This window comes from Pseudoalteromonas sp. TAP-3C (assembly GCF_059888565.1).
In genome coordinates this window covers 2,938,682-2,996,352 of the sequence record NZ_CM187618.1, presented here as the reverse complement: position 1 = coordinate 2,996,352, position 57,671 = coordinate 2,938,682, and the positions used below count along the sequence as shown (strand labels likewise).

Here is a 57,671-nt window from a genome sequence, read left to right as displayed (position 1 = left end):
AGCGCTTGTTGACCAATATTAACCAAAGCCGTCATCGTTTTATCGCGGTTACAACCACATTTAAACTGAATGGGTTGAGGGTCAAATACACGCGGATTATCTTCATGATAAAGACGCATCAAAACTGTATTAGCATCAAGCTTTAGCAGTTCTTCATCTTTAATGGTATTACTGAGTGCCTCTAGATGCGCAAAATCTTCAATTGATTTTTGCTTATCTACAGGTAAAACTTGCAGGAATAGTCCACATGCTTTGGCATTACCTTCTGTGGTATCTGTTGCGAACCAAAGGCGTGTTTTCAATTGCTCCGACTGCTCAAAGTAGCTTTCAATGCATTCACTTAATGTGTCATGCTCTAAGGGTACTATTCCCTGGTAACGCTCACCTTGGCTAGGAGTAATAGTGATCACCATGTAACCTTGGCCTATTAGATCTTTAACCGTTGAACCTGTCACCTCGCTTTGAAGTCGTGCTATGCCACGCATATTTTGCTGATCGTCACCATTGATCGCCGCATATTTTACCGGGCCATCACCTTGTAGCTGAACCGCAATTTCGCCTTCGAACTTTAATGTTGCTGTTAGTAAACAGGTTGCAACAAGCAGTTCACCTAGTAATGCTTTAACAGGTTCTGGATAATTGTGTTTAGCAATCATTTCATTATAAGCGTTACCTATTTGCACGAGTTCGCCACGAACATCGAGGTTGTCAAATAAATAGCGGTGAAGTAAATCTTGTTGCATGAGCGGCTATACCTAACTTGATTTCATTTTTAAAAGTTCGCGCCTTTGCTTTTTATCTGGTTTTTTATCCGGATGAGGAGCAAAGAAACTGTTATTTTTGCGTGCGATAGTATTTTCTTCACGCTTGGCAATACTTGCATCAGACTCTTGATACATGGTCTGTGCTATGGGGGCGCTTTGGCGTTTTTCAAGTATATTTAATACTGTAATGGTTTTTTCATCAACACCTTGGGCTAGCTTTATAACTGCACCAACTTCTACAATTTTGCTGGCCTTACTGCGTTGACCATTATAATGTACTTTGCCGCCTTGCACCATTTCTCGTGCTATTGCGCGCGTTTTATAAAATCGAGCCGCCCATAACCATTTATCTAACCTGACCTTAAGCTCGCTCGCGTTTTGTGAGCTGTCATTGAGTTTAGTTTTCTTTGTCATGTAACATCTCTAGTAAATTCGGTTATGGGTTAAATTACCATGAAATAGTTATGCCATGAAGTTATTGCTTGATTTCATTAGTTGATGATAGAAACAAATCAACCTGTTTACAAAGTTTAATATTAGCATGCTTGTTGAATGAAAAATGAAAAGGTACTATGGGTAAGTGATTTAGCTATAAATTAAAATAAGAATACTACTTATGGAACAGCGCGTTCAACAATTTAAACTGCTTTTAAACCGATTACCGCATGCGAAATTAAGCGCATTAGTTATGGTTTTAGTTACTGTTTATATTGCATTTTTATTATCAAAGTTGGTTTGGCTCTTATGGCCACAGCCAGCAAGTTCACCTCTTGCACCCATTAACTACTCAAGCCAAGTTAATAGCGGCAACAACCAGTTTGTAGATTCAATCATTGAGCAATTTTTATTTGGTAAAGTAAATGTAACAAAAAGCGCAAATACTGCCGAACAAACTAAAGTGATTAATAATGCTCCTGAAACACGTCTAAGTATAAATTTAACGGGCATTGTCGCTGTAAGTAATGATGACAAAGCGGGGATGGCGATTATTGAATCGCAAGGCCGACAAGTAAGTTACTTAGTGGAAGATGTAGTGCAAGGCACGCGGGCAAAGGTATCGCAAATACTTCCAGATCGTGTCATTTTAGATGTAAGTGGTCGCTTTGAAACGCTAATGCTGGATGGGCTCGATTTTACCAAAACGGTTTCTATGCCTGTACTTGCCGCGCGAGAAGAGCCTGAAATGGGGCCCTTAGCGCACAGCGAAGAACAAATTGATGCAACCGCCAATCTTGAAGTAAAAGAAGCATTAATAGAAACCCGCGAAGAACTTCTAGAAGAGCCTGGCAAGTTATTTGATTATATACGCGTTTCTCAAGCGATGAATGATGGGGAACTTATAGGTTATCGTTTGAGTCCAGGTAAAGAGCCTGAACTATTTAAACAAATGGGATTACAAAATAACGATTTGGCCGTGGCAATTAACGGTTATCAATTAACAGATTTAAAACAGGCAATGGCAGCCATGAATGAGCTGCGAAATAGTACCGATGCAACCATTACCATAGAACGTGATGGCGAGCAAATAGACGTACTTTTTAGCCTACAATAATTCAGCTTTGGAGTTTTAACATAATGGTTCAGGTGCTACACCTCAAAAAAATTAAAAAAGGGTTAGCTAAGTATGCGGCACTTTTTTTAGCGGCAAGTATTTCTATGTCGGTAGCTGCTGTTGAATATGCGGCTAACTTTAAGGGCACAGATATTAATGAGTTTATTAATATTGTGGGTAAAAATCTTAATAAAACCATCATTATTGATCCTAACGTGCGTGGCAAAGTAAATGTACGCAGTTATGAATTAATGGATGAGGCCCTCTATTATCAATTCTTTTTAAATGTATTAGAAGTTTATGGCTATTCAGCTGTTGAAATGGATAATAACATTATAAAAATAGAAAAAAGTTCAGATGCTAAAAAATCTAATGTGCCATTAATTGCCGCTGATAATGAAGCGTCTGGTGACATGATGATAACCCGTGTTGTACGGGTTAAAAATGTAAGCGTACAAGAGCTAGGCCCTTTGGTTCGTCAATTTAGCGACCAAAAAGACGGCGGCCATGTTGCTAACTTTAACGCCGCTAACGTGATGATGCTAACAGGGCACGCAGCCTCAGTTAACCGCTTGGTAGAAATAATTCGCTCAGTTGACCAAGCGGGTGATAAACGTGTTGATATTGTGAGGCTTAAATATGCAACGGCTGATGATGTTGTTTCAGTAGTTGATAATATTTACAAAGACAATGGTAAAGGCAGCGTTCCTGAATTTTTAATTCCTAAAGTGGTGGCTGATGGCCGTACCAATAGTGTGATTGTAAGTGGTGAAGGCCAAGCACGTACTCGCGCTATTGAACTCATTAAACGTCTAGACGGTGAATTGGAAAGCCAAGGCAACACTAAGGTATTTTATCTAAACTACGCAAAGGCAGACGATTTAGTAAAAGTGCTGCAAGGTGTGAGTAAGTCACTGACAGAAGATGCCAAAGGCGGGGCTACCAATACCCGTAGTACCAGTAAAAATGATACCAGCATTGAAGCGCATCCAGATTCAAACTCATTAGTCATTACCGCTCAGCCAGATACTATGCGTTCACTTGAATCGGTTATTGAGCGATTAGATATTCGCCGCGCCCAAGTATTAGTGGAAGCCATTATAATTGAAGTAATGGAAGGTGACGGCGTTAACTTTGGCCTGCAATGGATTTCAGAGCAAGGCGGCATGCTGCAATTTAATAATGGCAACACTGTACCCGTTGGTGCTTTAGCAGTGGCTGCAGAGCAAGCACGAGATAAAACGGTGACAAAAGTGGTCACTGGTAGCGAATCAGGAAATGCAACACCTTACGATGAGACAAAAGAAGGTGACTACGGCCCACTAGCCTCATTACTCGGTGGTATTAATGGCTTAGCCATGGGTGTGATTAAAAATGACTGGGGCGCAATTGTGCAAGCGGTTTCAACCGATACTAATTCGAACATTTTAGCGACTCCATCTATTACTACAATGGATAACGAAGAAGCGTCTATTTTAGTCGGTCAAGAAGTGCCAATTATTACCGGTTCGCAAACTGGCAGTAATAATACCAATCCATTTCAAACGGTTGAGCGTCAAGAAGTGGGTATAAAGCTTAAAGTGACACCGCAGATTAATGATGGTTCAGCGGTGCAATTAACCATAGAGCAAGAAGTTTCTAGTGTGAGTGGTGCAACAGGTGTTGATATTTCGGTGAACAAGCGGGCAATTAAAACAACCGTAATGGCCGATGATGGCGGCATGGTGGTACTTGGCGGCTTGATAGATGAAGATGTACAAGAAAGCGTGTCAAAAGTACCTTTACTAGGCGATATTCCTATTTTAGGGCATTTATTTAAATCAACCAGTACTACCAAGCGTAAACGTAATCTTATCGTGTTTATTAGACCGACCATAATTCGCGATGGCGTGAGTATGAATAAACTTAGCTTTAGTAAATATAACTTTATTCGTGGCGAGCAATTTAAAAAACGTGAAGATGGCATTAATTTAATGCCAATGACAGACACACCTATTTTACCTGAGTGGAATGACGAGTTAGTGTTACCGCCAACGTATGAAGAGCATTTACGTAAACAAAATGCACAAGAGCGTAACAATGACTAATGCCATAGAAGATATTAATCAAGACGTTGTTCATCCAATGACGCACAACGACACGCAGCTTGCTCAAGAAGCGTTAGTTGAGCTACCTGCTAAGCGCTTGCCGTTTGCATATGCAAGACGGGTTGGTGCGTTACTCAGTAAACATAAAGATGACCAAATTGTGTATTACCGTGGCGAGCTTAATGTTGATGTGTTATTGGAAGTGCGCCGTATTGCTGGGCGCGGTTTTACACTTGAGCAACTAGAAGATGATAAATTTGAGTTGCTGCTTGAGGCATCGTATCAACGTGATAGCTCAGAAACGCAACAAATGATGGAAGATATCGGTAATGAGGTTGATTTATTCTCGCTTGCTGATGAGCTTCCACAAACAGAAGATTTGCTCGCCGGTGATGACGACGCGCCTATTATCAAGCTTATTAATGCCATGCTCAGCGAGGCCATTAAAGAAGGCGCATCTGATATCCACATCGAAACATTTGAGCAAGAACTGGTTATTCGTTTTCGGGTCGATGGTGTACTTAAAGAAGTTTTAAAACCTAACCGCAAATTAGCCTCTTTACTGGTATCGCGTATTAAGGTTATGGCTAAACTCGATATTGCTGAAAAACGCATACCACAAGATGGTCGGATCAGTTTACGTATTGCAGGGCGTGCCGTTGATGTGCGGGTATCAACCATGCCATCGAGCTTTGGTGAGCGAGTCGTACTGCGCTTGCTTGATAAAAATAATGCGCATTTAAACCTTGAAGATTTAGGCATGACCGCGAAAAACCGAGCGCTGTTTGCCGATTTAATTAGTAAACCTCACGGGATTATTTTGGTTACAGGCCCAACAGGTTCAGGTAAAAGTACCACGTTATATGCTGGTATGAGTCAAATTAACTCTCGAGATCGTAACATTCTAACAGTTGAAGATCCGATTGAGTATGAAATTCCCGGTATAGGCCAAACACAGGTTAATACCAAGGTCGATATGACTTTTGCGCGCGGTTTGCGTGCTATTTTACGTCAAGATCCTGATGTAGTTATGGTCGGTGAAATACGTGATTTAGAAACCGCTCAAATTGGTGTGCAAGCATCGCTTACCGGTCACTTGGTTATGTCAACGTTACACACAAACACCGCTTCAGGTGCTATTACCCGTATGGAAGATATGGGGGTTGAACCGTTCTTATTATCGTCTTCGTTACTGGGGGTATTATCACAGCGCTTAGTCCGTACTTTATGTAATAGTTGCAAAGAAGGTCATATTGCAGATGAACGCGAGTGTGAACTGCTTGGCGTACCATTTGACAATGCACCGACAATTTATCGTGCGGTAGGGTGTGAAGAGTGTAATTTTAACGGCTATCGCGGTCGTACTGGTATTCATGAGTTACTTGTTGTTGATGAGGCCATTCGTGAAATGATCCACAGCGGTAAAGGTGAGCAAAGCGTAGAAAAATATATTCGTAAGCGCAGCCCTAGTATTCGTCAAGATGGCTGTAGCCGTGTACTCGCTGGTAAAACAACGCTCGAAGAAGTGCTGCGCGTAACCCGTGAGGAAGGCTAATTATGGCAGCGTTTGAATACCGCGCACTAGATGGCCGGGGAAAAGAAAAAAAAGGTATTTTAGAGGCCGATACGGCCAAACAAGTTCGTCAGCTTTTACGCGATCAAAGACTAACTCCTTTAGAGGTTGTACCCGCAGCGCAAGATGACAAGCAAGTCAGAGGTCAAAAAGCGCCCTTGCTGGGTTCTTTATTTAAACCGACGATATCAACCGCTGATTTAGCGTTAATTACCCGCCAGCTTGCAACCTTAATTCAGTCAGCTTTACCCGTTGAGGGTGCCGTAATGGCGGTTGCTGAGCAATGTGAAAAACCCCGTTTGAAACGTATGCTGATGTCTGTACGCTCCAAAGTGGTGGAAGGGTACACCCTTGCTGATGGGATGAGTGAGTTTCCGCATGTATTTGACGACTTATACCGTGCCATGGTGGCGGCAGGCGAAAAGTCAGGTCATTTAGATCAAGTGCTTAACCGATTGGCTGATTACACCGAGCAACGCCAACATATGCGCAGTCAAATTACGCAAGCCATGGTGTATCCCATTATTTTAGTGGTGTTTGCCATAGGCATTGTGTCGGTATTATTAGGCACTGTGGTGCCGAAAATATTAAAAACCTTTGAAAAAACCAAGCAAGTTTTACCTTGGACAACCGAGTGGGTAATGGCGGGTAGTTATTTTGTTCAAAATTACTGGTTTATAAGTTTACTAGTTATTACAGCCACCGTTGCAGGAATTAAATATGCACTAAAAAAACCTAAAGTACGGTTTTGGTGGGATGCAAAAGTATTACATATGCCTGGCATTGGTAAAGTAGCCAGAGGTATCAATACTGCGCGCTTTGCCCGTACCTTAAGTATTTTATCGTCAAGCTCAGTACCTTTACTCGAAGGAATGCGCATTTCAGGTGGGGTGTTGATTAACGAAAAAATTAAACAAGCTGTGGCTGATGCCGCAGAAAGAGTCAGTGAAGGAGCGAGTCTGCGTGCTGCACTGCAGCAAACTAAGTTGTTTCCTCCAATGATGCTGCATATGATAGCCAGTGGTGAAAAATCCGGTGAACTTGAGCAAATGTTAGAGCGAGCAGCTAATAATCAAGATCGCGAGTTTGAAAGTATGGTTAATGTGTCATTAAAACTGTTAGAACCGGCAATGATTGCCTCTATGGCGGTTATTGTGCTGTTTATAGTAATGGCAATATTACAACCAATTATGGCAATGAATAAGGCTGTAGGCCTTTAACTATTTTTTATATTAATGATTTACTTAAATCATTTTTGCTTAATGTTTTTAGAATAATGAGGTAATAGCGTGAATAAACAATCAGGTTTTTCTTTACTAGAAGTGATGGTAGTACTGGTTATCATCGGTATGATTATGTCAATTGTGGCACCTAATATTATGGGCCAGCAAGAGGAAGCGGCTATCGATAAAGCGCATTTAGATATTCAACAGTTAGAGGATGCCGCTAGCCTTTACAAGTTAAAAAATAAAAGCTACCCGAGTACAGAGCAAGGGCTTGAAGCGTTGGTGACTAAAACCAGTATTGAGCCTATCCCAAAGCGTTTTCCTGATGGCGGTTTTATTAGTAAATTACCAGAAGATCCATGGGGCAACCCTTACCAACTTATTTACCCAGGTGAAGTAGGTAAAATTGATATTTTTTCAATGGGGCCTGATGGTGAAGTCGGTACTGAGGATGATATTGGTAACTGGGCTGAAGATAAAAAGTAATGCCTATTAACGCTACCATATACTTAAACCCAATAAATTGGAGTTTACCATGCAGGTAAGCCCAAGGCACTTACGTGCAAAGCGATATGGTTTTAGTTTAATAGAAATTTTAGTGGTATTGGTGATCATCGCCTTTGCCACCAAAATGGTGGTATACAGCTTAGATGGCGGCGCTGAGGAAGAGCTAGATAAGCAAGCAAATAGTCTGCATACCACTATTAATGCCGCATCAGAATTTGCTGTACTTAACCAAGTAGAGTTAGGTTTATTAGTTGATCAAAATACCCTTGAATTTTTAGTGTTTGATGGCGAAAAATGGACCAGCTTTGAGCAGGAAGAATTATTTAAACCGATTGAGTTTGACCAGCAATACAAAGTAACACTTAACCTTGAAGACTTACCTTGGGCACAAGATAACTTATTAGAGCAGTCAAATTGGCGTGAATTAATGAGTGGCGATGATGAAGACAGTTTATTAGAGCTTAAAAAATTAAAAATACCTGATGTACTTATTTTATCCTCTGCCGATGTAAGTGCGTTTCAGCTGATGCTTGAATTAAAAGATCAGGCGCAGCCGGTATACTTTATTGAAGGTAAATTTGCAGCACCAGTTGATTTTCGTCGAGAGCCAGAGTAATGAAAAAACACCAAGGTTTTACCTTACTTGAAGTCTTAGTTGCGCTGAGTATTTGTGCCATGGCGGGTATTGCAGCAATGCAAGCAACCAGTGAGCATATTTACCATTTGTCTAGTATTGAAGAGCAAACGTATGGCTCATGGGTGGCCGAAAACGTGTTAGTAGAGCAGCGAACCTTAGGTGAAAAGTGGCAAGGAAAAAATGGTGCGCGTGGCAGTGAAATGATGGCGGGTATTGAGTGGTTTTGGCGCCAAGATGTAGTGCCTACTGCCGATAAAAGCTTTGTAAAGGTGACTGTTAATGTATTTACAGATGATAAGTACGAAAATTCAATTTATGAATTAAGTACCTATTTAAATAAAGGTAAGCCATAAGTGAAGCAACGCGGTTTTACATTATTAGAAGTCATGGTGGCACTTGGTGTGTTAGCGTTTGTGATTATGGCGACGCACCAAATACTCGATACCACAACCCGTGCTAAAGAGGCATCGGATGAAAAAATTGCTGAGCTAAATGGCTTACAAACAGCCTTTAGATTGATGGATCAAGATTTTAGCCAAATGACTAAGCGCCAAGTACGTAATGAAGCTGGGGATTTTCAAGAGCATTATTTACTTGCTGGGCGTTATATTTTAGACAGCCAACTTGATGGTATTGCCTTTGTCCGTGATGGTTGGATGAATCCTATTAACTTACTTCCTCGCTCTGAACTTCAAGCCGTTGGTTATCGTGTAATTGACGATAATTTAGAGCGTGTGTATCGCATTTATGTTGATCAACTCGATAATATGGAACCTCGTAGCCAAGTTGTTTTAGCTGATGTAGAAGCGCTTAAATTTGAGTTTTTGGATGACAAAGGTGAGTGGCAAGAAAACTGGCAAATTAAGGCGTTACCTAAAGCGGTAGCGGTAACGATAAAGCAAATGGATGCGGAGCCTATCAGGCGTGTGTTTTTAGTGCCTGGGCTAGGTAAAGAGTTACCAAAAGCAGTTGAAGGTGGTACTAACCCATCACAACCAAATTCTCAAGGAACGCCTTGATGAATCAACAAACATCACGCGGCGCGGCTTTGGTTATTGTGCTATTTATTGTGGCGCTGGCTGCTATATTAGCTGTTGAAATGAGTGCAAACTTGATGCTGCAAGTACAAAAAAGTACTAACTTGCAAAGTCAGCAACAAGCTAAATGGTATGCTTATGGTGCTGAAGAATTAGCAATTAAAGGTTTAATTCAAAGTAAAAAAGACGATCCAGAAAAAACCACCTTAGCGCAGCCGTGGGCAAAGCAAGGTGATGTTAAGTACCCAGTTGATAATGGCACGTTAAGCGGTCAGTTAACTGATTTACAAGCCTGTTTAAACTTAAATGCGCTTGGCGTTGAGCCCGACCCAAACAGTACTAATAAAACCAACCCAGCGCATAAAGCGCTGTTTGCCATTTTAGAAAATATAGATGACTTACCCAGTGATGAATCTGAAGAAGCTATGGCTGATAGCGTGTTTGATTGGCTTGATGAAAACAGCATTACTTATCGCTCAGGGGCTGAAGAGGGCGAGTATTTATCGCGCCAGTTTCCGTATATGACGGCTAATAGCTTATTTGCTTCAGTGTCTGAACTGCGCTTAGTTAAAGGATTTAACCCCTTGGTTATGGAAAAAGTGCTGCCTTTTGTTTGTGTGATCCCAGGCAGCACGTTACTTTCAATTAATGTTAATACTATTACTGAGGAGCAAGCTTTATTACTCAGTGGTTTAATAGATGAGTTAAGTGTTTCAGGCGCACAAGCGGTAATTGCTGCGCGTCCTGAAAATGGTTTTGATAATATTGAAGAGTTTTTTGAGTCTGCATTACAACAAGGCGGCAAAAATATTAAAGACGTAGAAAAGCTTTTTAGTGTGAAAAGTGAATATTTTAAATTACAAACGCAGGCAAAATTTGTTGATTTGCGTTTTTCGATGACCACATTACTGCATGCCAGCAATGGCGAGGTAACGATACTGGCGCGAAAATTTGGAGGCGTACAGTGACAGAAATACTGTTGATCCGCACGGGTCAAACTGAACAAAACTTACTTAGCTGGTTAATATACTCACCACTAGAACAAGAAATAATAGCCAGTGGCGAGTTACAAAACGCTAATCAATTAAGTGAGCTTACTGAAAAGGCATTAACCCGAGAGCTGGTGGTACTTTTACCCTGCGACCAAGTGCAATTAAAAACCGTGGCACTGCCAACCAAATGGAACCGTAAGCTTGAGCAAGCATTGCCCTACATGCTCGAAGAAGATATTGCCTGCGATATTGACGATATTTATATTGCGCTTGGGGAGTCAACCATGCTTGCAGAGCAACATGCAGTTAGGGTTGCGCTGATGAACCGACAATGGTTCGAACATTGGTTAGCGGTATTTGAACAACATCAGCTCACCCCCTATCAAATAATACCGGATGCGTTGTTATTACCAAGTGTAGAGCAGCCATTTGTTGCTGCCATTGAATTTAATAAGCAATGGCTATTTAAACAAGGTGATTGGCATATCGGTGCGGTTGAAAGCAGTTGGTTAAACGACTATTTAACGGCTTTGGGTAGCCCTGATATAAAACATTACAGCCCTGCCGATCAGTTTCCTGAAACACTTAACTTACATCCACAAACCAGTGACTATGAGCTGCCATTGGCATTGTTCGCAAAGCAGTTAAATAAACTTAAGTTCAATTTGCGTCAAGGGCCTTACACACTTAAAAAGAAAACAGCTCTATGGTGGGGGTACTGGAAAAGCGCCGCCATTATTAGTGTGATTGCTTTGGTATCGAGTGTGACGATTAAAGCGGTTGAATTACATCAGCTTAATTCGCAGCTTGAGATGGCTGAGGCGCAAGTGGTAGAGCGGTATCAAAAAGCGTTTCCTGATACGCGGGTGCGCCCTCATCTGATTAAGAATCAAATACAAGGCGCACTTGATAAAGTTCAGGGCGTTAATGATGTGGGCTTTTTAGATTTAACCAGCAAACTGGTTAATGTGTTTTCACAAGTGAATGAATTTACACCGCAAACCTTACGTTTTGATAAACGCCGTAGTGAGTTACGTATTCGTGCTCGGGCTAAAGACTTTCAAACGTTTGGCAAAGTTAAAACCATCCTTGAGCAGCAGGGGGTTAGCGTTGAACAGGGTTCACTAAATAATGATGGGGACTTTATCGTCGGTGAAATTAGGTTGCGAGGTGCACAATGAAACAGCAGTTCATAAAGTATTGGCGTTCATTAAAAGAACAAGAGCAGCAGTTAATCATAGTTGCGGGCGGTGTATTTATCATTTTTGTTTTAGTGATGGGAGTATTTAGGCCGTTAAATACCGCAATCGAGAGAGCACAACAGTCGACAATAAAGCAGCAAGAATTGTTAGCTTGGGTAGATGACAGTATTGTTAAACTTAAAGCAGCAGGAAAAACGCAAACAGTAAGCAGTCAAAACCTTAGCCAAATAGTGAACAGTACGCGCGGCCGCTACAATATTAATATTAGTAAAATGCAGCCTAGCGATAATTCTCTGCGTTTAACGCTCGACTCGGTAGAGTTTAATCAATTAATCCAATGGATTGACGAGCTTGTTAATCAACATGGCGTAAACGTAGAAAACCTAGATTTAAGTCAAGATGACAAACCCGGTTATGTACGTGTAAGCCGTTTAGTATTAGAGAAGTAATTAATGAAAAAAATAATAATATTATCCATCGTTTTTGTCATAAGCTTTATTGTTTTTAGCGTTATTAAACTACCTGCTGCGGTTGCTTTAAATTTAGTTAAGCCGTATTTACCACCGCAGTTAGAAATAGGCCAAACTGTTGGCACCGTATGGCAAGGGCAAATGATGCAGCTGCGCTTTGATGGTGAGCAATTAAATAATGTACGTTGGGATATATCAGGATGGTCAATATTTAAAGCTCAAGTAAACACTAACTTACGTTTTGGAACCCCCCGTGATCGTAATGATATCTCTGGATATGCAGATATTAGTTATTCACTAGCAAACGAGGGACTTAAAATAACAGATGCTGTACTACGCTCAACCGTTGAGCGAGCCATGCAGCGAATTAATTTGCCACTGCCAGTTACCGCTAAAGGGCGGATGATTTTAGAGCTGGATGAATACATTTCAGGCGCGCCATATTGCCAATCATTGCAAGGTGAAATCGCCAGTCCTGATATTGACGTACAAGGTTTAACAGGTTGGTTTAATATTGGCGCACTGAGCGGTAAATTAAGTTGTAAGTCGGGTGATGTTGCCATACTTATTGAGCCAGATAATAGATTAGGATTAGAGGCTGATGCTACACTAAAAGCTAATTTGGACTTTAAAGTAGCAGGATATGTTAAACCTGACCTCACTTTACCGAAAGAAGTCCATGACGCGGTGAAGTTTTTAGGTAGACCCGATAACCAAGGTCGCTATCCACTTAAATTTTAATATTTTATATAAAGAGTTTTAATGCAAATACCTCAGTTTACTGAGCAGCACGCCAAGCTGCTCAGCGAGTTTTTAACTACCCAGCCCGGCGCTATGAGCCTTAACCAAAGCCAAGGTTATTTATTTGGCATTATATGTTCACCTGAGCCATTAGAAGTACACCAATGGTTAGCGCAAATTCTACCCAATACAGCGAATGACCTTGATGAAGACATGTTGTTTTTATTTATGGCATTACACCATCAAGTGAGTGAACAAGTATTCGAGCTGGGTTATAAATTACCTGATGTGTTTGATTGTGACTTTTGTCAGCAGTGGTGTTCGGGTTTTTTAACAGCAAGCCAAGCGTATACCCATAAGTTACTAGCAAGTGAGCAACTTGATAGTCAATACAAGCAAGCGCTTGAAAGTGCGCAGGCTACACTAAGCTTTTTTGCACTGGATAAACCCACTATCGTGCAAATTGCACAGCAAAACCATATCGATGAATTACATCTATGCGAGCAGCAATATGAATTAATGGGTGACTTTGCGTTAGGTTTTGCCGAATTGATTGAAATTGTAGCGCTTAATAGTGGTTTATATACAGATGAAGGGTGGGAAGAGTAAACTGTTTGTGGTGCTTAATGACTATTTTCAAAATTAAGCACCAATTTCCAATTCAATATCGGTGCAACCTTGTTGGCACTTTATTACCCCCTTACCTCGCTCGCTGGTGGCTAGGTTGAGAGTTAACACACCATGGCAATGCTCACACTTTAATGTTTTACCCTGTGCTAGTTGTTTTAGCATGGTGCGGTGCTTATTAAATGAGTTACTTGCTTCCTTATTTAATTTAGAAAAATCCATTACTTCACCCTAGATTGCGCTAATGACTCGTTAATAATATTACATACTGTGGTTAATCGTTGTTCGTAAAAGTAAAGGTTGAGATCCCCTTGACGACAGTAACGCAGTTCAAATAACTTCACTGATTCATCGTTTGTAAAGGTTTTAGCAACGTAGTCTTGCTCAGAATGAGAAAGTGATAACTGCTTATTTATTTTGTTTCTCGTCATGGTTGCTACAGGAAAGCGATCTACTTTAGTTGTGCTACTCAACAAGCCTATACCATCGCTGAGTAAACGTTCTCTAGGTTCTTTTACTAAAGGGTGATCAACGGTAAAAAATACCAGTATTACAATCACTAGTATAAAAAATTTCTTCATAAATATACAAACCTTGATCCAAACAACACTTTACTAGCTGGCAAGTGTAATAAAATACACCTTAAAAGCAAGCCACAAGTTGAATAAATTATTGGTAATCTAATCAGTAATTTTAGTTAATATGCGTATAATAAGCGCTAGTAGTTAGATATTTCTGAAATATCTGAAACTATACAAATGCGACCTAAAGCGTATTATGTTTAGCATGTAAGTTGCTACACTTGAACTCTAAGTACAAAAAGATTGCTGAATTTTTATTTCCTAGCGGCGTTGAGGAACTTCAATGGATAAGCAAATTAAAGTAAAAAATATACCCACAGAGGTTAAGATCGAAAAACCAGATCTGAGCCGTCAAGAAGACAGGTTTAATCCACGTAATCGTATTTATGTACGTGCAGTTACAGGGCTTCATCAATTACTAAGACAGCGCATAGGCTTTTTAGGATTGTTAGCGTTTATGTTGTTGCCATGGATAAATTTTAACGAGCAACAAGCCGTCTTATTTAATCTAATGGAGCAAAAGTTTAATATTTTTGGTTTAACTCTGTGGCCACAAGACTTCACTATCCTTGCATTTATCTTGATGCTTGCAGCGTTTGCCTTATTTTTAGTTACTACGTTTTATGGCCGAGTATGGTGTGGTTATACTTGTCCGCAAACGGTATGGACCTTCATTTTTATTTGGTTTGAAGAAAAGCTAGAGGGCAGCGCTAATCAGCGCAAAAAGTTAGATCAGCGGCCGATGGATTTTGATAAGTTTTGGCGGAAAACGGCAAAACACACCAGTTGGGTATTATTTTCTTTATATACTGCGTTAACCTTTGTTGGTTACTTTACGCCTATTCGTGAACTGCTACCTGACTTTATTACCTTAGATGTAGGTGGTTATGCCTTAGTAAGCATTATTGTATTTACGGCGTGTACTTATGGTAATGCGGGCTGGATGCGCGAAATTATGTGTTTGCATATTTGTCCGTACTCACGCTTTCAGTCAGCAATGTTTGATAAAGACACCTTTACAGTAAGTTACGATGAAGCTCGCGGTGAAAACCGAGGGCCACGTTCACGTAAACAAGACCCTAAAGCACTGGGGTTAGGTGATTGTATTGACTGTAACTTGTGTGTACAGGTTTGCCCAACCGGAATAGATATTCGTAATGGTCTGCAATACGAGTGTATTAATTGTGGTGCGTGTATTGATGCTTGTGACGGCGTAATGGATAAGATGAATTATCCACGAGGGCTTATCTCTTACACCACAGAACGTAATTTAGAAACCCCAGAAAATAAAACCCACCCGTTGCGTCCAAAGTTAATTGGTTACAGTGTTATTTTACTTTTACTTACCGGTGCATTGGTTGCTAATATTGCCATGCGCAAAACCATGGACTTTGATATTATTCGCGATCGTAATCAGCTGTATCGTGTCGATTTTAATGGCTTAGTTGAAAACACGTATACCTTAAAAGTAATAAATAAGGCGCAATATGAGCAAACATTCTCTATTGATGTCGCTGGGCTAGATAATTATAAATACATAGGCGACACCACGTTTACAGTGAAAGCCGGAGAATCGCATAATGTACCGTTATCATTAGTGATGGACCCCTATGATTTACAAGCGCCAATGACTGAGTTTAACTTTGTACTGTCGCCAATAAACGAGTCCGATAATCAAATATCGCGGCCAAGCAACTTTTTTAAAGCACGATAAATCGCCTTTATTAAAGTTAAACTGGCAGTGTGATTAACAAAAGCGGGATTTTCCCGCTTTTCTTTTATATAAGAAGTATATGAGTAAATTTAGCTTTATCGATTTGACCCCAGATCTTATTTTAGATGCCATAGAAAGCGTTGATATTTATGCTGAATCGGGGTTATTAGCCCTTAATAGTTACGAAAATCGGGTGTATCAATTTATAGCCGAGGGCGCAAAACGCTATGTCGTTAAATTTTATCGCCCTGAGCGTTGGAGTAAAGCGCAAATTCAAGAAGAGCATGATTTTGCCTTTGAGCTTGCAGCGGCCGAAGTCCCTGTGGTTGCGCCAATAACCTATAATGGGCAAAGCCTGTTTGAACACCAAGGGTATTTGTTTACTTTATTTCCAAGTGTTGGCGGGCGTTTATTTGAAGTAGATAATTTAGATCAGCTCGATGTACTCGGGCGTTTAATTGGCCGCATGCATCAAGTAGCTAAAACAAAATCATTTACCCAAAGACCAACTGTGACCTGTGATGAATATCTGCATACAGCTAAAGTTCATTTACAAAAAAGTAACTTAGTGCCTATGGGATTAGAGACTTCCTTTTACACTATTTTAGATTTAGTTATTGCTCAAACTCAACAGCAATATAAAAATGTAGAAAGCATTCGCTTACACGGTGACTGCCATGCTGGTAATATCTTATGGGCAGGAGATGCATTAATGTTTGTTGATTTAGACGATAGCCGCCAAGGACCTGCCATTCAAGATTTATGGATGATGCTTAGTGGCGATCGACAAACACAGCTGTTACAGTTAGACACTTTAGTGAATGCGTATGAAGAGTTTTGCGATTTTGATCACTCACAACTGAGGCTGATCGAACCGCTTCGCGCTATGCGTATGATTCATTACATGGGGTGGGTTGCAAAACGCTGGAGTGATCCCGCTTTTGTACGGAACTTTTCATGGTTTGCAGATGACAAATACTGGGAGCAACAAATTTTAGCGCTTAAAGAGCAGTTTGCAGCTTTGCAAGAAGCCCCGTTAAAATTATTGCCATAATATTTTTATTTAAAAAGAAGTATAACGAGATATTCATGCTTAAAAAATTAAAACTAAGTTTACTGATCCTATGTTTACCTTTCGCAGCATTAGCTGCCAACTTTGAAGCGGGTGATCAATACACTGTTATTGACGTTGAAAAAAGTAAAACGCCGAATGTAACCGAGTTTTTCTCTTTCTATTGTCCGCACTGTTTTAAATTTGAACCGGTAGCAAAAGAGATTGCAGAAAATTTACCTGAAGGCACGGAGTTTATAAAAAACCATGTCAATTTTTTAGGGGGGGTTTCACCGCAAGCACAAAGTAATTTAAGCCTAGCTTACTTAATTGCAAAAAAGCACGGTCAAGCTGAAGCAGTAACCGCGCAAATTTTTAAAAGTATTCATATCCAGCGTGCGCCACTGACTGAAATTAAAGACGTTAAAAAGCTATTAGAGCTTAATGCAATTGATAACATCACATTTGATAACGATATTGCCAGTTTACCTATTATTGCGGCTGAGCGTGAAATGCAAGATAAACAAAACACATATTCTGACCTTGGCGCATTAACCGGTGTTCCTACATTTATCGTAAATGATAAATACAAAATCAATATTAATACAATCAAGAGCCAACAAGAACTTGATGAGTTAATCAGCTTTTTATTAAAACTATAATTTTTGGAGCACCCTAATAATGATCAAATTAGTTAAAGCAGGGTTACTTGCTGTATTACTCCCTTTAGCTGCAACCAGTTTTGCTGCCACTTACGAAGAAGGCGTGCATTACGATGTCGTCTCAGATCGTGCAACCAGAAAACCAGAGGTAAAAGAGTTTTTCTCCTTTTACTGTCCAGCGTGTAACAACATGGAGCCGTTACTTAGCGAAATAAAACCTAAGCTAGGCAAAAATGTAAAATTTAAGAAAAGTCATGTAGATTTTGTCGGTGTACGCGATCCAGAGCATCAAGCTATGATCAGTCAGGCATTAGCTACTGCCGAAGTATTACCAGAAAAAGATAAAATTATTTCAGCAATGTTTGATCATATCCACGCAAAGCGCGCACGATTTAATGAGCTTGCAGATGTAAAAGATGTTTTTTTAGCGCAAGGTGTTGATGGCGAAAAGTTTGATAAATTATTTGAAAGCTTCTCAGTACGTACACTTAGCTCTAAAATGAAACGTGACCAAGATTACTTTAAAGGTAAAGGGGCACTGCGTGGCGTTCCCACGTTTATTGTTAATGGTAAATATAAGCTTAATTTAGGTGGTGAGTCCGGTATTTCATCGCCAGAAGATGTCAGCGCACTCATTAATTACTTAGCAAATAAATAAGTAGTTTGGTTAAATAAAAAAGCTCCTTAAGGAGCTTTTTTTCTTTCTACAACGAGCACAGTCTAATGCTTAACTTATTTACGTTGTAAAAATACACCGGATTCAATGTGATGTGTGTAAGGGAACTGATCAAATATTGCAAAGCGTTTTACTTCATGAGTTTGCGTTAAGTGATCAAGGTCGCGCTCTAATGTCTCTGGGTTACATGATATATAAATAATATTTTCATAATTAGCCACTAAGTCACACGTAAGTACGTCCATGCCAGCACGAGGTGGGTCAACTAAAATGGTTTGGCAGTGGTAACTACTCAGATCAATCCCCTCTAAGCGAGAGAAAGTACGCTCGCCTTTCATTGCCTGAGTAAACTCTTCGCTCGACATGCGAATAATATCTAAGTTAGTTACTTTGTTTTGAGCAATATTATATTGCGCTGAATGCACAGACGATTTTGATATTTCCGTTGCCAGCACTTTATTAAATGAACCGGCAAGCGCAATAGAAAAGTTTCCGTTACCACAGTACAGTTCTAATAAATCATTGTTAAGTGGTTTACACAGCGCTTGTGCCCACTCTAGCATTTTTATATTTACTTTCGCGTTAGGCTGGGTGAAGCTATTCTCTACTTGTTGATAGATAAGCTCTTGACCGTTTACCATTAGGCGCTCAGTAACAAAATCATCACCCAGTTTTTCTTTTTGTTTACGTGCACGGCCAATAAAGTCAATTTTGTATTGGCTACTTAGTTTTTCTTTTAAAGTGTTGATTTCAGATAACCAATGTTCATCAAGTGGTTTGTGATACAGCAAACTCACTAAAATTTCACCACTAAGGGTCGATAAATAATCTATTTGAAATAATTTACGACGCAGTACTTCGCAGGTTTTTAAGTTATTAATCATCACCTGCATAACTTCACCGACTAAGGGAGCAGCAGGGTCAAAGGTATCGACACGTATTTTCTCTTTCGTTTGTTGATCAAACATAATATGAAACAGATCGTCGCCATCGTGCCATACTCTAAATTCGGCACGTTGACGGTAGTTAATAGGCTCAGAGCTAAATACTTCTAACTGTGTTACACCGAAACGTTGAAATTGCTTTGTAATACGCTGCTCTTTTTCATTTAATTGTGTATCGTACTGCGTAGTATCTATATTTATAACTGCCATTGACGGTATAACCTTATCGTTGAGATCTGTTTATCGGCGCTATTGTAGGGAGCGAAGCGTATTTGTCTAGTTTTGATCAAAGATAGTGCGCTTTTTTTGAGCATTTCACTTCAGTTATGGCTTACTTGGCCGATATAAAAATAAGTCTAAATAGGAGTCTTCTGATGAAAATAGGTAATTTTAGTTTTGTTCCAAATAGTAATGCTAATAAATACACTACGAAACAAGCAATGCCTCAGCCTAAAATAGACTCGCCACCAACTAGTTATCAGCAACGCGGAAAAGAACTGGCTGCTGCCGTATTAGGTGACAAAATGGCAAAAGAGCTTGGTTTACCGGTTGCTGAGACTAAAAAAGACAAGCCACTGTTTGATTTTAATGAAGTCGTTAAAAATGTTTTAGACTTTGTGACAAGCTCGGTAAAAAAAGCCAAAGCCAATGGTGCCGATAACGATAAGCTGCAAGACATACTTAATCAGGCTCGTAAAGGAGTGCAAACAGGTGTTGATGAGGCCGTTGATGAACTAAAAGGCATGGGAGTTTTCAACCAAGAACTTGAAGAGGGCATCGATAAATCCAAACAAGGCATTTTTAATGGCCTAGATAAATTTGAGCAAAACTTATTTAACCCACAACCTGCAAGCGTCACTGTCAGCCAAGCGCAATTTGTAAGCTTAAGTAATAGTGCTGATTACACTTTTACCACAGCAGAAGGTGATGAGGTAAGTATTAGTTTTGCAGATGCTTATCAGTCACAGTCATCTAATCGCTATCAACAAACAGATGATTCACAATCAATTAGTGCGCAATTTTCTGAATCCCGTGAGCTCTCTTTCTCGATGTCAGTAAACGGCGAGCTTAACGAAGGCGAGCAGCAAGCCATCAATGATTTAATGGCAGAGTTACAAGATGTCAGTAAAACCTTTTTTAGTGGCGATTTGGACAAAGCATTCGAGCAAGCCCAAGAACTCAGTTTAGGAAATGAACAGCTGGTGGCATTTTCAATGGACTTACGTCAAAGCAAAACCGTGGCTGCTATTAAAGAGTATGAACAAATTAAACCAACATCAGAAAAAGCCATTGCCGAAACTGTAGCCCCTTTTAATGATGATCTAAAATCGGCTTACTCTAAAGCGCAAACCCTAGGATTAGAAAGTCAGCTATCAGGTATCATTCAATGGCTAAATCAAGATCAGCAAGAAATAGATAAACTGGTTGATTACACTAACACCATGTTTGAAAACTTAGACAAATTAAACACCGCTACAGCAAAACTAGGCACTGAGTAAAACTACTTTCTTTTATAAAAGCCACATGGCAAACTGCCGTCTCAAGTAAAGAGTAGGAATGGTAGTTTGTCAGCGCACATTATGGTATTTGATTCAGGTATAGGTGGAACCACAGTACTTGAGCATATTCAGCAAAGCATTCCCCATGCTCAATACAGCTACTTTATGGATAACGCATTATTACCCTATGGTGCGCAATCGCAACAAACCATCATTAATCGTCTATGTGGATTGATCCAATTTATTAAAGATGAGTCACTTAATATCGACTTAATTGTTATAGCCTGCAATACCGCCTCAACATCTGCATTAAGTTCAGTACGCCAAATTACCGATATTCCCATTGTTGGGGTTGTACCTGCAATTAAACCCGCAGCGCAATTAACGCAATCAAAGCATATAGGTTTATTGGCAACTCCCGCAACGGTATCAAGCCCCTATACTGATGCACTTATAAAAGAACATGCCTCATCTATAACCACAAGCCTATATAGTAGTGTTGAATTGGTCATTTTGGCAGAGACTTTCTTTTTTACTCAGCACTTAGATCTCGATAAGTTGCACACTGAGTTAAACCGATTAAATATTAATAAAGATCTCGATGTACTGGTATTAGGCTGTACCCACTTTCCTATTTTGGCTAAACCAATTGGTGATTACTTTAATACGCGAGTACAGTTATTAGACTCTGGTGCGGCCATTGCTAAGCGAGTTAGTTCTTTACTTAAATTAAGTGATAATCAAGCAGGCATAAAAAAGCCGCTGCACTATTATGCAACGGCTGATGTATGTAGTGATAAACTAGCGGTTAAGCAAGTTACACTGTTTGATCCGACTCTGAACGATAAGAATTAAAATCATCTTCTTGTTTTTGTTTTGCTTCACGCACTTTCAAAGTACGTTGCTGGAACTCACTATCGTTTAGCTTGGCAATTGCATTATCAGCATCAGCTTGTGCCATTTCGACAAAACCAAAGCCGCGACGCTTGCCAGTATTTTTATCTTTTAACAAACGAACGTTGAATACTTTGCCTTGCTCTTCAAATAAAGTACGAACTACACCTTCATTTGCACGATAAGGAAGATTGCCAACATAAAGTGTTTTTGTTTTTACTTCGGCCTCTTCTGTACTTGCTGATGACATTGCCGCAATAACAAGCCCACCAATTAATAAACCGGCACCAAATAGCAGCGCAGGGTCTAATGACAAGCTTGCAAGCGCAAACTTAACAATAACAAAACCAACAACAGCAAGAATAACTGAAAGGATAAAAGATTTTTGATCGGGTAATTTCATTTTGATCTACCAATAAACAGGAAATAAACATTAATTTAACATTGTGAACTTGCTATCTTAACGTCTTAATTGAACATAGCAATGAAATTTATAGCAAATATTCAATAAGAGTGTAAAAAACAACCTATAGTTAATTATCTATTGGCGATTCCTTCCCTGTTTGCTTGAAACTTGAGCAAACAGTAAAAAGATCTAAAAAAAGAGTTGATCTGTTTTCGGATCTCCCTATAATGCGACCCCACTGAGACGGCAGAGGCCATGCGCAGCAGACAACGCATAGCAAGGCACAAGCTAATCAGAGAGTTAAGTAAAACTTAAGTTTAAATCATCGCAAGAAAGTTTAAAATTAAGTGTTGACTCGAAAAATAAAGGATGTAATATACGCATCCCTAGCGACAACGTCGCAACGTTCTTTAACAATATAAAGCAATCATCTGTGTGGGCACTCGTACAGATTGAGTTCTAACAGCCAAACTTAGTTTACTAAGTAAGGCAAAAAATTTAGAGTCTCAATGTGTTTTCTCGAAAGAGAAACTGAGTGACCAACAGAAGTAACTTATTTATAAGTTGCTTCGGCACAGTCAATTCAATATCGAAAGATATTAAATAAATTCAGAATTCATTGAGCAGTCTCATCTCTTTATTGAGTGGGAAGAAAAAACTTTTAATTGAAGAGTTTGATCATGGCTCAGATTGAACGCTGGCGGCAGGCCTAACACATGCAAGTCGAGCGGTAACAGAAAGTAGCTTGCTACTTTGCTGACGAGCGGCGGACGGGTGAGTAATGCTTGGGAACATGCCTTGAGGTGGGGGACAACAGTTGGAAACGACTGCTAATACCGCATAATGTCTACGGACCAAAGGGGGCTTCGGCTCTCGCCTTTAGATTGGCCCAAGTGGGATTAGCTAGTTGGTGAGGTAATGGCTCACCAAGGCGACGATCCCTAGCTGGTTTGAGAGGATGATCAGCCACACTGGGACTGAGAGACGGCCCAGACTCCTACGGGAGGCAGCAGTGGGGAATATTGCACAATGGGCGCAAGCCTGATGCAGCCATGCCGCGTGTGTGAAGAAGGCCTTCGGGTTGTAAAGCACTTTCAGTCAGGAGGAAAGGGTGTGAGTTAATACCTCACATCTGTGACGTTACTGACAGAAGAAGCACCGGCTAACTCCGTGCCAGCAGCCGCGGTAATACGGAGGGTGCGAGCGTTAATCGGAATTACTGGGCGTAAAGCGTACGCAGGCGGTTTGTTAAGCGAGATGTGAAAGCCCCGGGCTCAACCTGGGAACTGCATTTCGAACTGGCAAACTAGAGTGTGATAGAGGGTGGTAGAATTTCAGGTGTAGCGGTGAAATGCGTAGAGATCTGAAGGAATACCGATGGCGAAGGCAGCCACCTGGGTCAACACTGACGCTCATGTACGAAAGCGTGGGGAGCAAACAGGATTAGATACCCTGGTAGTCCACGCCGTAAACGATGTCTACTAGAAGCTCGGAGCCTCGGTTCTGTTTTTCAAAGCTAACGCATTAAGTAGACCGCCTGGGGAGTACGGCCGCAAGGTTAAAACTCAAATGAATTGACGGGGGCCCGCACAAGCGGTGGAGCATGTGGTTTAATTCGATGCAACGCGAAGAACCTTACCTACACTTGACATACTCAAAAGGCGAAAGAGATTTTGCTGTGCCTTCGGGAATTGAGATACAGGTGCTGCATGGCTGTCGTCAGCTCGTGTTGTGAGATGTTGGGTTAAGTCCCGCAACGAGCGCAACCCCTATCCTTAGTTGCTAGCAGGTAATGCTGAGAACTCTAAGGAGACTGCCGGTGATAAACCGGAGGAAGGTGGGGACGACGTCAAGTCATCATGGCCCTTACGTGTAGGGCTACACACGTGCTACAATGGCGCATACAGAGTGCTGCGAACCTGCGAAGGTAAGCGAATCACTTAAAGTGCGTCGTAGTCCGGATTGGAGTCTGCAACTCGACTCCATGAAGTCGGAATCGCTAGTAATCGCGTATCAGAATGACGCGGTGAATACGTTCCCGGGCCTTGTACACACCGCCCGTCACACCATGGGAGTGGGTTGCTCCAGAAGTAGATAGTCTAACCTTAGGGAGGACGTTTACCACGGAGTGATTCATGACTGGGGTGAAGTCGTAACAAGGTAGCCCTAGGGGAACCTGGGGCTGGATCACCTCCTTATACGATTTAGAACTTATTTGTTCGTAGTGTCCACACAGATGATTGTTAATTGTGAAGAGAACAACACTTATTGTTTGGGTCTGTAGCTCAGCTGGTTAGAGCGCACCCCTGATAAGGGTGAGGTCGGTAGTTCAAATCTACTCAGACCCACCACTTTGCTCCCATACTTCGTTATGGCACGCCTCGTTTAGTGAACTAAACGTTGTTGTACCATGCCTTGTCTGGAAACAAAGTCGGTATACAAACAGTAAGACCAGCATATGTGGGGCTATAGCTCAGCTGGGAGAGCGCCTGCCTTGCACGCAGGAGGTCAGCAGTTCGATCCTGCTTAGCTCCACCACTTTACTTCTTAAAAATAAATATTCTTTATCGGGTAGCAATATAGCCTGAGAATAGAGTGTGTTTAATTTTGAGAAGTTTTTGATTCTCTGCTCTTTAAAAATTTGGAAAAGCTGATAATAAAATTCGTATGAATGACATTTGTTATTTGTACAGAGTTTTCAAAAGTAAAAAACAATGATAGCAGTATCATTCAGTGCCATTTAATAAACGTTTACGTTTGTTGATTGGTATCTACTTTAGTATTCAATATTAACTTCTGGCGAAGTTAAACTGTCACAAAACAAAGACCCGTTTGGGTTGTATGGTTAAGTGACTAAGCGTACACGGTGGATGCCTTGGCAGTTGGAGGCGATGAAGGACGTATTAACTTGCGATAAGCCTAGTCAAGCTAGTAAAAAGCACTTGAGACTAGGATTTCCGAATGGGGAAACCCACCTGCTTGCAGGTATCGTTAACTGAATACATAGGTTAACGAAGCGAACGCGGAGAACTGAAACATCTAAGTACCCGTAGGAAAAGAAATCAACCGAGATTCCGAGAGTAGCGGCGAGCGAAATCGGAACAGCCCTTAAGCTTATTATGTGTTAATGGAAGGTCGCTGGAAAGCACCACGATACAGGGTGATAGTCCCGTACATGAAAATGCATTTTAAGTGAAATCGAGTAGGTCGGAGCACGTGAAACTTTGACTGAATATAGGTGGACCATCATCTAAGGCTAAATACTCCCAACTGACCGATAGTGAACCAGTACCGTGAGGGAAAGGCGAAAAGAACCCCTGTGAGGGGAGTGAAATAGAACCTGAAACCGTGTACGTACAAGCAGTAGGAGCCTACTTGTTAGGTGACTGCGTACCTTTTGTATAATGGGTCAGCGACTTATATTTTGTAGCGAGGTTAACCGATTAGGGAAGCCGTAGGGAAACCGAGTCTTAACTGGGCGAATAGTTGCAAGGTATAGACCCGAAACCCGGTGATCTAGCCATGGGCAGGTTGAAGATTGAGTAACATCAATTGGAGGACCGAACCCACTAACGTTGAAAAGTTAGGGGATGACCTGTGGTTAGGAGTGAAAGGCTAATCAAACCGGGAGATAGCTGGTTCTCCCCGAAATCTATTTAGGTAGAGCCTCGGACGAATACTTACGGGGGTAGAGCACTGTTAAGGCTAGGGGGTCATCCCGACTTACCAACCCTTTGCAAACTCCGAATACCGTAAAGTACTATCCGGGAGACACACGGCGGGTGCTAACGTCCGTCGTGAAGAGGGAAACAACCCAGACCGCCAGCTAAGGTCCCCAAGTCATAGTTAAGTGGGAAACGATGTGGAAAGGCCCAGACAGCCAGGAGGTTGGCTTAGAAGCAGCCATCCTTTAAAGAAAGCGTAATAGCTCACTGGTCGAGTCGGTCTGCGCGGAAGATGTAACGGGGCTAAACTATGCACCGAAGCTGCGGATTTGAGCATACCACCCAAGCTATTTTGATTAACGTTGACAGCGCGAAGCGCCCAGCGTTCAAGCGTCACCTAAACGTGAGTCGGTGATGATAGAGATAGTTTCGGGGTATGCTCAAGTGGTAGGGGAGCGTTCTGTAAGCGGTTGAAGGTGTGCCGGGAGGCATGCTGGACGTATCAGAAGTGCGAATGCTGACATGAGTAACGATAATGCGGGTGAAAAACCCGCACGCCGGAAGACCAAGGGTTCCTATCCCATGTTAATCAGGGTAGGGTAAGTCGACCCCTAAGGCGAGGCCGAAAGGCGTAGTCGATGGGAAACGGATTAATATTTCCGTACTTGGTATAATTGCGATGGGGGGACGGAGCAGGCTAAGCAAGCATGGCGTTGGTAGTCCATGTGAAAGTGAGTAGGGCGTTTGTTTAGGTAAATCCGGACAAACATTAAACCTGAGACACGAGACGAGTCACTACGGTGATGAAGTTGCTGATGCCATACTTCCAGGAAAAGCCTCTAAGCTTCAGATTATACCGAATCGTACCCCAAACCGACACAGGTGGTCAGGTAGAGAATACTAAGGCGCTTGAGAGAACTCGGGTGAAGGAACTAGGCAAAATCGTACCGTAACTTCGGGAGAAGGTACGCTCCGATGGGTGACGGGACTTGCTCCCTGAGCTAATTGGAGCCGCAGTGACCAGGTGGCTGGGACTGTTTATTAAAAACACAGCACTGTGCAAAATCGCAAGATGACGTATACGGTGTGACACCTGCCCGGTGCCGGAAGGTTAATTGATGGGGTTATCTTCGGAGAAGCTCTTGATCGAAGCCCCGGTAAACGGCGGCCGTAACTATAACGGTCCTAAGGTAGCGAAATTCCTTGTCGGGTAAGTTCCGACCTGCACGAATGGTGTAACCATGGCCACGCTGTCTCCACCCGAGACTCAGTGAAATTGAAATCGCAGTGAAGATGCTGTGTACCCGCGGCTAGACGGAAAGACCCCGTGAACCTTTACTACAGCTTGGCACTGAACATTGAACCTACATGTGTAGGATAGGTGGGAGACTAAGAAGCAGAGACGCTAGTTTTTGTGGAGTCGACCTTGAAATACCACCCTTGTAGTTTTGATGTTCTAACGTTGGCCCCTGAATCGGGGTTACGGACAGTGCCTGGTGGGTAGTTTGACTGGGGCGGTCTCCTCCCAAAGAGTAACGGAGGAGCACGAAGGTTGGCTAAGTACGGTCGGACATCGTACGGTTAGTGTAATGGTAGAAGCCAGCTTAACTGCGAGACAGACACGTCGAGCAGGTACGAAAGTAGGTCATAGTGATCCGGTGGTTCTGAATGGAAGGGCCATCGCTCAACGGATAAAAGGTACTCCGGGGATAACAGGCTGATACCGCCCAAGAGTTCATATCGACGGCGGTGTTTGGCACCTCGATGTCGGCTCATCACATCCTGGGGCTGAAGTCGGTCCCAAGGGTATGGCTGTTCGCCATTTAAAGTGGTACGCGAGCTGGGTTTAGAACGTCGTGAGACAGTTCGGTCCCTATCTGCCGTGGGCGTTTGAGAATTGAGAGGGGTTGCTCCTAGTACGAGAGGACCGGAGTGAACGAACCGCTGGTGTTCGGGTTGTCATGCCAATGGCATTGCCCGGTAGCTACGTTCGGAACTGATAAGCGCTGAAAGCATCTAAGCGCGAAGCAGGCCTCGAGATGAGTTCTCACTAGACTTTTAAAGTCTCTGAAGGGCCGTTGAAGACTACAACGTTGATAGGCAAGGTGTGGAAGCATGGTGACATGTTAAGCTAACTTGTACTAATTACCCGTGAGGCTTAACCATACAACGCCAAACGCGTTTTATGTGATAGTGAAACAAGCGCAGAAGTTAATATAACTAAAGTAGATTTACTAGCAGCTGCAAGCGATAAGCTTTCAGCGGTAAGAAAACAATTATCAGCATTTTCAAATTTTAATTAATTGGCTCGAAAGAGCGGATTAATACCAAATTTGCTTGGTGACAATAGCGTTTTGGACCCACCTGACCCCATGCCGAACTCAGTAGTGAAACGAAACAGCGCCGATGATAGTGTAGCATTTGCTATGTGAAAGTAGGACATTGCCAGGCTCCAAACAAGAGAAACCCGTTGCAGCAATGTAGCGGGTTTTTTGCTGTCTAGGATTTAATAAAAATAGCCAAGAGCCCATGCCGAACTCAGTAGTTCGCTCTTGCACATCCTGTGCTCAACAGCACTTTCCTATACATCAAACAAAACAGCGCAAAGGCGAGCCCCGCACAGGGCCGCCCCGACACAATGATAGTATCCCATTTGCACAAGGAGGGAGGGATGAGACGTAAATGAGGGCTTCAATCTGAGAATATGCTGGAAAAAATATTTCAGGGAACACGTGCACAATTGATGCAAATTAATCTTTAAAAACTAATTAAGCCTGTGCGTAATTTGACTTATTGCCCAGCCAGCGTTGAATAAGGGGGTCTACCTGATGAGGGTATTGCTTTAGCATTTGTTGTGCAATGGGTCTTACCTGATTTAAAGTGTGTTTATCTCGGGTTAAGTCTGCGATTTTAAATTCTGCTAAGCCTGTTTGTTTCGTTCCCAGTACTTCGCCAGGGCCGCGTATTTCTAAATCGCGCTCAGCAATAACAAAACCGTCATTACTATCTCTTAAAACACCTAAGCGTTTTTGAGCGGTATTCGAAAGAGGGGCATGGTACAGGAGTACACAATGAGATGCCGTTGCTCCGCGCCCTACACGACCACGTAATTGGTGCAGTTGAGCTAAACCGAGTCGTTCAGGGTTTTCGATGATAATTAAACTTGCGTTTGGTACATCAACCCCAACCTCGATTACTGTTGTTGCTACAAGCAGATGAATGTTACCTGCTTTAAACTCACTCATAATGGCTTGCTTTTCAGTGGCTTTCATTCGTCCATGGACTAAACCAATATTGAGTTCGGGTAACGCTTCTTTTAACTGTAACGCACTATCTTCGGCTGCTTGACATTGTAATACTTCGGATTCATCAATTAGCGTGCATACCCAGTAAACTTGTCGACCTTGTTCATTGCAGGCAAGTTTCACTCGACTAATTATGTCATTTCGACGGGTGTCAGGGATGGCAACAGTAGTGATAGGTGTTCGCCCTGGTGGTAATTCGTCAATCACAGAAGTTTCTAAATCTGCATAAGCCGTCATCGCGAGTGTACGCGGTATAGGTGTTGCAGTCATGACTAGTTGATGTGGGTAACAATCACCAAAACGCCCTTTTTCACGCAGTGATAAACGTTGATGAACCCCAAAACGGTGTTGCTCATCAATAATGATAAGTACCAAGTTGTTAAATTTAACTTCATCTTGAAATAAAGCATGGGTGCCAACAATCATTTGTGCTTCACCAGAGGCAATGATTGCAAGTGTATTAACTCGTTCTTTTCCTTTCGTTTTACCACCCAGCCAGGCAACTTTTATCCCAAGTTTTTCAAACCAGTTAGTAAAATTAACTCCATGTTGTTCTGATAAAATCTCAGTAGGTGCCATTAATGCAACCTGATAACCTTGTGCTATTGCGGTTAAGGCACTCAGTGCTGCGACTAATGTTTTACCAGAGCCAACATCTCCTTGAACAAGTCGCATCATAGGGTAAGTATGGTGCATGTCTGTTTTAATTTCTGATACAACACGGCTTTGTGCATTGGTCGGTGCAAAGGGTAACTGCCCAAGAAATTGAGCTTCTAATGAGTTAGTGGGCTCAAGTGCAACCGCTTTTACCTGCTGTCCTTGCTGTCTTACTTTTAATAGGCTGAGATTTTGAGCCAACAACTCTTCAAAAACAAGTCGTTGTTGGGCTGGGTGAGTCTTTTGTTCAAGTGCAATTATATCAACATCATTAGGGGGGCGATGCAGTAATAATAGTGCATCACTTAAGGGTAGTTGTGATGGTTGCCACTGTTTAGGAAGTAATTCCTCTACTGCGTATCTTTGTAGTAATTCTATTGCTTGTTCACTCAACGCCCTAATAGAGAGTTGTTTTAGCCCCTCAGTTGTTGAATAGACAGGTGTGAGTGTTGATGATGTTGGTTGCTGTTCAAATGTGTCACTAATACTGTATTCTGGGTGACTCATTTCAAAGCCAATCCGTCCACGGCGAATTTCTCCAAAACAACGAATTATTTTACCTGCACTAAAGGCATTTTTTTGTGCAGCGGTAAAATTAAAAAATCGCAACGTTAATCTGCCTGTACCATCATTTACTTGGCACACTAACATACGGCGTTTACCAAAAGTAATTTGACTGGTTTCAATGGTAGCTTGAACGGTTACATGGCTATGCGGGGTCAGTTCACTAATATTATAAATGCGTGTTCTGTCTTCATACCTCAGCGGTAAATGAAAAAGCATATCTTGTACTGTGCTAATACCTAGCTTTAAAAGTCGTTGAGCCATTTTAGGGCCAACGCCTTTAAGTTCTGTGATTGGATAATTGCTTAAGCTAGGTTTAGACAAAGTAGGCTCAATTATTGTTATTTAGTGAGTTAAGTGTACTTATACACTGTATGTGCATCAAGTATGTTTTAATGTCTGCCAAAATTGTTCATCTGCGACAATTTCGCCGTTCTCATCAAGTGCGGGATAAGGCAGATTCCTTTGTTTACACTGCCTTGCGATAATTGGGTGGCAGCCTTCAAAATACATTGGGTGTTTTATTGTCTCGCTCAGCATATTTCTATTATATAAGCCTGCTAATTCACGTTGACGTTGCGCTTCAAATAAAATTAAAGCAGCAGCAACGGATACATTTAATGATTGCACCATGCCTTGCATTGGAATAATTATATTTTGATCTGCATATTCAAGCGCTTTTTCTGAGATCCCTGATTTTTCTTGACCGACAATAATTGCAGTAGGTTTAGTGTAATCAATTTCTCTAAAATCGACGGCATCTTCACTTAAATGTGTCACTAAAATTTGCACATCGGGGTTGTGAGCACGCATGCTGGCAGCAGCAGCATCTATATTTTTATGAAGGTGTGTTTCTAACCAGTTTTTACTGCCACCTGAGGTATTATTGGTAAGCCATTTTTGCTTTTCTGGCCAAACTGCATGTACATGGTGGCAACCCACGGCATCAGCAGTTCTAACAATAGCAGATAAGTTATGGTGTTTATGTACGTCTTCTAAACACACGGTAAGGTCGGTTTGACGACGAGAAAGTACACTTTCAATTCTTTGGTAACGAGTTTGCTGCATGGGAGTCCTCTTTTTTGGCAAATTATACGAGATTTTTCACCTTAAGGCACCACAGTTCGACTAATCGGGTTTTGTAATGAAATCAGTGTTTCAGTTGATTGAATCGCTTCTATTGCTTGTATTTTATTGATCAGCACATCTTGTAAATGATCGATAGAGCGAGTCATCACTTTAATAAAAATACTATAATTACCAGTAGTGTAATATGCTTCGACCACTTCTTCTAAAGATTCAAGTTTAATCAGAGTTTGTGGGTAATCCCTAGCATTGTTTAAATTAATGCCAATAAAACAACATACATCGTAGCCAAGTTGTTTGGTATTAATGGTTAATTGGGTACCTGTAATGATCCCCGCTTGTTTCATTTTTTCAATTCGCACATGAATTGTACCCGCACTTACACTAAAACGTTTAGCGAGTTCTGCATAAGGTGTACGTGCATTATCCATTAATGCATGTAGGATCTGTTTATCGAGATTATCGATTTGATAATTTTCCATAGACTTGGTCGCTCTTAATTATTGTATTACCATTTTTTATACCATTTTTTTAATGATATTAATATCATAAAGCTATTTTTGTTATGGGTTATTGAATTAAATGGTTTAATTGTTACGATAACCTCATTAAAGCGCACTTGTGCGCTAAGTCGCCAATACAATAACTGGGAATGAGGCCAATTATTATGAGTTCACACTATGTGCAGCAGCAGCAGCAAATAAGTAAAGTTAAGCAGTTTTTTTCACAACAACTAGAGCAAAAGCTGGGCTTAATTGAAGTACAAGCTCCTATTTTAGCCAAAGTAGGCGATGGTACTCAGGATAATCTAAGCGGGCACGAAAACGCAGTTGCGGTGAATGTTAAAGCGATAACAGATAGCCGTTATGAGGTGGTGCATTCACTCGCTAAGTGGAAACGTAAAACCTTAGGCGAGTATCATTTTTCAAAAGGCGAAGGCATTTATACACAAATGAAAGCGTTACGACCTGATGAAGACTCACTAAGTCCAATTCATTCTGTTTATGTTGATCAATGGGACTGGGAACAAGTTATTTGTGCAAGCACACAGCGCTCGCTATCTACTCTTAAGCAAACCGTTGAAATTATTTACCAAGGTATTAAAGCCACTGAGAAATATGTAAATGACAGTTTTGGTTTAACGCCATTTTTGCCCACTGAAATTACTTTTATACATAGTGAAGCATTACGTAAAATGTATCCTGACTTTAGTGCTAAGCAGCGTGAAAAGGCGATAGCTCAAGAGTATGGCGCTGTGTTTTTAATTGGCATTGGTGGGGCATTAGGGGATGGCAAAATTCATGATGTGAGGGCGCCAGATTACGACGATTGGTCAACCCCAACATGTGAACAATACATGGGATTAAATGGCGATATTTTAGTTTGGAACCCAGTGCTCGAAGATGCTTTTGAAATTTCATCTATGGGTATACGTGTTAGTCCTGAAGTACTACAAGCCCAATTAAGCGTTACCGGTGATGAAGACCGTTTAGAATTTGATTGGCACAAAGCATTACTAGAAAGTAAGTTTCCGCAAACGATTGGCGGCGGTATTGGTCAATCTCGTTTAGCTATGCTGTTATTACAAAAACAACATATAGGGCAAGTGCAGGTAGGTGTATGGCCAGCACAAACCTATGAAATCGTAGACGGTTTACTATAAATAAGTCAGGGCTGTCACTAACAGCCCTTTATTATCAAGTTTTAAATTCTATTTCTATTTTGTTGTTTTCTAATTTAACACTGCTTGGCGGAAAATTACGTGTAGTTTTGAGTACCTTGTTGAAGATATGAATCTCCACACCAGAATGTAAAACAGCATTTACTGTTAATATAGATTCAGTCAATAAGGTATTTAGCTTTTCTTCTAAACTTGTTACTCGTTTCTCTAGTTGTTCTGCTTGCTGACTTTCATGTAGTTGTGCAGCACCAATTTTATTAATAAGTTCATTTTTTTTGTCTATATCTTTAATTAAATCGGCTTTTTCTAAGGAAGCTTGTAGGCTATCAAATTGTTCATTCGAAGCTGTTAGTTCGCTGACTGACTTACTAATATCTTTGTTTATCTGAGCAGCTGAGGCGGCTAAGTTAATAGTCATTTTAGCGCCAGATTCATTACCAATTTCTCCAGCAATTAATTTAGTGGCATCTAACACTTCACCCCCAAATAATTTCCCTTTTGGTAGATCTGCTTGGCCAATTTGGATATTATTTTTTGCTCTCATTGAGCTATGGCTGGCTTGGCGATCGAGCAGTATATTATTAGCCTCAATGTAACAATACTGAGAATGTGAGGCATGTAAGTCGCCCGCGCAAATTATTTTACAAGACAGTGATTTATCTTCAGGTTTTTGATGACCAATAATCCCTTGTTTTACAGTTATATCGCCACCTGCGGTTAATTCGCCAGATTCAACAGTACCAAAGACGGTAATGTCGCCAGTTGCATTGACTCGCATTCCTGGCTCAATATTTTTACTAACGATAACACTGCCTTCAAAGTCTATATGGCCTGTTTTTACCGATACATCAGTAATTGTAAATATATCATCGACACGCATACCGTTATTTATTTCAACAGGTACTCCGGCTATAGTAGACAGTAATTCCATTGGGTTGGTTTTTGATATTTCAGTGCCTTCGCCTGCAATTAATGTATGAATTTCTCCGGGTTTTGCAGGCAATACATCGCCTACCACGTTAAAGCCTTCTTGTCCTGGGGTCGCGGGTTGTTGCTGTATAAGTAACTCACCGGGCTTTACGCTTGCTAATTTACCAAAATCACGCATATCAACACTGCCATCTTCTTTTAGTTTAGGCGCTTTGAGGCGATCTTTTAAGGTTTTAACCATGGCTTTAAACTTGGTTGGCTGACCGTCACTAGGTAAACGTCCTTTTGCAAGTGTGCCAGTCACTACTGAGCCGGGTGATAATGTCAATTGTTTTTCTAAAAGCTGCTCTAAAAATGCTTGTTTATAACCTCGAGCAACACGCGCTTTAACTAATTGTTTTTTTGCTCCATCAAAACTTAACGCTTTTCCACCTTTAGCTAAAGTGAGCGTACCAGTTGCAAGCATTTTATCATCACTGATCTCAATACTTAGCGTTGCATCATGGCGAGTAGCAACAACGAGTATGCGCTCAGGTGTCTCGCTTTTAAAATAGTTATTTATAGCATCATGATTTATTTCACACTCGCTGTAAGGCGACTGCTCAATTGCTGCTATGATAAAAGCGGCACTCGCGGGTGCAGATTCACTTGTATCGAGCAACACGTTGCCATTGTGAGCAAGCTTAAACACAGGTCATCCTTTTCTACTACTAAAGTAAAGTTTGTTTAAATAACATGATTACAGAGTGCTAGAAATTTAGTTTTGAGTCAAGAATTCATCAAAATGTTATTACAGATTGGCGTAAAAGCTATGAGCATGACTCATAGCTTTAATGCTGACGAATCCCCACAAAATAAAAATTAATGGTAGACTCTCATGATTATTTGTGATCAAATTTTTTCACTATAAAAAAACTCACTCATAATCATGAAAGCCACCGAAATATTACACAAAGATATTGCCATTGCCTACCCTGAAATTCATAAAACACGTTTAAATACAGTCTTTACGTTTGTTAACTCAGGCTTGCGTGACCAGCGCGTTACTGTCACTTACCTAGGCCGCGGATTAAAATCATTTTCTAATACCGATAAAAAACATGATATTAAACGCGCAGACCGTTTGATTGGTAATGCTAACCTGCATCAAGAACGTCTTTGTTTCTATGAACATATGACCGAATGCTTAGTAGGCCAGCAACAACACCCACTTATTATCGTTGACTGGTCACCTATTAATGGCGGCGAAATATTTCAAGTGCTCAGGGCAAGCATACCAATGGGGGGAAGAGCGTTAACGCTCTATGAAAAAGTGTATCCTGAAAGCGAATTAAATACCGAAGCGGCTCATCAACACTTACTCGATAGCTTGGCACAGTGTTTACCTGCAGATTGTCAGCCTATTATTTTATCTGATGCTATTTTTAGAACGCCATGGTTTAAAGCCATAGAAGATAAAGGCTGGTATTGGCTTGGGCGCGTCAGAGGCAATGTGACCTTATCTAGCGACCTTGAGACATGGCGAAATTGTAAATCATGGTTTGAGCAAGCAACAGGTAAACCACACCTTCTGACACAGATTTACTACGGAAAAACAGTTCGTTTCGCGTGCCAAGGTGTTTTGTTTAGAGGGAAAAACAAGGGACGTAAAAAAATCAAAAAACGGGGTGGGCAATCTCAATGTACAACGGTTAAATACCAACAACAAAAGGCCAAAGAGCCTTGGCTACTTGTGTTTAATTTACCTACACAATTTACAGATAAGCCTCAACGGATTGTGACTTTATATAAACAACGTATGCAAATAGAAGAAAGTTTCAGAGACACTAAGAATGCAAAACTTGGCATTAGTTTAGCCTTTGCAAATTCAAGAAGCGCAGAAAGGTTTGATAATTTATTGCTCATAGCGGCGTTAATGTTGTTTGTCTTATGGTGCATAGGGTACACCGTGTCGGCACAACAAGGGGATGCGGCATTACAAGCGAATACAGAGAAAAAACGACGAGTATTGTCCTATATTTATCTTGGCAAAGAAGTGGTTGATGATCCTAGGTATGAGCCTGATGGGCAGTTCATTATTTATGTGTATAGCCAGTTGTCACTTCTGACTATACAAATTGATAATTTAGGCTAAATTCGTGGGGATCTCTCAGGCTTTAATGGTTAGTTTGTTGAAGGAAGCTCCATTATGCCATCTATCTCGACTTGTACACCTTTAGGAAGTGCACGAACGCCAATAGCGGCACGAGCAGGGTAAGGCTGCTTAAAGTATTGGCTCATTACTTCGTTTACAATGGCAAAATTTGAAAGATCAGTTAGGTAAATATTTACTTTTACTAAGTCTTGAATAGCACCGCCAGCCTCTTCGCATACCGCACAAATATTCTTAAATACTTGGTGTGTTTGCTCGCTAAAGTCTTCAGAAATAACGTCCATTGTTTCTGGTACAAGTGGAATTTGCCCAGATAAGTAAACAGCTGTCCCTACTTTAACTGCTTGGCTATATGTGCCAATTGCTGCAGGTGCTTTATCCGTTGATATAAATGCTTTATTCATGATGTTCCTATTTTATTTTTTACGATAGACTTTTTGTACATCGGGCATTACACGTATACGACGCATAATATTAGCGACATGGACACGGTTCTTAACTGTGATCCCTAAGTCTATCACGTATAAATTACTTTCTTTTTCATCGGTGGCTATTTCCACAATATTGGCCTGCGTAGTCGCTACCACATTGGTTAATTTAGCCAGCGCACCTTGATGGTTTATAATCTCTACCCTTAAAGCCGCAATGTATTCTTTTTCTGGATTATCATCCCACTTTACTACTAGGTATTTTGAACGTTCATTTTCCCAACCACGAATATTTTTACATTCTTGGCGGTGAACGGTTAACCCTTTGCCTTGGCTTATGTGGGCAGTGATGGCATCGCCAGGGACAGGGCGACAACACTTTGAATAATTAACTAACATGCCTTCGGTGCCAATAATGGTGGCTTTTGCACGCTTGGCAATATCGTTTAAGTCGTCGTTGTCATTTTGTAATAAACGTTTAGCTATCAGCATACTCATTAAATTGCCTGAGCCAATTTCGACTAAAAGCTCTAAAGTAGAACAGAGCTCATGCTCTTCAAGCACTCGAGTAATATTTTCGGTTGGGAGGCTATCAAATTTGTTTTCACCTAGCGCTGAATCAAGTAAGCGACGGCCCAATAATAACGCTTCTTCATGCTGCTGGCTTTTAAGATAGTTACGAACGCCTAATCGTGCTTTTCCAGTGACAATAAAGTTCAGCCATGTTGCATTAGGGTGAGCGCCTGAGCTGGTAATAATTTCTATTGTTTGCCCAGTATCAAGAGCTTTACTTAAAGGATAAGGTTTACGGTTGACACGCGCTCCTACACAGGTATTGCCTACATCAGTATGAACAGCATAAGCAAAATCTACAGCCGTTGCGCCCATAGGGAGTTCAATAATGCGGCCATCTGGAGTGAAAACATAGATTTCTTCAGGAAATAATTCTGTTTTTACATTTTCTATAAACTCAAACGATGAGCCTGCACTTTGTTGTAGCTCTAACAAGCTTTGCATCCATTGACGCGCGCGCTGCTGTGCAGTATGCCCTGCGCTGTCACCTGCTTTTTTATACATCCAGTGAGCTGCAACGCCCTTGTCTGCCATGTGATCCATATCTAAGGTACGAATTTGGATTTCAACAGGAATACCATGTGGACCCACTAATGATGTGTGCAATGATTGATAACCGTTAGTTTTAGGTACGGCTATATAGTCTTTAAAACGGGTTTCAATTGGCTTATATAAGTTATGGGCAACACCAAGAACGCGATAGCAGGTATCCATGGAGTCGACTGCAATACGAAAGGCATAAATATCCATTACTTCATTAAACAGTAGTTCCTTGTTAAGCATTTTTTTGTAAATACTATAAAGGTGTTTTTCTCGACCTGATACGGTGGCTTTGATGCCTGACTCTTCAAGGCGTGCTTCAATTTCAGTTTGAATATTTGAAATAACTTCTTTGCGGTTACCACGTGCTTTAGCAACTTCAGACTTAAGTGCACGATGACGCATTGGGTACAGCGCTAAAAAGCCTAAGTCTTCAAGTTCATTTTTTATATCGTGAATACCTAAGCGATTTGCAATGGGCGCATAAATTTCTAACGTTTCACGTGCAATACGACGACGCTTATCAGGACGAAGCGCCCCTAATGTGCGCATATTATGTGTTCTATCAGCTAGCTTGATGAGAATAACCCGAATATCTTGGGTCATTGCCATAATCATTTTTCGATAGTTTTCAGCTTGAAACTCTTTTTTATCTTTAAAGCTAAGCTTATCAAGTTTGCTTACGCCCTCGACCAATTCTGCGACTGTCTCACCAAAAATTTCAGCTAAATCTTGTTGGCTAAAATCGGTGTCTTCAATCACATCATGCATTAATGCAGCCATAAGAGTTTCATGATCTAGGTGCATACTCGCAAGTATTTGTGTTACTTCAACAGGGTGGGTAATGTAAGGTTCACCACTTGAACGAGTTTGACCCTCATGGGCCTCTCGGGCTACCACATAAGCTTTTTGTACCAGCTCTACATCAGCAGCAGGTAGGTATTCTGATATTTTCTTTTTTAGACCTTCAAAAAGATACATTTACACTCCAATGTTCTCGTGAAGCAAATAGACAACGGTATGTTAAGAATATACGATCAAAAGAAGGGATTGCCAACGGCTATAGTTTAAATACTATGCCGTTAGCCAAATCAAACCGGGCGGTTGATTACTGATTGCCACCAACAATAGCAGCAACAGCAGCCATTTCAGCTGCTTCTTGATGTTGTTGTTCTTGGCGATCAATAACATCCATTGAAGAGTTATCAACCAAACCTAACTCAATTTCACGTAAAGCAATAACGGTTGGTTTATCGTTTTCAGGGTCGACTAGTGGATCTTTACCACCTGTGGCAATTTGGCGGGCACGACGGGCCGCAACTAAAATTAAGTCAAAACGATTACCAATTGCATCTACTGCATCTTCAACTGTTACGCGAGCCATCTTGGCACTCCAAAATAATTTAAAAGCAAAGACGTAGTTTACTGCACGCAGCATGTTTCGCCAATAGCCAGTGGTTAATTTTTATCTGTTTTAGGCATGATCGTACAATTAATCTTAATTTAGATTACTTAAGTAGCTCATTAATTAAGTTTTGATGACGTGTTGTTTGTGCTTTTAGCGTTAATCGCTGTGCAATAATAATCGTTTCTAAATCGCTCAAGGCAGTATCAAAATCATCATTTACTACAATGTAGTCATATTCGTTGAAATGAGAGGTTTCTGATTGAGCTTGCGCCATACGCCCTGCGATAATTTCAGCTGAATCTTGGCCACGGTTGTTTAAACGTTGCTCTAGCTCTTGTTTTGAAGGTGGTAAAATAAAGATAGTTTTTACGTCATTTATTATTTCTCGAACTTGGCGAGCACCTTGCCAATCAATATCTAAAAACACATCAATCCCTGCGACGAGTTGCTCTTCAATGGCTTGTTTAGACGTACCGTAATAATTATCAAATACTTGTGCCCATTCAAAAAAATCATCTTTAGCAATCAAGGTTTTAAACTCATCAACTGATACAAAGTGATAATGTTCTGCATTGTTTTCACCAGGGCGCGGTGCGCGGGTGGTGTGTGATACCGATACTTTCATGTTGGCATGTTTTTTTAGTAATGCATTAATCAAGCTAGATTTACCTGCCCCAGAGGGTGCTGATAATATAAATAAGTTTCCGCGAGAGTGTGCCATTTTTATCTCTATTTAAAAAATAAACCGGCCTAAGTTATAAAGTAACTCAAACCTTAAATGAATACAGTATACTTCATTTGTTTAAAGCCACTCAAGTTTAGACCACTTAGTCACGCACTCAGCAGTAATGTATTTTGTATTGTAACAATTTATGCTTTAGTCTTTATTGTTCTTAATGGTTAAAAGGCATTTAAATGACAGATACAACATTTTTACCAGACAATAAACTATTTATTGTTGTTAGCGGCGCAGGTTTACCTGAGGTAGATGGCTTATATATTCCCTCACAGGCGCCATCGGTAAAATCCGAATCTGGTGTAGTATCTACGCAAGGTTATTGGAACGAAAAAATGGCATGGGACCGTGCCGATGGCAAAGCTGAGCGTAGCCCTGCAATTTCTTATTCTAACAGTTATCAATCATGGCGTATTTGCCGCTTAGATGGCCACCTAGCTTATGAAAGTACCTGTAAAGATGTATTACCGCCTACTAATCAAAAGTGGAATGTATACAAAATGGGTCAAGCGCCTGCACCTAAAATAGAAATTCATCACATAGACCCACGCTTACCTTGCCCTGAGCCTAATGTGGTGTTTGTTTTAGGTGGGCCAGGCGCGGGTAAAGGTACTATGTGCGAACTGGCTGAAATTCAACTAGGCTGGACACATTTATCAACTGGCGACTTATTACGCGCCGAGCAAGCAGCAGGCGGCGAAACCACAAAAATTATTAAACAGTATATTGCTGCCGGTAAATTAGTGCCCAACGAGATTGTAATTAGGTTATTAAAAGATGCCATGGAGCACACCATTCGCACGACGGGTAAGCGCAACTTTTTAATCGATGGTTTTCCTCGCTCATTATCTAACCTTGAAGCATGGTATGAAGTGTTTGGTGATCAAACCGAACTACCAAGCATGATTTATTTTGAATGCCCGCTTGAGGTACTTGAGCAACGTATTTTAGGACGAGCAAAATACTCCGGACGAGCTGATGACAACGTTAATGCTATGAAACTGCGTTTTGATACGTTTAAACAAGAAACCTTGCCAACAGTTGAATTGTTCAAAGGCAAAAATAAATGCATAGAACTCGATACTAGCCAAGGCCGTGAAGCTGTATACAAGCTATTACGAAAACAACTTGCACCGTTTACAAGTAAGCAATTAATGGATCAAGCGCTTACTCAACAGGCTGAAATTTTATTGGGTTTAAGACCTTACCCCAAAAGAGTTAGTTAAAGTGAACTTAAACAGACGTTGTGCAATGTGTAAAAACATAACAAACTAAAAAAGAGCAACAAAACGCAGGCGGAACAATTTTTGTTACTGTGGCAGTGGCAAGAATATGAGCGTTTTATACACTATGCTTAGTAAGTCATGCTGGCATGAACTTAGATTTGTTACTGGCATTGAGTATGGGCTTCGTTAAATCAAATATCATTATTTTACAAGCCCACCAGATATAATAATAGGGCGCTAAAAGCGCTCTATTGTTATCACTGCCTGTGCTTCTGCCTTTTCAATACCTTCTTTAGACCAATTGAGCCAATCATTTAAAGCGGGTGATGTATGCACAAGTGCAGTTCCATTTCGGCCTGTCTCTTTTACACGATATAGCGCCGAATCAATTAGTAGCATGGAGCGCTCCCACTGGTATAAATCTGTTTTTGAATTTTCCCAAGGAAGCCAAATGGCTCCTGCAGACATGGTTAAAGGTGACGATAGCTCAAGCTGATTGTGCAAGCTGGTAAGTACAGTATGAAGCCTATCGCTAAACGCTTTAAAACTTTGCTTTTTAACCGTGGGAACTATAAGTAAAAACTCTTCACCGCCCCAGCGTAGCAAGCAATCCTCTGGTCGACTTACACTTTTTATCGCATTGGCAACATGGGTGAGAACGCTGTCGCCTTTATCATGACCAAATTCGTCATTTATTCGTTTGAAGTAATCTAAATCTAAAAGAAACAATGCGCATACATCATCAGCTTGCTTTTCATCAACACGTCGAGTATTAATTGCGTCAAAGAGCTTAGGCAAATAGTCTTTTATTGCCCTTCTATTACTAAGCCCCGTGAGGTGATCAGTGTTAGCAACTTGTTCCAACACGTCATTTTTTTGCTCAAGCTCTCGGTTCACCCTTTCATAAGCAAGAGTGCGCTCTTCGACCACTTTCTTTAGCATGTTATTTCTGTTTGTCAGCGCCTTGGTTCGCACTGAAAATAACAGCCAGCCCATGTATAACATGACAAAAACCGCTATACTCCTCACCCACCACGTTTCCCACCAGTAAGGTGCGACACTTATCGATAATCTGCTAGCAGGCATCCACTCATCGTTGCCTAGTTTTGCTGATACTTCAAAAGCAAACTCACCTGATGGTAGATGTGTAAAATAGGCTATCTCTCTTTGCCCCGCGTAAACCCAACTGCTATCGCCTTTTGATAAGCGATACCGGTATTGTGGAGGCTCTTCAGACGCAAATACAGGCTTGGTATAGGCTATTTCTAAATTGCGTTCATTCTGAAGCTTTATTATAGAAGTTGAGTTTGAAGAAATAAGGCGCTCGCCGTTTTGGTACACGCCAGAGATAAACAGCGGTGATATAAGTGCTTGCTGCTCAGTGAGATTGACCGACAAAATACCTTCAAGGGTGGGGTAATAAAGCTTGTTGTTAAAAACCACACCGCGGTTATTACCGGCTCCGTTGCAACATCGAACGTCTTTTCTCGATGCAAATGTACCGTCGTGCCTCAATACAATATGTCTTTGTACCTGCTTTTTGTAGAGCTTTGACAAGTTAGCGGAAAATATACCGCTAGCACCTGAGGCCCATAGTCGATTTTCTGTGATATTCACATTGAATAGGTTTTGAAAAGGCAATCCATTTTTTGTCGTGTATTGGTTCCATTCGTCTTGTTTATTTTTTTGAAATAGGCCATCTCCGTAGGTGGCAACAAAAAGATGCCCATTGGGTGACTCTGTAATATTCGATACAAAGGAACTATCTATGCCCGCCATGCGTGTTTGCTGCCATTTAGTATGACTGTTAATATTGTGAGCGTTGGTGCCATACAGCCCTGACTCTGTTCCCACCCAAAGCGTGCCATTTTTTGCTCTATAAATACTGCGAATAGCCTGAAAAGTGAAATGTGACACCTCAACAAACTTGTCCTTTTCTTGTTTAAATAGTCCGTTATTTGTACCGAACCAAAGTGTATTCGCATCTTTATATATGGTATTTACCTGATAGCCTTCAAAGCCGTTGACCGATATTGCAACTGATGTGTCGGCATTTTTACTGTACAAGCCATTTCGGGTGCCTATCCACATTGTGCCGTCGTCAATAAGTAAACTGTACGCAACATTCCCATCTAAGGCGCTCTGAGGGACAGCCAATTGCCACTGTTTATCGTCACCTAGTTTATACACACCCACGTCTGACGCAGCATAAACCGTATCTGTGGTAAAAAACGACCACACCCTAGCGTTTGAAAATGGCTGACCGTAGGCTTCTCGCTTAATAGTTGATGGCCAAAGCACTACTAAGCCATTTGTTTTTGTACCGAGAAAAACAAGGTCATCACTTTGGTAAAAGGTAATAGCATCTCTGGCCAACGAGGGTGTTATCGATTGGTTAAACGACATGTCTAATAAACCACCCACTGGGGTTATCTCATAAAATCTATCGTTGTTACCTAGCAATAGTGGATAGCCACTGTCGTTTAGCATCAGTTTCCGTATTTTCTGCGTGGTAAGCGAAGGAACTTCATTCAAAGCGCAGCCGTCAGTAGCATACTGAAAAGTGCGCAGGTGTTCGTTTTCAAGCATGTAAACGCGCTGATTTGAAACTTGCAGTTGCGAGTATTCCTGTTCGCTAGCCAGAGGGTATTCGCAGGTGGTATTTGTTAAAACATCGTAATGAATCAGCTTATTGTTTGCGCTTAAAAGCCATACACTATTACCGTCTATATTGGCAGCACTTAGCTTTTTTTTGTCTTTCTGTAACGAGGGTGCTGCTATGAGTTTGTTGTTATTCAGTGTCCAAAGTGAGGTACCAAAAAACCACAATTGACCATCTGAGGACTGGTCTATATACGTTATTCTATCTTGAGTCTGCTCGGTAGATACGCGCTCAAAAACGCCATTTGAATAACTCACCACACCGCTGGCAGTGGCAATCCATACACGCTCCGTATCATCTACAAATAGGTATTCTATCCAGTTGGAAGGAAGCGAAGGTTCATTAATAGTATTTAAAATTTCAAACTTTCTGCCGTCAAATCGCGCTAACCCATTTTCAGTTCCCAACCAAAAAAGGCCATCGGTGTCTTGTGCTATAGCATGCACAGATATTTGAGGTAATCCATCAGCAATGACGCGTTGTCCTTTTTCTAATACTTGCGCATTTGTTACCTGCCAATGTTCACTGCGATAATTTTCAGATTCGAGTGCATTCACCGGTTGCGTGCAGGACAACGCTGATATAAGTAATAAAAAGATCAAAGTGTGAATGTGTTTTACATGTAATAAAAAATACTGACGAGAGAACATTTGACTCCACCATAAGCTAATTATCGCAAACTTTAATTAGGGAATATTGTTGATCATTGGTTTACATAAATAACTGAATATAGGATTTATTAACATCAGGGTATAGGGTTAATTAACGCCATATACCATTTTTTGTCATTGCTAACTTTTTGAATGGGCCAAGGTTCACGAAAAAGAGATTTCAGGAGTTAAGCTCATAATATGTACCTTGCGTGATAGGGGTTATTTGATTTCTTAGCCTCTCTACTAACTAGGTTTTGATTGTTTTATCTCACCGAGCCCCGGCACTTACGCTCAAAGATTACTTTTTGGATAGATACGCTAAAAATGCAGTATAAGTCGATAGAGTTTTAAACTGAAAATTAATAATTGATGCGTTATGCAAACCGTTCGGATTTAAAGGTCAAACTCAAAGCAGCTAAGATATTTTACTAATAGTCTCTGTATCGCTTTGCAAAGATAATAGAACCACCAACTCGGTCTGTGTGAAAATAAAATTCTATGGGCATTTGAAATTTAATTAAAACGGGACAAATAAAAAAGCCCTTCATTTACAGGGCTCTTAGCCAAAAAAGTGGGCTTTTTAATATTTTGAGGGAGAGTTTTCTATCCAAGAACCTATTCTATATTCTGGATCTGTTCTCTCATTTGCTCAATTAGCACTTTAAGCTCAACTGCTGCGTTAGTAATGTCACTGTTAATTGATTTAGAGGCCAAAGTATTTGCTTCACGGTTAAACTCTTGCATCATGAAGTCTAGACGACGACCACAAGCGCCACCTTTACTTAAGATTTTACGTGTTTCTTTAACGTGCGACTTTAAGCGGTCTAGCTCTTCGGCGACATCTTGCTTTTGTGCAAGGTAAATCAGCTCTTGTTCAAGGCGTGATTCATCAATATTTGTGGTTAAATCGTCAAGCTTCTGTACTAACTTTTCGCGTTGCCACTTAGTAATTTCTGGCATATGTGCTTCAACAATATCAACTTGCTCTAAAATGGCGGTTAATCGTGTTGTTATCATTTCTTCAAGGTTTTCACCTTCATCAGCACGGGCAGATTTGAAGTCTTCTATAACTTGGTCAAGGCCAGCTATGAGTGCGGTGTTAACACTATCCATGTCTAGCTCTTGCGCTTCCATTACGCCAGGCCAACGTAAAATTTCAACGGGATTAATGTCGCCATTGCTTTGCTGTTGTACCCACTTAGCACTATCAATTAACTGTTCAGCCAGAGACTGATTTATTGATAATTCACCAACATGTGCGGGGTTTGCGACAAATTTTAAGAAAACCTCTACCTTACCACGCTGTAAGTGCTTACGCAGACGCTCGCGTATAACGGGTTCCATGCCACGAAATTGCTCTGGTGCACGAATAAAAGTTTCAAGGTAGCGTTGGTTCACTGAACGAACTTCCCACGTGCCAGTGCCCCATTCGCCTTTTATTTCGCGACGCGCATAAGCTGTCATACTGTGGATCATGGATGTTTTCCTACATTTTTAAATACAATATTTTAATGATTATACCGTAACACTGGTGAAGCTCTAAAGTAAATTTAACCTACTGAGTGTTTTTCAAACATGATTTAACTTAAATCAACATGGCATCTGTATTCACATCCACATATAATGAGGCAAATTCAGAATTAAGGGGATCGTCAATGCGTCCAAGCAAAAGAACACCTAATCAAATTAGACCGGTTACGTTTACACGAAACTACACTTTGCATGCTGAAGGCTCGGTATTAGTAGAGTTTGGTAATACTAAAGTACTTTGTACTGCGACAGTTGAAGCTGGCGTACCACGCTTTATGAAAGGCCAAGGTAAAGGTTGGGTTAACGCAGAATATGGCATGCTACCGCGCGCAACACATACACGAAATAGTCGTGAAGCAACGCGAGGCAAGCAGGGCGGTCGTACAATGGAAATACAGCGACTTATTGCTCGTTCTTTACGTGCCGCAATCGATTTGAAAGCACTAGGTGAAAACACCATAACTATTGATTGTGATGTAATTCAAGCCGATGGTGGTACGCGTACAGCATCAATTAGTGGTGCATGTGTTGCACTCGTTGATGCGCTTACTTACATGCGTGCAAAAGGAATGATTAATTCTAACCCACTTAAGCATATGATCGCGGCTATTTCCGTTGGTATTTATAAAGGTCAAGCGATTAGCGATTTAGAATACCTTGAAGATTCTGACGCTGAAACCGACATGAATGTAATTTTAACTGAAACAGGGAAAATTATTGAAGTACAAGGCACTGCTGAAGGTGAACCTTTCTCGTTTGACGAACTTGATGAGCTACTTACGCTTGCGAAGCATTCAATCCGCGAAATCATTGATGTACAAAAACAAGCACTAGCATAAATAGGTAATCAGCAATGAAAGAATATCAAAAAGAATTTATTGAATTTGCTTTAGAAAAGCAGGTATTAAAGTTTGGTGAGTTTACTTTAAAGTCTGGTCGTATTAGCCCTTACTTTTTTAATGCGGGTTTATTTAATACCGGTCGTGATTTGGCGCGCTTAGGTCGCTTTTATGCTGCGGCACTTGAAGATGCGGCAATTGAATACGATGTACTATTTGGCCCAGCTTATAAAGGTATTCCAATTGCAACAACAACCGCTGTTGCGTTGGCTGATCATTACAATAAAGATGTACCTTACTGCTTTAACCGTAAAGAGAAAAAAGCACACGGTGAAGGTGGCAGCCTAGTTGGATCTGAACTTAAAGGTAAGATCATGTTAGTTGATGATGTGATCACAGCTGGTACTGCAATCCGTGAATCAATGGAAATCATCGCTGACAATGGCGCTGATTTGAGTGGTGTATTAATTGCACTTGATCGTCAAGAAAAAGGTAAAGCAGAGCTTTCAGCTATACAAGAGGTAGAGCGTGACTTTAATACTCAAGTTACTTCTATCGTTAAATTGGCTGATTTAATTAGTTACCTTGAGATCCAAGGTACCATGGATGAGCATTTAGCCGCGGTAAAAGCTTACCGGGATCAATACGGTGTAGCATAAATAGTAGCCTCGCAAGTGCGGGGCTTTATTTTGCCTAAAATTTAGCAGAACTCGCATTAATAGTTAAAGTGAGTTAATTTTCATAGTCGAGTGATTAAATTCAACTATAGCCATAAAAGCATTAGCAGATCGTATAAGTACAGAGATTGATGTTCTGTCTGATCAAGCTAAAGATATAAGAACCACAGCGGTTACTCTAATTTGTGATCATGATGATCCTTCCGGTTGTTAGCTTTCACATATTTAAGGGCGATCTGGCAGTTAAACGCTTAAATAACGCGTTTGTTGTTAATAAATTGATAGTTATGTTGTATTTTTAGCCCCTACCGTTCAAATATCCAGCGAACAGTCATTTATTTCAAGTTTTCTTCAAAAAAAGGGTTGATCTGTTTTTGGATCTCCCTATAATGCGACCCCACTGAGACGGCAGACAGCAACGGTTAAGATGCAAGAGTCACTTAGTAAGTTGAGTAAAACTTGAGTTTAGATTTTTAATAAAGTTTAAAATTAAGTGTTGACAAGAAAATAGGAAAGCGTAATATGCGCAGCCCTAGCGAGATAAAGTTTAACTTTAACCGCAACCGGGTAACCGGTATAGCTCTTTAACAATATAAAGCAATCATCTGTGTGGGCACTCGTGCAGATTGAGTTCTAACAGCCAAACTTAGTTTACTAAGTTTGGCAAAAAATTTAGAGTCTCAATGTGTTTTCTCGAAAGAGAAACTGAGTGACCAATAGCAATAAATTTATTTATTGCAGCACAGTCAATTCAATATCGAAAGATATTAAATAAATTCAGAATTCATTGAGCAGTCTCATCTCTTTATTGAGTGGGAAGAAAAAACTTTTAATTGAAGAGTTTGATCATGGCTCAGATTGAACGCTGGCGGCAGGCCTAACACATGCAAGTCGAGCGGTAACATTTCTAGCTTGCTAGAAGATGACGAGCGGCGGACGGGTGAGTAATGCTTGGGAACATGCCTTGAGGTGGGGGACAACAGTTGGAAACGACTGCTAATACCGCATAATGTCTACGGACCAAAGGGGGCTTCGGCTCTCGCCTTTAGATTGGCCCAAGTGGGATTAGCTAGTTGGTGAGGTAATGGCTCACCAAGGCGACGATCCCTAGCTGGTTTGAGAGGATGATCAGCCACACTGGGACTGAGACACGGCCCAGACTCCTACGGGAGGCAGCAGTGGGGAATATTGCACAATGGGCGCAAGCCTGATGCAGCCATGCCGCGTGTGTGAAGAAGGCCTTCGGGTTGTAAAGCACTTTCAGTCAGGAGGAAAGGGTGTGAGTTAATACCTCACATCTGTGACGTTACTGACAGAAGAAGCACCGGCTAACTCCGTGCCAGCAGCCGCGGTAATACGGAGGGTGCGAGCGTTAATCGGAATTACTGGGCGTAAAGCGTACGCAGGCGGTTTGTTAAGCGAGATGTGAAAGCCCCGGGCTCAACCTGGGAACTGCATTTCGAACTGGCAAACTAGAGTGTGATAGAGGGTGGTAGAATTTCAGGTGTAGCGGTGAAATGCGTAGAGATCTGAAGGAATACCGATGGCGAAGGCAGCCACCTGGGTCAACACTGACGCTCATGTACGAAAGCGTGGGGAGCAAACAGGATTAGATACCCTGGTAGTCCACGCCGTAAACGATGTCTACTAGAAGCTCGGAGCCTCGGTTCTGTTTTTCAAAGCTAACGCATTAAGTAGACCGCCTGGGGAGTACGGCCGCAAGGTTAAAACTCAAATGAATTGACGGGGGCCCGCACAAGCGGTGGAGCATGTGGTTTAATTCGATGCAACGCGAAGAACCTTACCTACACTTGACATACTCAAAAGGCGAAAGAGATTTTGCTGTGCCTTCGGGAATTGAGATACAGGTGCTGCATGGCTGTCGTCAGCTCGTGTTGTGAGATGTTGGGTTAAGTCCCGCAACGAGCGCAACCCCTATCCTTAGTTGCTAGCAGGTAATGCTGAGAACTCTAAGGAGACTGCCGGTGATAAACCGGAGGAAGGTGGGGACGACGTCAAGTCATCATGGCCCTTACGTGTAGGGCTACACACGTGCTACAATGGCGCATACAGAGTGCTGCGAACCTGCGAAGGTAAGCGAATCACTTAAAGTGCGTCGTAGTCCGGATTGGAGTCTGCAACTCGACTCCATGAAGTCGGAATCGCTAGTAATCGCGTATCAGAATGACGCGGTGAATACGTTCCCGGGCCTTGTACACACCGCCCGTCACACCATGGGAGTGGGTTGCTCCAGAAGTAGATAGTCTAACCTTAGGGAGGACGTTTACCACGGAGTGATTCATGACTGGGGTGAAGTCGTAACAAGGTAGCCCTAGGGGAACCTGGGGCTGGATCACCTCCTTATACGATTTAGAACTTATTTGTTCGTAGTGTCCACACAGATGAATGTTTATAAATCTCGCTGCGCGATGCGAAGCAGATTTTATTGCTCTTTAAAAATTTGGAAAAGCTGATAATAAAATTCGTATGAATAACATTTGTTATTTGTACAGAGTTTTCAAAAGTAAAAAAGAATGATAGCAGTATCGTTCAGTGCCATTTAATGAACGTTTGTGTTTGTTGATTGGTATCTACTTTAGTATCTCGCATCAATTCACTCATATGTTAGGCAGTTCTAGCGGCCTAAAATGAGCGTTACCTGCGTTAGATTATTTATTAATAGGAACCACTATTAACTGCATAATCTGCCTTTTTATCACTCATTTATATGCTCGCTATACCAAGCCGAACACATAAGAGAACTGATGCATTAACTTCTGGCGAAGTTAAACTGTCACACAACAAAGACCCGTTTGGGTTGTATGGTTAAGTGACTAAGCGTACACGGTGGATGCCTTGGCAGTTGGAGGCGATGAAGGACGTATTAACTTGCGATAAGCCTAGTCAAGCTAGTAAAAAGCACTTGAGACTAGGATTTCCGAATGGGGAAACCCACCTGCTTGCAGGTATCGTTAACTGAATACATAGGTTAACGAAGCGAACGCGGAGAACTGAAACATCTAAGTACCCGTAGGAAAAGAAATCAACCGAGATTCCGAAAGTAGCGGCGAGCGAAATCGGAACAGCCCTTAAGCTTATTATGTGTTAATGGAAGGCTGCTGGAAAGCGCCACGATACAGGGTGATAGTCCCGTACATGAAAACGCATTTTAAGTGAAATCGAGTAGGTCGGAGCACGTGAAACTTTGACTGAATATAGGTGGACCATCATCTAAGGCTAAATACTCCCAACTGACCGATAGTGAACCAGTACCGTGAGGGAAAGGCGAAAAGAACCCCTGTGAGGGGAGTGAAATAGAACCTGAAACCGTGTACGTACAAGCAGTAGGAGCCTACTTGTTGGGTGACTGCGTACCTTTTGTATAATGGGTCAGCGACTTATATTTTGTAGCGAGGTTAACCGATTAGGGTAGCCGTAGGGAAACCGAGTCTTAACTGGGCGAATAGTTGCAAGGTATAGACCCGAAACCCGGTGATCTAGCCATGGGCAGGTTGAAGATTGAGTAACATCAATTGGAGGACCGAACCCACTAACGTTGAAAAGTTAGGGGATGACCTGTGGTTAGGAGTGAAAGGCTAATCAAACCGGGAGATAGCTGGTTCTCCCCGAAATCTATTTAGGTAGAGCCTCGGACGAATACTTACGGGGGTAGAGCACTGTTAAGGCTAGGGGGTCATCCCGACTTACCAACCCTTTGCAAACTCCGAATACCGTAAAGTACTATCCGGGAGACACACGGCGGGTGCTAACGTCCGTCGTGAAGAGGGAAACAACCCAGACCGCCAGCTAAGGTCCCCAAGTCATAGTTAAGTGGGAAACGATGTGGAAAGGCCCAGACAGCCAGGAGGTTGGCTTAGAAGCAGCCATCCTTTAAAGAAAGCGTAATAGCTCACTGGTCGAGTCGGTCTGCGCGGAAGATGTAACGGGGCTAAACTATGCACCGAAGCTGCGGATTTGAGCATACCACCCAAGCTATTTTGATTAACGTTGACAGCGCGAAGCGCCCAGCGTTCAAGCGTCACCTAAACGTGAGTCGGTGATGATAGAGATAGTTTCGGGGTATGCTCAAGTGGTAGGGGAGCGTTCTGTAAGCGGTTGAAGGTGTGCCGGGAGGCATGCTGGACGTATCAGAAGTGCGAATGCTGACATGAGTAACGATAATGCGGGTGAAAAACCCGCACGCCGGAAGACCAAGGGTTCCTATCCCATGTTAATCAGGGTAGGGTAAGTCGACCCCTAAGGCGAGGCCGAAAGGCGTAGTCGATGGGAAACGGATTAATATTTCCGTACTTGGTATAATTGCGATGGGGGGACGGAGCAGGCTAAGCAAGCATGGCGATGGTAGTCCATGTGAAAGTGAGTAGGTTGGTGACTTAGGAAAATCCGGGTTGCGCTCTTTATTGAGGAAACTGAGACACGAGACGAGTCACTAAGGTGATGAAGTTGCTGATGCCATACTTCCAGGAAAAGCCTCTAAGCTTCAGATTATACCGAATCGTACCCCAAACCGACACAGGTGGTCAGGTAGAGAATACTAAGGCGCTTGAGAGAACTCGGGTGAAGGAACTAGGCAAAATCGTACCGTAACTTCGGGAGAAGGTACGCTCCGATGGGTGACGGGACTTGCTCCCTGAGCTAATTGGAGCCGCAGTGACCAGGTGGCTGGGACTGTTTATTAAAAACACAGCACTGTGCAAAATCGCAAGATGACGTATACGGTGTGACACCTGCCCGGTGCCGGAAGGTTAATTGATGGGGTTATCTTCGGAGAAGCTCTTGATCGAAGCCCCGGTAAACGGCGGCCGTAACTATAACGGTCCTAAGGTAGCGAAATTCCTTGTCGGGTAAGTTCCGACCTGCACGAATGGTGTAACCATGGCCACGCTGTCTCCACCCGAGACTCAGTGAAATTGAAATCGCAGTGAAGATGCTGTGTACCCGCGGCTAGACGGAAAGACCCCGTGAACCTTTACTACAGCTTGGCACTGAACATTGAACCTACATGTGTAGGATAGGTGGGAGACTAAGAAGCAGAGACGCTAGTTTTTGTGGAGTCGACCTTGAAATACCACCCTTGTAGTTTTGATGTTCTAACGTTGGCCCCTGAATCGGGGTTACGGACAGTGCCTGGTGGGTAGTTTGACTGGGGCGGTCTCCTCCCAAAGAGTAACGGAGGAGCACGAAGGTTGGCTAAGTACGGTCGGACATCGTACGGTTAGTGTAATGGTAGAAGCCAGCTTAACTGCGAGACAGACACGTCGAGCAGGTACGAAAGTAGGTCATAGTGATCCGGTGGTTCTGAATGGAAGGGCCATCGCTCAACGGATAAAAGGTACTCCGGGGATAACAGGCTGATACCGCCCAAGAGTTCATATCGACGGCGGTGTTTGGCACCTCGATGTCGGCTCATCACATCCTGGGGCTGAAGTCGGTCCCAAGGGTATGGCTGTTCGCCATTTAAAGTGGTACGCGAGCTGGGTTTAGAACGTCGTGAGACAGTTCGGTCCCTATCTGCCGTGGGCGTTTGAGAATTGAGAGGGGTTGCTCCTAGTACGAGAGGACCGGAGTGAACGAACCGCTGGTGTTCGGGTTGTCATGCCAATGGCATTGCCCGGTAGCTACGTTCGGAACTGATAAGCGCTGAAAGCATCTAAGCGCGAAGCAGGCCTCGAGATGAGTTCTCACTAGACTTTTAAAGTCTCTGAAGGGCCGTTGAAGACCACAACGTTGATAGGCAAGGTGTGGAAGCATGGTGACATGTTAAGCTAACTTGTACTAATTACCCGTGAGGCTTAACCATACAACGCCAAACGCGTTTTATGTGATAGTGAAACAAGCGCAGAAGTTAATATAACTAAAGTAGATTTACTAGCAGCTGCAAGCGATAAGCTTTCAGCGGTAAGAAAACAATTATCAGCATTTTCAAATTTTAATTAATTGGCTCGAAAGAGCGGATTAATACCAAATTTGCTTGGTGACAATAGCGTTTTGGACCCACCTGACCCCATGCCGAACTCAGTAGTGAAACGAAACAGCGCCGATGATAGTGTAGCATTTGCTATGTGAAAGTAGGACATTACCAGGTTCCAAATAAGAGAAACCCGTTACAGCAATGTAGCGGGTTTTTTTTTGTCTAAAATAAAGTATCAGCGTTAAGCCGTCAGCTACCAGTTGCACAGTAAGCGTCAACCTGACCATCGTAGCGTGGGTTGAGTATCACGAAACCCACGGGCAAAAGAACGCGACGATCACCTCAGAGCCTAATGCATACTCTACCGCTGTGGGCACTACGACATTCCAATGCGTTGTTGGTAGATAGCAGCGCACCGACATAAGATAGCAACTCAATGTAAAGTGATAATAAATACTCAAATCAGCGCATTGCATCCTTATTCCTGCTTTTTATATTTATGATTTTACTTGAAAAAAAGTAACTGGGCCCAAAGTCTACTCAATAGACACTTATTTTAATGAGTTACTCATGTCGTTATTAACTTCATCTTCTAAAGTTAAACAATCAGTATATTTAGCACAACAAATAAGAGAACATGAAGGCAATGCTGCAAAAGTCAGTGGTTGCGATTTGTATACCCTAATGGAGCGAGCTGGGCATGCCGTTTTTTTAAATTGGAAAACATTAAATGCACAGCAGACTCTAGTACTCGTAGGGAGTGGCAATAACGCAGGAGATGGCTATATTGCGGCTAGCCTTATTAAGCAAGCCGATAGGCATGTCGTGGTGTGTGCTGTTGATAAAAATAAAGAATTAACCGGTGATGCTGCAAAAGCGCAAAAATACTGGATTGATTATGGTGGTGAAATATTTAATTTTAATGCTGATACACTCGATGAGTGTGATGTAATCATTGATGCATTACTCGGCACAGGCCTTGAAAATACAGTACGCGATAATGTGGCCGCTATAATTAATGCGGCGAATGAGAGCGCTAAGCCAATACTGAGTATTGATGTGCCATCAGGTATAAATGCTGATACAGGCCAACCTTTAGGCATTGCAATTAAAGCCACTAAAACAATTACTTTTGTAGGGGTAAAACAAGGGTTAACAACGGCTGCGGGTAAGCAGTATGCCGGTGAACTTATCTTTGATGACTTGGCTATTGGCGAGTCATTCGTAGAATTAGCAAGCCCTTCGGGTAAGCTTATCAATATCAATAGCTTTAAGGGCTTACTCCCGCGTATTTTGAACAGCCATAAAGGTAGTTATGGAAAATTACTGTGTATTGGTGGCAATCAAGGGATGTCAGGGGCTATAAGATTAAGCAGCGAGGCCGCACTTAGAGCTGGTGCTGGTATGGTTAGAGTGTATACCCATGAAAGCTCAACTATGCCTATCAGTTTTGGCCGGCCAGAGCTCATGGTAATCAGTCACAACTTGCAACAAGCATTGGAGTGGGCAAGCTGTGCTGTTATTGGCCCAGGCCTTGGAGAGGACAAATGGGCACAAAATACCTTTAATGAAGTTATTGAGTATTGTACAAGTAATAACATGCCTTTAGTTATTGATGCCGATGCACTTAATTTACTTGCTACACAAGCTTCACCGAAAATACACTCGCGGTGTGTACTTACCCCGCATCCGGGTGAAGCTTCTCGATTATTAAATGTGACCACTAAGGAAATAGAGTCTGATCGGTTCAGCTATGTTCAACAATGTGCTAAACGTTACTCAGCAGTTTGTGTTTTAAAAGGCGCAGGAACTTTAATAGCTGATGGTAAGCAGCATACTTGGATTTGTGAAGAGGGAAGTCCTGCACTTGCTGTTGGCGGTAGCGGTGATGCTCTCACTGGTATTATAGGTGCATTACTTGCTCAGGGTTTAGCGTGCGACGAAGCCGCTTCGCATGGCGTGACTCTCCATGCTAAAGCTGGTGAGATCGCCGGTGAACAAGCAGGAGAAAGAGGTATGTTACCTAGCGATCTGTTTTGTATAGTAAGGCGGTTAATTAATAACAAAAAACCTTCATTTAACTAGTTGAATGAATATTTCAGTTGTTTGAATATTGTAAATAAAATTTTTTAAGTTAATTTGCTCTTTTTTTTGATAAATCAATTAATCTTCTTATACTTAGGTAACGCTGTTTGATTGTAACTGAGGTTAAAAATGTTAATACAAAAAAAGATGTATGTAGGGAGCTTATTACTCATAGTTTTTTCCTTATTAGTTTTAACCGTCATTATGCAATTGGTAATCACACCAATAATAAAAAATGAGGCTATTTCTGCAGCCAAGTTACAGGCTAAAGTAATTGGTGAATCATTTGCTAAAGATTTAGGTAAAAGTGCAGCATTAACTAAAAGCCTATCTGTTGTCGCCCAAACACTTCCACTTGATAAAAATCAGTTTATTAACAATTTGGCGCCGCTAATTGCCAGTGGTTCAGGCATAGCGGGTGGTGGTATATGGCCAGAGCCAAATGCGCTAGTACCATCAGAACGCAAAGCATCTCTTTTTTGGGCTAAAGGGGATAATGGCCAATACACATTATTAGATGATTATAATCAATCGGATAGTAGCCCATATCAACAAGAAAGTTGGTATACAAGTGCAGCTAAAGCCAAACCCGGAGTATGTGTTTGGTCTGAGGCTTATGTTGATGCTGTGTCTAATGTACCTATGGTGACCTGCTCGGTTAAAATTGAGCGAAATAATCAGTTTTGGGGAGTCGCCACCTTAGATATAGAACTATCTCATATTGAAAAATCACTACTTAGCGAAAACCAAGCTACGGGTACTTTTAGCTTTATTATCGATAGTGCCCAGCAATTTGTTTCGATTCCTGGCTTCAGAGACATTGAATTAGCAATGCTTAACTTCTCGCAAGCAATAAATAAAGATAACTCTTTGGAGCCTTTAGTTAACGCCTTGAAAAATAATGATAACTCTGTAGCTGAATTTAATGCAGGTGTTATAAAAGGCGACAGTTCAATTTTAGTAACTTTTTCGCTACCTGAACAAAAGTGGCGTTCTGGTGTTATTATCCCGACAGCAATCGCAAAAAAAGCGGCTAATACACTTACTTATTATTTGTATGGTTCGTTTATCCTACTCATTGTAATATTTATATCAGCGCTATTAGTTTTTGGTAGGCGCTTAGTTGAACAGATAGAGCAAACCACAACCCAAGTTCGTTCATTGATACAACGTCAAACTGATTCCAAGTTATCTGTTTCAGGGGATGACGAAATGAGTCATCTTTGTGAGGCTATTAATGATTATGGAGATCACCTAATTAAAATTCTTGAGTTGATCAAACAAGAGGCTACTTCTGTTAAAAATAATGCAGAGTCTATGGATAACTTGAGTAACAACAGCCAGCAACGCGCACACGAGTTAATGCAAGAAAACGAGTTATTGGCCACTGCTATTAACGAAATGTCGATAGCAGCTTCATCGGCCTCTGAAGATATTGGTGGTGTTGCCGACATCACAGCTAAATCGTCAGATCTTGTAAATTCAGGATTTAATGTTATTGAGCAAAACGCAGAATCTATTCAGCTATTGTTTGATAAATTAACTGAGTCTTCGAATGCAATCTCACAAATCTCTGAAGATTCACAACAGGTTGGCTCGGTATTAGATGTGATCATGAATATCTCTGAGCAAACTAATTTACTTGCGCTTAATGCCGCTATAGAGGCTGCTCGTGCTGGTGATTCTGGTAGAGGATTTGCGGTAGTTGCTGATGAAGTTAGAACATTAGCACAAAGGACTCAACAATCAGCCGGTGAAATTGAAACCATGATAAGCCAGTTGCAACAAGCCGCTGCAAAGGGGGTAAGTGTTATTCAAGAGTGCCGGGAGTTTTCAGAAATTGTTAATGAGCGTTCAAGTACAACACGCGCGCAATATGAAAATATAGTTGAGGCATTTAACGACATTAAAGGGCGCTCAGCGAATATTGCTGTGGCCACTGAAGAACAGGCTCAAGTAACTGTAAATGTTAAAAAGTTAGCGGAACGTATCCGAGAAATATCAGGAAAAAATGCCGCCGATGCCGAAGATTTTAGAGAAGTAAGCAAAACGTCTAACAGCCAAGCACAAAGACTTTACGAGATCAGCCAGCAGTAATTACATTGTTATAAAATATTATAAGTTATTATTTAAAATGGAAATCTAGCTAGCATTAACAATAAGCTCTGATCACGGATAACTGAATGCTTGAATTAGATCAACGTCAAACGATTATTGTAGCAATATTAGTTCTTTTTTTAGGCAAAGCACTAAATAAAAAATTAGCTTTTCTGCGAGAATATAATATTCCAGAGCCTGTTACTGGGGGGATGTTAGCCTCTGTTTTTGTAGGTGCTATTTATGCCTTCTCGGGGGCAACAATTAGTTTTGAACTTGTAGGCCGCGATCAATTTTTGATTATTTTTTTTACTTGTGTCGGCTTAAATGCGCGATTTTCTAGCCTATTAAAAGGTGGTTACGCGCTTGTTATTTTGTTAGTCCTTGCAATTGTATATCTGGT

43 protein-coding genes, 2 tRNA genes and 6 rRNA genes (2 of these 51 running past the window's edge) are annotated in these 57,671 nt (G+C 41.5%); 35 read left to right on the top strand and 16 right to left on the bottom strand.

Annotated features, from left to right (window positions below):
• Together hslO and hslR are read right to left on the bottom strand one after the other, a co-directional pair.
• A protein-coding gene (gene hslO, locus AC6H44_RS14050; protein WP_500736249.1) for an Hsp33 family molecular chaperone HslO crosses the window boundary here: on the bottom strand, positions 1-743 show its 5' portion. The gene continues 103 nt to the left of window position 1, outside the view; 743 of the gene's 846 nt are visible here — the first part of the coding sequence; the start codon lies at positions 741-743; the stop codon falls past the left edge of the window.
• 12 nt (positions 744-755) lie between these two features.
• Positions 756-1,178 carry a ribosome-associated heat shock protein Hsp15 gene (hslR, locus tag AC6H44_RS14045; protein WP_500736247.1) on the bottom strand — a complete coding sequence of 141 codons (423 nt, stop codon included), beginning with the start codon at positions 1,176-1,178 and terminating at the stop codon, positions 756-758.
• Between the two features lie 202 nt (positions 1,179-1,380).
• Between hslR and gspC the strand changes: the two genes are divergently transcribed.
• The 13 genes from gspC (at position 1,381) to AC6H44_RS13980 (ending at position 13,397) form a co-directional block, all read left to right on the top strand.
• The gene (gspC, locus tag AC6H44_RS14040; RefSeq protein ID WP_500736245.1) at positions 1,381-2,316 is read left to right on the top strand and encodes a type II secretion system protein GspC; all 936 of its coding nucleotides are present in this window, start codon (positions 1,381-1,383) and stop codon (positions 2,314-2,316) included.
• Between the two features lie 23 nt (positions 2,317-2,339).
• A complete protein-coding gene (gspD, locus tag AC6H44_RS14035) occupies positions 2,340-4,403 on the top strand; it encodes a type II secretion system secretin GspD (protein WP_500736244.1) in 2,064 nt (687 codons plus the stop codon).
• Complete coding sequence (gene gspE, locus AC6H44_RS14030; RefSeq protein WP_500736242.1) at positions 4,396-5,958, top strand: type II secretion system ATPase GspE; 1,563 nt, start codon at positions 4,396-4,398, stop codon at positions 5,956-5,958. Before gspD ends, gspE begins: the two co-directional genes overlap by 8 nt.
• A 2-nt stretch (positions 5,959-5,960) precedes the next feature.
• Positions 5,961-7,196 (top strand): type II secretion system inner membrane protein GspF, encoded by a 1,236-nt coding sequence (gene gspF, locus AC6H44_RS14025; protein WP_500736241.1) that lies wholly within the window; start codon positions 5,961-5,963, stop codon positions 7,194-7,196.
• 69 nt (positions 7,197-7,265) lie between these two features.
• Positions 7,266-7,688: a type II secretion system major pseudopilin GspG gene (gspG, locus tag AC6H44_RS14020; protein ID WP_500736240.1), complete on the top strand. Its 423-nt coding sequence runs from the start codon at positions 7,266-7,268 to the stop codon at positions 7,686-7,688.
• Between the two features lie 49 nt (positions 7,689-7,737).
• Positions 7,738-8,325, top strand: coding sequence for a pilus assembly FimT family protein (locus AC6H44_RS14015; RefSeq protein WP_500736239.1), 588 nt, complete (start codon positions 7,738-7,740; stop codon positions 8,323-8,325).
• Complete coding sequence (gspI, locus tag AC6H44_RS14010) at positions 8,325-8,699, top strand: type II secretion system minor pseudopilin GspI (protein WP_500736237.1); 375 nt, start codon at positions 8,325-8,327, stop codon at positions 8,697-8,699. Before AC6H44_RS14015 ends, gspI begins: the two co-directional genes overlap by 1 nt.
• On the top strand, positions 8,700-9,365 hold the full coding sequence (gene gspJ, locus AC6H44_RS14005) for a type II secretion system minor pseudopilin GspJ (RefSeq protein ID WP_500736235.1): 666 nt from the start codon (positions 8,700-8,702) through the stop codon (positions 9,363-9,365). It begins immediately after the preceding gene.
• Positions 9,365-10,351 (top strand): type II secretion system minor pseudopilin GspK, encoded by a 987-nt coding sequence (gene gspK / locus AC6H44_RS14000; protein ID WP_500736234.1) that lies wholly within the window; start codon positions 9,365-9,367, stop codon positions 10,349-10,351. The genes gspJ and gspK overlap by 1 nt, the downstream gene beginning before the upstream one ends.
• Positions 10,348-11,556 (top strand): type II secretion system protein GspL, encoded by a 1,209-nt coding sequence (gspL, locus tag AC6H44_RS13995; RefSeq protein ID WP_500736233.1) that lies wholly within the window; start codon positions 10,348-10,350, stop codon positions 11,554-11,556. The genes gspK and gspL overlap by 4 nt, the downstream gene beginning before the upstream one ends.
• Positions 11,553-12,026 carry a type II secretion system protein M gene (locus AC6H44_RS13990; RefSeq protein WP_500736232.1) on the top strand — a complete coding sequence of 158 codons (474 nt, stop codon included), beginning with the start codon at positions 11,553-11,555 and terminating at the stop codon, positions 12,024-12,026. Before gspL ends, AC6H44_RS13990 begins: the two co-directional genes overlap by 4 nt.
• Before the next feature lie 3 nt (positions 12,027-12,029).
• Entirely contained in the window at positions 12,030-12,788 is a 759-nt protein-coding gene (locus tag AC6H44_RS13985) for a type II secretion system protein N (protein ID WP_500736230.1), read from the top strand.
• 21 nt (positions 12,789-12,809) lie between these two features.
• The gene (locus tag AC6H44_RS13980) at positions 12,810-13,397 is read left to right on the top strand and encodes a UPF0149 family protein (protein ID WP_500736229.1); all 588 of its coding nucleotides are present in this window, start codon (positions 12,810-12,812) and stop codon (positions 13,395-13,397) included.
• Between the two features lie 33 nt (positions 13,398-13,430).
• On the opposite strand, the gene AC6H44_RS13975 is transcribed toward AC6H44_RS13980, so the two are convergent.
• The gene (locus tag AC6H44_RS13975) at positions 13,431-13,637 is read right to left on the bottom strand and encodes a hypothetical protein (protein ID WP_500736228.1); all 207 of its coding nucleotides are present in this window, start codon (positions 13,635-13,637) and stop codon (positions 13,431-13,433) included.
• A complete protein-coding gene (locus tag AC6H44_RS13970; protein ID WP_500736226.1) occupies positions 13,637-13,996 on the bottom strand; it encodes a hypothetical protein in 360 nt (119 codons plus the stop codon). Before AC6H44_RS13970 ends, AC6H44_RS13975 begins: the two co-directional genes overlap by 1 nt.
• Positions 13,997-14,279: 283 nt before the next feature.
• Between AC6H44_RS13970 and ccoG the strand changes: the two genes are divergently transcribed.
• The 4 genes from ccoG (at position 14,280) to AC6H44_RS13950 (ending at position 18,081) form a co-directional block, all read left to right on the top strand.
• Entirely contained in the window at positions 14,280-15,710 is a 1,431-nt protein-coding gene (gene ccoG / locus AC6H44_RS13965) for a cytochrome c oxidase accessory protein CcoG (RefSeq protein WP_500736225.1), read from the top strand.
• A 79-nt stretch (positions 15,711-15,789) separates the two neighbouring features.
• On the top strand, positions 15,790-16,764 hold the full coding sequence (locus AC6H44_RS13960; protein ID WP_500736224.1) for a serine/threonine protein kinase: 975 nt from the start codon (positions 15,790-15,792) through the stop codon (positions 16,762-16,764).
• 35 nt (positions 16,765-16,799) lie between these two features.
• Entirely contained in the window at positions 16,800-17,423 is a 624-nt protein-coding gene (locus AC6H44_RS13955; protein WP_500736222.1) for a thiol:disulfide interchange protein DsbA/DsbL, read from the top strand.
• 19 nt (positions 17,424-17,442) lie between these two features.
• A complete protein-coding gene (locus AC6H44_RS13950) occupies positions 17,443-18,081 on the top strand; it encodes a thiol:disulfide interchange protein DsbA/DsbL (protein WP_500736220.1) in 639 nt (212 codons plus the stop codon).
• A 74-nt stretch (positions 18,082-18,155) separates the two neighbouring features.
• On the opposite strand, the gene trmA is transcribed toward AC6H44_RS13950, so the two are convergent.
• Entirely contained in the window at positions 18,156-19,253 is a 1,098-nt protein-coding gene (gene trmA / locus AC6H44_RS13945; protein ID WP_500736218.1) for a tRNA (uridine(54)-C5)-methyltransferase TrmA, read from the bottom strand.
• A gap of 164 nt (positions 19,254-19,417) precedes the next feature.
• Between trmA and AC6H44_RS13940 the strand changes: the two genes are divergently transcribed.
• Positions 19,418-20,542, top strand: a complete 1,125-nt coding sequence (locus AC6H44_RS13940) for a DUF5610 domain-containing protein (RefSeq protein WP_500736216.1) — start codon at positions 19,418-19,420, stop codon at positions 20,540-20,542.
• 66 nt (positions 20,543-20,608) lie between these two features.
• Complete coding sequence (murI, locus tag AC6H44_RS13935; RefSeq protein WP_500736214.1) at positions 20,609-21,397, top strand: glutamate racemase; 789 nt, start codon at positions 20,609-20,611, stop codon at positions 21,395-21,397.
• On the opposite strand, the gene AC6H44_RS13930 is transcribed toward murI, so the two are convergent.
• Positions 21,360-21,839 carry an RNA recognition motif domain-containing protein gene (locus AC6H44_RS13930; protein ID WP_500736212.1) on the bottom strand — a complete coding sequence of 160 codons (480 nt, stop codon included), beginning with the start codon at positions 21,837-21,839 and terminating at the stop codon, positions 21,360-21,362. The two genes, murI and AC6H44_RS13930, sit on opposite strands and share 38 nt — an antisense overlap.
• 665 nt (positions 21,840-22,504) lie before the next feature.
• Here AC6H44_RS13930 and AC6H44_RS13925 point away from each other — a divergent pair.
• From AC6H44_RS13925 to rrf (AC6H44_RS13905), 5 genes are all read left to right on the top strand, one after another.
• Positions 22,505-24,040: ribosomal RNA gene (locus AC6H44_RS13925) — 16S ribosomal RNA — on the top strand.
• A gap of 76 nt (positions 24,041-24,116) precedes the next feature.
• Positions 24,117-24,193: transfer RNA gene (locus tag AC6H44_RS13920), tRNA-Ile, on the top strand.
• 111 nt (positions 24,194-24,304) lie between these two features.
• Positions 24,305-24,380 (top strand) — tRNA-Ala (locus tag AC6H44_RS13915).
• Between the two features lie 305 nt (positions 24,381-24,685).
• A 23S ribosomal RNA gene (locus AC6H44_RS13910) occupies positions 24,686-27,673 on the top strand.
• A 170-nt stretch (positions 27,674-27,843) separates the two neighbouring features.
• Positions 27,844-27,958 (top strand): 5S ribosomal RNA (gene rrf, locus AC6H44_RS13905).
• Together the 16S, 23S and 5S rRNA genes with 2 tRNA genes alongside form the textbook arrangement of a ribosomal RNA operon.
• A gap of 317 nt (positions 27,959-28,275) precedes the next feature.
• On the opposite strand, the gene recG is transcribed toward rrf (AC6H44_RS13905), so the two are convergent.
• Genes recG through asnC form a run of 3 tightly spaced genes read right to left on the bottom strand, consistent with a single transcriptional unit; the run spans position 28,276 to position 31,601 of the window.
• Positions 28,276-30,357 carry an ATP-dependent DNA helicase RecG gene (gene recG, locus AC6H44_RS13900; protein WP_500736210.1) on the bottom strand — a complete coding sequence of 694 codons (2,082 nt, stop codon included), beginning with the start codon at positions 30,355-30,357 and terminating at the stop codon, positions 28,276-28,278.
• Positions 30,358-30,414: 57 nt separating this feature from the next.
• Positions 30,415-31,101, bottom strand: coding sequence for a tRNA (guanosine(18)-2'-O)-methyltransferase TrmH (trmH, locus tag AC6H44_RS13895; protein ID WP_500736208.1), 687 nt, complete (start codon positions 31,099-31,101; stop codon positions 30,415-30,417).
• Between the two features lie 41 nt (positions 31,102-31,142).
• Positions 31,143-31,601 carry a transcriptional regulator AsnC gene (gene asnC / locus AC6H44_RS13890; protein ID WP_500736207.1) on the bottom strand — a complete coding sequence of 153 codons (459 nt, stop codon included), beginning with the start codon at positions 31,599-31,601 and terminating at the stop codon, positions 31,143-31,145.
• 185 nt (positions 31,602-31,786) lie between these two features.
• On the opposite strand from asnC, the gene asnA reads away from it, so the two are divergent.
• On the top strand, positions 31,787-32,782 hold the full coding sequence (gene asnA / locus AC6H44_RS13885) for an aspartate--ammonia ligase (protein WP_500736206.1): 996 nt from the start codon (positions 31,787-31,789) through the stop codon (positions 32,780-32,782).
• Positions 32,783-32,816: 34 nt separating this feature from the next.
• Here the strand turns inward: asnA and AC6H44_RS13880 are convergent, their stop codons facing one another.
• Positions 32,817-34,421, bottom strand: a complete 1,605-nt coding sequence (locus AC6H44_RS13880) for a flagellar assembly protein A (protein ID WP_500736205.1) — start codon at positions 34,419-34,421, stop codon at positions 32,817-32,819.
• A gap of 237 nt (positions 34,422-34,658) precedes the next feature.
• Between AC6H44_RS13880 and AC6H44_RS13875 the strand changes: the two genes are divergently transcribed.
• Positions 34,659-35,864 carry an IS4 family transposase gene (locus AC6H44_RS13875; protein ID WP_500736204.1) on the top strand — a complete coding sequence of 402 codons (1,206 nt, stop codon included), beginning with the start codon at positions 34,659-34,661 and terminating at the stop codon, positions 35,862-35,864.
• Between the two features lie 29 nt (positions 35,865-35,893).
• On the opposite strand, the gene AC6H44_RS13870 is transcribed toward AC6H44_RS13875, so the two are convergent.
• From AC6H44_RS13870 to gmk, 4 genes are all read right to left on the bottom strand, one after another.
• Positions 35,894-36,286: a RidA family protein gene (locus tag AC6H44_RS13870; protein ID WP_500736203.1), complete on the bottom strand. Its 393-nt coding sequence runs from the start codon at positions 36,284-36,286 to the stop codon at positions 35,894-35,896.
• Between the two features lie 12 nt (positions 36,287-36,298).
• Entirely contained in the window at positions 36,299-38,404 is a 2,106-nt protein-coding gene (spoT, locus tag AC6H44_RS13865; RefSeq protein ID WP_500736202.1) for a bifunctional GTP diphosphokinase/guanosine-3',5'-bis pyrophosphate 3'-pyrophosphohydrolase, read from the bottom strand.
• A gap of 127 nt (positions 38,405-38,531) precedes the next feature.
• On the bottom strand, positions 38,532-38,807 hold the full coding sequence (gene rpoZ / locus AC6H44_RS13860) for a DNA-directed RNA polymerase subunit omega (protein ID WP_500736201.1): 276 nt from the start codon (positions 38,805-38,807) through the stop codon (positions 38,532-38,534).
• Positions 38,808-38,931: 124 nt separating this feature from the next.
• Positions 38,932-39,552, bottom strand: coding sequence for a guanylate kinase (gmk, locus tag AC6H44_RS13855; RefSeq protein WP_500736200.1), 621 nt, complete (start codon positions 39,550-39,552; stop codon positions 38,932-38,934).
• 194 nt (positions 39,553-39,746) lie between these two features.
• Here gmk and AC6H44_RS13850 point away from each other — a divergent pair, with 194 nt between their 5' ends.
• Complete coding sequence (locus AC6H44_RS13850; RefSeq protein WP_500736199.1) at positions 39,747-40,793, top strand: nucleoside monophosphate kinase; 1,047 nt, start codon at positions 39,747-39,749, stop codon at positions 40,791-40,793.
• A 237-nt stretch (positions 40,794-41,030) separates the two neighbouring features.
• On the opposite strand, the gene AC6H44_RS13845 is transcribed toward AC6H44_RS13850, so the two are convergent.
• Together AC6H44_RS13845 and AC6H44_RS13840 are read right to left on the bottom strand one after the other, a co-directional pair.
• On the bottom strand, positions 41,031-44,105 hold the full coding sequence (locus AC6H44_RS13845; protein WP_500736198.1) for a diguanylate cyclase domain-containing protein: 3,075 nt from the start codon (positions 44,103-44,105) through the stop codon (positions 41,031-41,033).
• Positions 44,106-44,723: 618 nt separating this feature from the next.
• Positions 44,724-45,584, bottom strand: coding sequence for a YicC/YloC family endoribonuclease (locus tag AC6H44_RS13840; RefSeq protein WP_500736197.1), 861 nt, complete (start codon positions 45,582-45,584; stop codon positions 44,724-44,726).
• 179 nt (positions 45,585-45,763) lie between these two features.
• Between AC6H44_RS13840 and rph the strand changes: the two genes are divergently transcribed.
• The 8 genes from rph to gltS form a co-directional block, all read left to right on the top strand.
• Positions 45,764-46,477 carry a ribonuclease PH gene (rph, locus tag AC6H44_RS13835; protein ID WP_500736195.1) on the top strand — a complete coding sequence of 238 codons (714 nt, stop codon included), beginning with the start codon at positions 45,764-45,766 and terminating at the stop codon, positions 46,475-46,477.
• A gap of 14 nt (positions 46,478-46,491) precedes the next feature.
• Positions 46,492-47,136, top strand: coding sequence for an orotate phosphoribosyltransferase (pyrE, locus tag AC6H44_RS13830; protein WP_500736194.1), 645 nt, complete (start codon positions 46,492-46,494; stop codon positions 47,134-47,136).
• A gap of 848 nt (positions 47,137-47,984) precedes the next feature.
• A 16S ribosomal RNA gene (locus AC6H44_RS13825) occupies positions 47,985-49,518 on the top strand.
• Positions 49,519-49,978: 460 nt separating this feature from the next.
• Positions 49,979-52,975 (top strand): 23S ribosomal RNA (locus AC6H44_RS13820).
• A gap of 170 nt (positions 52,976-53,145) precedes the next feature.
• Positions 53,146-53,260 (top strand): 5S ribosomal RNA (gene rrf / locus AC6H44_RS13815).
• Positions 53,261-53,656: 396 nt separating this feature from the next.
• Positions 53,657-55,171 (top strand): NAD(P)H-hydrate dehydratase, encoded by a 1,515-nt coding sequence (locus tag AC6H44_RS13810; RefSeq protein WP_500736193.1) that lies wholly within the window; start codon positions 53,657-53,659, stop codon positions 55,169-55,171.
• A gap of 204 nt (positions 55,172-55,375) precedes the next feature.
• Positions 55,376-57,268, top strand: a complete 1,893-nt coding sequence (locus tag AC6H44_RS13805) for a methyl-accepting chemotaxis protein (protein WP_500736192.1) — start codon at positions 55,376-55,378, stop codon at positions 57,266-57,268.
• A gap of 86 nt (positions 57,269-57,354) precedes the next feature.
• Positions 57,355-57,671 carry the 5' end (the start) of a sodium/glutamate symporter gene (gltS, locus tag AC6H44_RS13800; protein ID WP_500736191.1) on the top strand. Its footprint extends 880 nt past the window's final position, so the window shows 317 of its 1,197 coding nt (coding positions 1-317); it begins with the start codon at positions 57,355-57,357; its stop codon lies beyond the right edge, outside the window.

Coding starts and splice junctions, on each gene's coding strand:
- hslR (WP_500736247.1), bottom strand. CDS start 1,178: ATGACAAAGAAAACTAAACTCAATGACAGCTCACAAAACGCGAGCGAG.
- gspC (WP_500736245.1), top strand. CDS start 1,381: ATGGAACAGCGCGTTCAACAATTTAAACTGCTTTTAAACCGATTACCG.
- gspD (WP_500736244.1), top strand. CDS start 2,340: ATGGTTCAGGTGCTACACCTCAAAAAAATTAAAAAAGGGTTAGCTAAG.
- gspE (WP_500736242.1), top strand. CDS start 4,396: ATGACTAATGCCATAGAAGATATTAATCAAGACGTTGTTCATCCAATG.
- gspF (WP_500736241.1), top strand. CDS start 5,961: ATGGCAGCGTTTGAATACCGCGCACTAGATGGCCGGGGAAAAGAAAAA.
- AC6H44_RS14015 (WP_500736239.1), top strand. CDS start 7,738: ATGCAGGTAAGCCCAAGGCACTTACGTGCAAAGCGATATGGTTTTAGT.
- gspI (WP_500736237.1), top strand. CDS start 8,325: ATGAAAAAACACCAAGGTTTTACCTTACTTGAAGTCTTAGTTGCGCTG.
- gspK (WP_500736234.1), top strand. CDS start 9,365: ATGAATCAACAAACATCACGCGGCGCGGCTTTGGTTATTGTGCTATTT.
- AC6H44_RS13990 (WP_500736232.1), top strand. CDS start 11,553: ATGAAACAGCAGTTCATAAAGTATTGGCGTTCATTAAAAGAACAAGAG.
- AC6H44_RS13985 (WP_500736230.1), top strand. CDS start 12,030: ATGAAAAAAATAATAATATTATCCATCGTTTTTGTCATAAGCTTTATT.
- AC6H44_RS13980 (WP_500736229.1), top strand. CDS start 12,810: ATGCAAATACCTCAGTTTACTGAGCAGCACGCCAAGCTGCTCAGCGAG.
- AC6H44_RS13975 (WP_500736228.1), bottom strand. CDS start 13,637: ATGGATTTTTCTAAATTAAATAAGGAAGCAAGTAACTCATTTAATAAG.
- AC6H44_RS13970 (WP_500736226.1), bottom strand. CDS start 13,996: ATGAAGAAATTTTTTATACTAGTGATTGTAATACTGGTATTTTTTACC.
- ccoG (WP_500736225.1), top strand. CDS start 14,280: ATGGATAAGCAAATTAAAGTAAAAAATATACCCACAGAGGTTAAGATC.
- AC6H44_RS13960 (WP_500736224.1), top strand. CDS start 15,790: ATGAGTAAATTTAGCTTTATCGATTTGACCCCAGATCTTATTTTAGAT.
- AC6H44_RS13955 (WP_500736222.1), top strand. CDS start 16,800: ATGCTTAAAAAATTAAAACTAAGTTTACTGATCCTATGTTTACCTTTC.
- AC6H44_RS13950 (WP_500736220.1), top strand. CDS start 17,443: ATGATCAAATTAGTTAAAGCAGGGTTACTTGCTGTATTACTCCCTTTA.
- trmA (WP_500736218.1), bottom strand. CDS start 19,253: ATGGCAGTTATAAATATAGATACTACGCAGTACGATACACAATTAAAT.
- AC6H44_RS13940 (WP_500736216.1), top strand. CDS start 19,418: ATGAAAATAGGTAATTTTAGTTTTGTTCCAAATAGTAATGCTAATAAA.
- AC6H44_RS13930 (WP_500736212.1), bottom strand. CDS start 21,839: ATGAAATTACCCGATCAAAAATCTTTTATCCTTTCAGTTATTCTTGCT.
- trmH (WP_500736208.1), bottom strand. CDS start 31,101: ATGCAGCAAACTCGTTACCAAAGAATTGAAAGTGTACTTTCTCGTCGT.
- asnC (WP_500736207.1), bottom strand. CDS start 31,601: ATGGAAAATTATCAAATCGATAATCTCGATAAACAGATCCTACATGCA.
- asnA (WP_500736206.1), top strand. CDS start 31,787: ATGAGTTCACACTATGTGCAGCAGCAGCAGCAAATAAGTAAAGTTAAG.
- AC6H44_RS13875 (WP_500736204.1), top strand. CDS start 34,659: ATGAAAGCCACCGAAATATTACACAAAGATATTGCCATTGCCTACCCT.
- AC6H44_RS13870 (WP_500736203.1), bottom strand. CDS start 36,286: ATGAATAAAGCATTTATATCAACGGATAAAGCACCTGCAGCAATTGGC.
- spoT (WP_500736202.1), bottom strand. CDS start 38,404: ATGTATCTTTTTGAAGGTCTAAAAAAGAAAATATCAGAATACCTACCT.
- rpoZ (WP_500736201.1), bottom strand. CDS start 38,807: ATGGCTCGCGTAACAGTTGAAGATGCAGTAGATGCAATTGGTAATCGT.
- gmk (WP_500736200.1), bottom strand. CDS start 39,552: ATGGCACACTCTCGCGGAAACTTATTTATATTATCAGCACCCTCTGGG.
- AC6H44_RS13850 (WP_500736199.1), top strand. CDS start 39,747: ATGACAGATACAACATTTTTACCAGACAATAAACTATTTATTGTTGTT.
- AC6H44_RS13845 (WP_500736198.1), bottom strand. CDS start 44,105: ATGTTCTCTCGTCAGTATTTTTTATTACATGTAAAACACATTCACACT.
- AC6H44_RS13840 (WP_500736197.1), bottom strand. CDS start 45,584: ATGATCCACAGTATGACAGCTTATGCGCGTCGCGAAATAAAAGGCGAA.
- rph (WP_500736195.1), top strand. CDS start 45,764: ATGCGTCCAAGCAAAAGAACACCTAATCAAATTAGACCGGTTACGTTT.
- pyrE (WP_500736194.1), top strand. CDS start 46,492: ATGAAAGAATATCAAAAAGAATTTATTGAATTTGCTTTAGAAAAGCAG.
- AC6H44_RS13810 (WP_500736193.1), top strand. CDS start 53,657: ATGTCGTTATTAACTTCATCTTCTAAAGTTAAACAATCAGTATATTTA.
- AC6H44_RS13805 (WP_500736192.1), top strand. CDS start 55,376: ATGCAATTGGTAATCACACCAATAATAAAAAATGAGGCTATTTCTGCA.